58 protein-coding genes, 1 other RNA gene and 3 pseudogenes (2 of these 62 only partly in view) are annotated in these 57,671 nt (G+C 41.0%); 18 read left to right on the forward strand and 44 right to left on the reverse strand.

Features of this window, described 5'->3' with window-relative positions; genetic code table 11:
• The 6 genes from N8A86_RS16800 to trhA form a co-directional block, all read left to right on the forward strand.
• Positions 1–580, forward strand: partial view of an amidohydrolase family protein gene (locus tag N8A86_RS16800; protein WP_273566430.1) — the 3' portion only. It extends 758 nt beyond the left edge of the window; only the last 580 of its 1,338 coding nucleotides appear in the window; its start codon lies off the left edge, out of view; its stop codon occupies positions 578–580.
• A 55-nt stretch (positions 581–635) separates the two neighbouring features.
• Positions 636–1,976: an amidohydrolase family protein gene (locus tag N8A86_RS16805; RefSeq protein ID WP_273566431.1), complete on the forward strand. Its 1,341-nt coding sequence runs from the start codon at positions 636–638 to the stop codon at positions 1,974–1,976.
• A gap of 99 nt (positions 1,977–2,075) precedes the next feature.
• Positions 2,076–3,965 carry a 3-keto-disaccharide hydrolase gene (locus tag N8A86_RS16810; protein WP_273566432.1) on the forward strand — a complete coding sequence of 630 codons (1,890 nt, stop codon included), beginning with the start codon at positions 2,076–2,078 and terminating at the stop codon, positions 3,963–3,965.
• A 12-nt stretch (positions 3,966–3,977) separates the two neighbouring features.
• On the forward strand, positions 3,978–5,144 hold the full coding sequence (locus N8A86_RS16815; protein ID WP_273566433.1) for a PQQ-dependent sugar dehydrogenase family protein: 1,167 nt from the start codon (positions 3,978–3,980) through the stop codon (positions 5,142–5,144).
• Positions 5,141–5,944, forward strand: a complete 804-nt coding sequence (locus N8A86_RS16820; protein WP_273566434.1) for a plastocyanin/azurin family copper-binding protein — start codon at positions 5,141–5,143, stop codon at positions 5,942–5,944. The genes N8A86_RS16815 and N8A86_RS16820 overlap by 4 nt, the downstream gene beginning before the upstream one ends.
• Before the next feature lie 22 nt (positions 5,945–5,966).
• Positions 5,967–6,599, forward strand: coding sequence for a PAQR family membrane homeostasis protein TrhA (gene trhA, locus N8A86_RS16825; RefSeq protein ID WP_273566435.1), 633 nt, complete (start codon positions 5,967–5,969; stop codon positions 6,597–6,599).
• A 63-nt stretch (positions 6,600–6,662) separates the two neighbouring features.
• Here the strand turns inward: trhA and N8A86_RS16830 are convergent, their stop codons facing one another.
• Positions 6,663–7,043 carry a DUF4268 domain-containing protein gene (locus N8A86_RS16830; RefSeq protein WP_337251642.1) on the reverse strand — a complete coding sequence of 127 codons (381 nt, stop codon included), beginning with the start codon at positions 7,041–7,043 and terminating at the stop codon, positions 6,663–6,665.
• Positions 7,044–7,715 carry a ZIP family metal transporter gene (locus tag N8A86_RS16835; protein ID WP_273566436.1) on the reverse strand — a complete coding sequence of 224 codons (672 nt, stop codon included), beginning with the start codon at positions 7,713–7,715 and terminating at the stop codon, positions 7,044–7,046. It lies immediately after the preceding gene.
• Between the two features lie 86 nt (positions 7,716–7,801).
• Here N8A86_RS16835 and N8A86_RS16840 point away from each other — a divergent pair.
• Positions 7,802–8,984 (forward strand): annotated as a pseudogene (locus N8A86_RS16840) (THUMP domain-containing class I SAM-dependent RNA methyltransferase).
• 38 nt (positions 8,985–9,022) lie between these two features.
• On the opposite strand, the gene N8A86_RS16845 reads toward N8A86_RS16840, so the two are convergent.
• The 3 genes from N8A86_RS16845 to rlmD are packed head-to-tail and all read right to left on the reverse strand — an operon-like array spanning position 9,023 to position 11,679.
• A complete protein-coding gene (locus tag N8A86_RS16845; protein ID WP_273566437.1) occupies positions 9,023–9,790 on the reverse strand; it encodes a DUF6048 family protein in 768 nt (255 codons plus the stop codon).
• Positions 9,771–10,265, reverse strand: coding sequence for a DUF6452 family protein (locus tag N8A86_RS16850; protein WP_273566438.1), 495 nt, complete (start codon positions 10,263–10,265; stop codon positions 9,771–9,773). The genes N8A86_RS16845 and N8A86_RS16850 overlap by 20 nt, the downstream gene beginning before the upstream one ends.
• A 4-nt stretch (positions 10,266–10,269) precedes the next feature.
• Positions 10,270–11,679, reverse strand: a complete 1,410-nt coding sequence (gene rlmD / locus N8A86_RS16855) for a 23S rRNA (uracil(1939)-C(5))-methyltransferase RlmD (RefSeq protein ID WP_273566439.1) — start codon at positions 11,677–11,679, stop codon at positions 10,270–10,272.
• A gap of 121 nt (positions 11,680–11,800) precedes the next feature.
• Here rlmD and N8A86_RS16860 point away from each other — a divergent pair, with 121 nt between their 5' ends.
• The 3 genes from N8A86_RS16860 to rocD all read left to right on the forward strand — a co-directional run bounded on the left by N8A86_RS16860 (position 11,801) and on the right by rocD (position 14,248).
• Positions 11,801–12,313, forward strand: a complete 513-nt coding sequence (locus N8A86_RS16860; RefSeq protein ID WP_273566440.1) for an RNA polymerase sigma factor — start codon at positions 11,801–11,803, stop codon at positions 12,311–12,313.
• 100 nt (positions 12,314–12,413) lie between these two features.
• Complete coding sequence (locus tag N8A86_RS16865; protein WP_273566441.1) at positions 12,414–12,800, forward strand: DUF6768 family protein; 387 nt, start codon at positions 12,414–12,416, stop codon at positions 12,798–12,800.
• Positions 12,801–12,967: 167 nt separating this feature from the next.
• A complete protein-coding gene (gene rocD / locus N8A86_RS16870) occupies positions 12,968–14,248 on the forward strand; it encodes an ornithine--oxo-acid transaminase (RefSeq protein WP_273566442.1) in 1,281 nt (426 codons plus the stop codon).
• A 59-nt stretch (positions 14,249–14,307) separates the two neighbouring features.
• Here rocD and N8A86_RS16875 read toward each other — a convergent pair whose 3' ends face one another.
• Genes N8A86_RS16875 through N8A86_RS16885 form a run of 3 tightly spaced genes read right to left on the reverse strand, consistent with a single transcriptional unit; the run spans position 14,308 to position 15,291 of the window.
• On the reverse strand, positions 14,308–14,616 hold the full coding sequence (locus N8A86_RS16875) for a CCC motif membrane protein (RefSeq protein WP_273566443.1): 309 nt from the start codon (positions 14,614–14,616) through the stop codon (positions 14,308–14,310).
• A gap of 1 nt (position 14,617) precedes the next feature.
• Complete coding sequence (locus N8A86_RS16880; protein ID WP_273566444.1) at positions 14,618–14,947, reverse strand: CCC motif membrane protein; 330 nt, start codon at positions 14,945–14,947, stop codon at positions 14,618–14,620.
• A gap of 14 nt (positions 14,948–14,961) precedes the next feature.
• The gene (locus tag N8A86_RS16885; protein ID WP_337251643.1) at positions 14,962–15,291 is read right to left on the reverse strand and encodes a DUF2752 domain-containing protein; all 330 of its coding nucleotides are present in this window, start codon (positions 15,289–15,291) and stop codon (positions 14,962–14,964) included.
• Between the two features lie 16 nt (positions 15,292–15,307).
• On the opposite strand from N8A86_RS16885, the gene N8A86_RS16890 reads away from it, so the two are divergent.
• Complete coding sequence (locus tag N8A86_RS16890; protein WP_273566445.1) at positions 15,308–15,874, forward strand: Smr/MutS family protein; 567 nt, start codon at positions 15,308–15,310, stop codon at positions 15,872–15,874.
• Between the two features lie 19 nt (positions 15,875–15,893).
• On the opposite strand, the gene N8A86_RS16895 is transcribed toward N8A86_RS16890, so the two are convergent.
• A complete protein-coding gene (locus N8A86_RS16895; RefSeq protein WP_273566446.1) occupies positions 15,894–16,397 on the reverse strand; it encodes a hypothetical protein in 504 nt (167 codons plus the stop codon).
• A 197-nt stretch (positions 16,398–16,594) separates the two neighbouring features.
• Between N8A86_RS16895 and N8A86_RS16900 the strand changes: the two genes are divergently transcribed.
• Positions 16,595–17,743, forward strand: coding sequence for a cysteine desulfurase family protein (locus tag N8A86_RS16900; RefSeq protein ID WP_273566447.1), 1,149 nt, complete (start codon positions 16,595–16,597; stop codon positions 17,741–17,743).
• Here N8A86_RS16900 and N8A86_RS21710 read toward each other — a convergent pair.
• Genes N8A86_RS21710 through N8A86_RS16915 form a run of 4 tightly spaced genes read right to left on the reverse strand, consistent with a single transcriptional unit; the run spans position 17,740 to position 22,617 of the window.
• Positions 17,740–18,105: a DUF4136 domain-containing protein gene (locus N8A86_RS21710; RefSeq protein ID WP_337251644.1), complete on the reverse strand. Its 366-nt coding sequence runs from the start codon at positions 18,103–18,105 to the stop codon at positions 17,740–17,742. The two genes, N8A86_RS16900 and N8A86_RS21710, sit on opposite strands and share 4 nt — an antisense overlap.
• A 32-nt stretch (positions 18,106–18,137) precedes the next feature.
• On the reverse strand, positions 18,138–18,407 hold the full coding sequence (locus N8A86_RS21715) for a hypothetical protein (protein WP_337251645.1): 270 nt from the start codon (positions 18,405–18,407) through the stop codon (positions 18,138–18,140).
• 48 nt (positions 18,408–18,455) lie between these two features.
• Positions 18,456–20,924 carry a TonB-dependent receptor gene (locus N8A86_RS16910; RefSeq protein WP_273566448.1) on the reverse strand — a complete coding sequence of 823 codons (2,469 nt, stop codon included), beginning with the start codon at positions 20,922–20,924 and terminating at the stop codon, positions 18,456–18,458.
• 1 nt (position 20,925) lies between these two features.
• Positions 20,926–22,617, reverse strand: a complete 1,692-nt coding sequence (locus tag N8A86_RS16915) for a M23 family metallopeptidase (RefSeq protein ID WP_273566449.1) — start codon at positions 22,615–22,617, stop codon at positions 20,926–20,928.
• A gap of 192 nt (positions 22,618–22,809) precedes the next feature.
• On the opposite strand from N8A86_RS16915, the gene N8A86_RS16920 reads away from it, so the two are divergent.
• The 4 genes and pseudogenes from N8A86_RS16920 to rny all read left to right on the forward strand — a co-directional run bounded on the left by N8A86_RS16920 (position 22,810) and on the right by rny (position 25,302).
• Positions 22,810–23,100 (forward strand): hypothetical protein, encoded by a 291-nt coding sequence (locus tag N8A86_RS16920; protein WP_273566450.1) that lies wholly within the window; start codon positions 22,810–22,812, stop codon positions 23,098–23,100.
• Between the two features lie 14 nt (positions 23,101–23,114).
• Positions 23,115–23,411, forward strand: coding sequence for a cell division protein ZapA (locus N8A86_RS16925; RefSeq protein WP_273566451.1), 297 nt, complete (start codon positions 23,115–23,117; stop codon positions 23,409–23,411).
• Positions 23,412–23,463: 52 nt separating this feature from the next.
• Positions 23,464–23,573: non-coding RNA, 6S RNA (gene ssrS, locus N8A86_RS16930), on the forward strand.
• A 161-nt stretch (positions 23,574–23,734) separates the two neighbouring features.
• Positions 23,735–25,302, forward strand: a pseudogene (rny, locus tag N8A86_RS16935) (ribonuclease Y).
• 44 nt (positions 25,303–25,346) lie between these two features.
• Here the strand turns inward: rny and N8A86_RS16940 are convergent.
• The 3 genes from N8A86_RS16940 to N8A86_RS16950 all read right to left on the reverse strand — a co-directional run bounded on the left by N8A86_RS16940 (position 25,347) and on the right by N8A86_RS16950 (position 26,592).
• Positions 25,347–25,688: a c-type cytochrome gene (locus tag N8A86_RS16940; RefSeq protein WP_273566452.1), complete on the reverse strand. Its 342-nt coding sequence runs from the start codon at positions 25,686–25,688 to the stop codon at positions 25,347–25,349.
• Between the two features lie 360 nt (positions 25,689–26,048).
• Positions 26,049–26,348, reverse strand: coding sequence for a type II toxin-antitoxin system RelE/ParE family toxin (locus tag N8A86_RS16945; protein ID WP_273566453.1), 300 nt, complete (start codon positions 26,346–26,348; stop codon positions 26,049–26,051).
• On the reverse strand, positions 26,341–26,592 hold the full coding sequence (locus tag N8A86_RS16950; RefSeq protein WP_273566454.1) for a type II toxin-antitoxin system ParD family antitoxin: 252 nt from the start codon (positions 26,590–26,592) through the stop codon (positions 26,341–26,343). Before N8A86_RS16950 ends, N8A86_RS16945 begins: the two co-directional genes overlap by 8 nt.
• Positions 26,593–27,218: 626 nt before the next feature.
• Between N8A86_RS16950 and ltrA the strand changes: the two genes are divergently transcribed.
• Positions 27,219–28,499, forward strand: coding sequence for a group II intron reverse transcriptase/maturase (gene ltrA / locus N8A86_RS16955; RefSeq protein WP_273566455.1), 1,281 nt, complete (start codon positions 27,219–27,221; stop codon positions 28,497–28,499).
• A 90-nt stretch (positions 28,500–28,589) separates the two neighbouring features.
• Here the strand turns inward: ltrA and N8A86_RS16960 are convergent, their stop codons facing one another.
• Both N8A86_RS16960 and N8A86_RS16965 read right to left on the reverse strand, forming a co-directional pair.
• On the reverse strand, positions 28,590–28,874 hold the full coding sequence (locus tag N8A86_RS16960) for an addiction module antidote protein (protein ID WP_273566456.1): 285 nt from the start codon (positions 28,872–28,874) through the stop codon (positions 28,590–28,592).
• A 5-nt stretch (positions 28,875–28,879) separates the two neighbouring features.
• Positions 28,880–29,179 (reverse strand): type II toxin-antitoxin system RelE/ParE family toxin, encoded by a 300-nt coding sequence (locus N8A86_RS16965; protein WP_273566457.1) that lies wholly within the window; start codon positions 29,177–29,179, stop codon positions 28,880–28,882.
• A gap of 281 nt (positions 29,180–29,460) precedes the next feature.
• Between N8A86_RS16965 and N8A86_RS16970 the strand changes: the two genes are divergently transcribed.
• Positions 29,461–31,029 (forward strand): IS1182 family transposase, encoded by a 1,569-nt coding sequence (locus N8A86_RS16970; protein WP_273566458.1) that lies wholly within the window; start codon positions 29,461–29,463, stop codon positions 31,027–31,029.
• A gap of 93 nt (positions 31,030–31,122) precedes the next feature.
• Here N8A86_RS16970 and N8A86_RS16975 read toward each other — a convergent pair whose 3' ends face one another.
• The 26 genes and pseudogenes from N8A86_RS16975 to N8A86_RS17100 all read right to left on the reverse strand — a co-directional run.
• Entirely contained in the window at positions 31,123–32,826 is a 1,704-nt protein-coding gene (locus tag N8A86_RS16975; RefSeq protein ID WP_273566459.1) for an alpha/beta fold hydrolase, read from the reverse strand.
• A 226-nt stretch (positions 32,827–33,052) separates the two neighbouring features.
• Complete coding sequence (locus tag N8A86_RS16980; protein WP_337251813.1) at positions 33,053–34,039, reverse strand: M24 family metallopeptidase; 987 nt, start codon at positions 34,037–34,039, stop codon at positions 33,053–33,055.
• Positions 34,000–34,239, reverse strand: coding sequence for an aminopeptidase P family N-terminal domain-containing protein (locus tag N8A86_RS16985; RefSeq protein ID WP_273566460.1), 240 nt, complete (start codon positions 34,237–34,239; stop codon positions 34,000–34,002). The genes N8A86_RS16980 and N8A86_RS16985 overlap by 40 nt, the downstream gene beginning before the upstream one ends.
• A gap of 370 nt (positions 34,240–34,609) precedes the next feature.
• Positions 34,610–36,136 carry a WD40 repeat domain-containing protein gene (locus N8A86_RS16990; protein ID WP_273566461.1) on the reverse strand — a complete coding sequence of 509 codons (1,527 nt, stop codon included), beginning with the start codon at positions 36,134–36,136 and terminating at the stop codon, positions 34,610–34,612.
• An 83-nt stretch (positions 36,137–36,219) separates the two neighbouring features.
• Positions 36,220–36,447, reverse strand: coding sequence for a tyrosine-type recombinase/integrase (locus N8A86_RS16995; protein ID WP_337251814.1), 228 nt, complete (start codon positions 36,445–36,447; stop codon positions 36,220–36,222).
• Between the two features lie 167 nt (positions 36,448–36,614).
• Positions 36,615–37,178 carry a tyrosine-type recombinase/integrase gene (locus tag N8A86_RS17000; RefSeq protein ID WP_273566462.1) on the reverse strand — a complete coding sequence of 188 codons (564 nt, stop codon included), beginning with the start codon at positions 37,176–37,178 and terminating at the stop codon, positions 36,615–36,617.
• Positions 37,175–37,369 carry a hypothetical protein gene (locus N8A86_RS17005; RefSeq protein WP_273566463.1) on the reverse strand — a complete coding sequence of 65 codons (195 nt, stop codon included), beginning with the start codon at positions 37,367–37,369 and terminating at the stop codon, positions 37,175–37,177. Before N8A86_RS17005 ends, N8A86_RS17000 begins: the two co-directional genes overlap by 4 nt.
• A gap of 17 nt (positions 37,370–37,386) precedes the next feature.
• Positions 37,387–39,414, reverse strand: coding sequence for a DUF349 domain-containing protein (locus tag N8A86_RS17010; protein WP_273566464.1), 2,028 nt, complete (start codon positions 39,412–39,414; stop codon positions 37,387–37,389).
• A gap of 106 nt (positions 39,415–39,520) precedes the next feature.
• Complete coding sequence (locus N8A86_RS17015) at positions 39,521–40,264, reverse strand: shikimate dehydrogenase family protein (RefSeq protein WP_273566465.1); 744 nt, start codon at positions 40,262–40,264, stop codon at positions 39,521–39,523.
• A 75-nt stretch (positions 40,265–40,339) separates the two neighbouring features.
• Positions 40,340–41,371 carry a DUF368 domain-containing protein gene (locus N8A86_RS17020; protein WP_273566466.1) on the reverse strand — a complete coding sequence of 344 codons (1,032 nt, stop codon included), beginning with the start codon at positions 41,369–41,371 and terminating at the stop codon, positions 40,340–40,342.
• A gap of 12 nt (positions 41,372–41,383) precedes the next feature.
• Positions 41,384–42,301: a DUF368 domain-containing protein gene (locus tag N8A86_RS17025; protein WP_273566467.1), complete on the reverse strand. Its 918-nt coding sequence runs from the start codon at positions 42,299–42,301 to the stop codon at positions 41,384–41,386.
• 194 nt (positions 42,302–42,495) lie between these two features.
• Complete coding sequence (locus N8A86_RS17030; protein WP_273566468.1) at positions 42,496–43,896, reverse strand: tetratricopeptide repeat protein; 1,401 nt, start codon at positions 43,894–43,896, stop codon at positions 42,496–42,498.
• 97 nt (positions 43,897–43,993) lie between these two features.
• Positions 43,994–45,175, reverse strand: a complete 1,182-nt coding sequence (locus N8A86_RS17035; RefSeq protein ID WP_273566469.1) for an aspartate aminotransferase family protein — start codon at positions 45,173–45,175, stop codon at positions 43,994–43,996.
• A 47-nt stretch (positions 45,176–45,222) separates the two neighbouring features.
• On the reverse strand, positions 45,223–46,989 hold the full coding sequence (locus N8A86_RS17040; protein WP_430682164.1) for an OstA-like protein: 1,767 nt from the start codon (positions 46,987–46,989) through the stop codon (positions 45,223–45,225).
• Between the two features lie 203 nt (positions 46,990–47,192).
• A complete protein-coding gene (locus N8A86_RS17045) occupies positions 47,193–47,618 on the reverse strand; it encodes a hypothetical protein (RefSeq protein WP_273566470.1) in 426 nt (141 codons plus the stop codon).
• Between the two features lie 8 nt (positions 47,619–47,626).
• Positions 47,627–48,634 (reverse strand): Gfo/Idh/MocA family protein, encoded by a 1,008-nt coding sequence (locus N8A86_RS17050; protein WP_273566471.1) that lies wholly within the window; start codon positions 48,632–48,634, stop codon positions 47,627–47,629.
• 16 nt (positions 48,635–48,650) lie between these two features.
• A complete protein-coding gene (locus tag N8A86_RS17055) occupies positions 48,651–48,713 on the reverse strand; it encodes a hypothetical protein (RefSeq protein ID WP_430682207.1) in 63 nt (20 codons plus the stop codon).
• Positions 48,714–48,829: 116 nt separating this feature from the next.
• Positions 48,830–49,300: pseudogene (locus tag N8A86_RS17060) on the reverse strand (3-keto-disaccharide hydrolase); the annotation flags it as partial.
• A gap of 166 nt (positions 49,301–49,466) precedes the next feature.
• Positions 49,467–50,867, reverse strand: coding sequence for a Gfo/Idh/MocA family protein (locus N8A86_RS17065; RefSeq protein ID WP_273566472.1), 1,401 nt, complete (start codon positions 50,865–50,867; stop codon positions 49,467–49,469).
• 17 nt (positions 50,868–50,884) lie between these two features.
• Complete coding sequence (locus N8A86_RS17070; RefSeq protein WP_273566473.1) at positions 50,885–52,225, reverse strand: beta galactosidase jelly roll domain-containing protein; 1,341 nt, start codon at positions 52,223–52,225, stop codon at positions 50,885–50,887.
• A 44-nt stretch (positions 52,226–52,269) separates the two neighbouring features.
• On the reverse strand, positions 52,270–52,872 hold the full coding sequence (locus tag N8A86_RS17075) for a hypothetical protein (RefSeq protein ID WP_273566474.1): 603 nt from the start codon (positions 52,870–52,872) through the stop codon (positions 52,270–52,272).
• A gap of 78 nt (positions 52,873–52,950) precedes the next feature.
• Entirely contained in the window at positions 52,951–53,475 is a 525-nt protein-coding gene (locus N8A86_RS17080; RefSeq protein WP_273566475.1) for a 3-keto-disaccharide hydrolase, read from the reverse strand.
• Entirely contained in the window at positions 53,457–53,747 is a 291-nt protein-coding gene (locus N8A86_RS17085) for a hypothetical protein (protein ID WP_273566476.1), read from the reverse strand. Before N8A86_RS17085 ends, N8A86_RS17080 begins: the two co-directional genes overlap by 19 nt.
• 68 nt (positions 53,748–53,815) lie before the next feature.
• Positions 53,816–55,087 carry an adenylosuccinate synthase gene (locus N8A86_RS17090; RefSeq protein WP_273566477.1) on the reverse strand — a complete coding sequence of 424 codons (1,272 nt, stop codon included), beginning with the start codon at positions 55,085–55,087 and terminating at the stop codon, positions 53,816–53,818.
• A gap of 13 nt (positions 55,088–55,100) precedes the next feature.
• Positions 55,101–55,577 carry a Fur family transcriptional regulator gene (locus N8A86_RS17095; RefSeq protein WP_273566478.1) on the reverse strand — a complete coding sequence of 159 codons (477 nt, stop codon included), beginning with the start codon at positions 55,575–55,577 and terminating at the stop codon, positions 55,101–55,103.
• A gap of 159 nt (positions 55,578–55,736) precedes the next feature.
• On the reverse strand, positions 55,737–57,671 hold the 3' portion of the coding sequence (locus N8A86_RS17100; protein ID WP_273566479.1) for a RelA/SpoT family protein. Its footprint extends 270 nt past the window's final position; 1,935 of the gene's 2,205 nt are visible here — the last part of the coding sequence; the start codon falls outside the window, past its right edge; the stop codon is at positions 55,737–55,739.

Consider the following 57,671-nt stretch of genomic DNA (forward strand, 5'->3'; position numbering starts at 1 on the left):
TGCTCCTAGATATCCTGATGATATCATGTCGCTGATCAAAGAACGAACTGCGGATATGAGCCAAGGACCTTTATTTTGGTGCCCAACCGTTGAAGGACTTTACAATTACGAGTACATGCGTGACAATCCTGAAAAGTTGGATAATGATTCTTGGCATCGGGGATTGCCCGATTCTGTGATTGTAGATATAAAAAACAGTATCAAGCATCCCGACAGACTTCCTTATTTTCAGTTAACACCATCTCGAAAACCAACTTTAGAAACTAAAATAAAACAACTTTTAGATGCTGGAGTGGTTTTGATGATCGGTACCGATAGCGGTATCCCAATGAAATTCCACAGTCAATCCACTTGGAACGAATTAGATGTTTGGGTCAACGAATTCGGAATCGATCCTATGTATGCTATTCGAGGAGCCACCTATTGGCCGGCATTATGGATGGGCGTAGCCGACGAAGTAGGTACAGTAACTCCCGGCAAGTATGCTGATATCATTGCAGTTGAAGGTGATGTTCTAAGATACATAAGTCTTCTGCAAGATGTTGATATGGTTATCAAACATGGTAAAAGATATAAATAACATAAACGTGCTTATCAATCTCGATCTCATTAACTCTAAATAAAAATATCCTATTATGGCCAGACATATTTTAGTCTCCGTCTTAACTCTTTTATCCATGTTAATAATCAATGCTCAAGAGACTAGCGTTAAGGCATTGGTCGGAGGGACTTTAATCGATGGCTTTGGCTCGGACCCGATTAAAAATAGTATGGTCATAATTGAAGGGGAAAAAATTGTCGCCGTTGGAAATACCGATAACACCTCCATTCCTGATAACGCTGAAATAATTTCGACTGAAGGAATGACTGTCTTACCTGGATTGTGGGATATGCACGTTCACACCAAACTTACTGGACATTCAGATTATAGCTATTGGGACAAAGTATACCAACCGCTGTGGAAGGATGTAATTATGCCAGCGTCGGTTCATCAGCTTTTAATGGCCGGTGTTACTAGTGCTCGTGATTTAGGTGCGCCCCTTGAAGCGAGTATCGCCGTTCGGGATGCAGTGAATAATGGCGAAATTCCAGGAGCGACACTTTACGTCTCAGGGCCTTTTATTCAACACGAATCCTATCCCGGTACCGAGATGTCTAGATGGGGTGTTGATAGTCCTGAAGACGGAAGGAAAAAAGTCAAGAAACTGGCAACTGCCGGGGTCGATGTCATTAAACTTATAGATCACGATCAAATGACCATGGATGAATTGCGAGCCGTTGTTGATGAAGCGCATAAAAACAATTTAAAAGTAGTTGCGCACAGTCACCGTCCTGAAGAAATCCGCAGGGGCCTAGAAGTTGGGGTCGATTGCTTTGAACATACCGGACTCTCATCAGCTCCTGAGTATCCTGCAGATGTCATGGAAATGATAAAAGAACGCACAGCCGATATGAGCCAAGGTCCGCTTTTTTGGTGCCCAACGGTCGAAGTACTTTACAATTTCGAATACAATCGAGATAATATGGAGTTTGCCGATGATGATTCATGGCATTTGGGATTGCCGGATACTGTGATTACCGATATTCGAAATAGTATCAAAAACCCTGATCGATTGCCTTATTTTCAATTGATGCCCTCTAGAAGACCGACCCTTCAAACCAAAATCAACCAATTATTGGATGCTGGGGTTGTATTGATGATCGGGACGGATAGTGGCATTCCCATGAAATTCCATAGTCAATCAACTTGGCATGAATTGGATGTATGGGTCAATGAGTTTGGCATAGACCCGATGTATGCGATTCGAGCGGCTACATATTGGCCGGCACTTTGGATGGGTGTTGCAGACGAAGTGGGAACCATCACACCTGGAAAATATGCAGATATTATAGCGGTCGATGGTGATGTATTGCGCTATATTGAGCTCTTACAAGATGTCGATATTGTCATAAAACACGGGAAACGATATAAATAATAATAAGGTAAAAGTTCATAGGTGGTATGAATCTGCTTATCTGATTCTGATTACCGTAAACTACTAGTTATTTTTCCATCCGGTATAATTACTTGAAGAATGAAAAAACGAATTATCTATTGCACTTTTTCTGTGCTTATATTCTTTGCATCCTGTTCTGAAAAGAAAGCAGAAGCACCAGATTTAATTGAGAATAAAATTGAGACGGCCTTACCTTTTGTTGCAGTTGAATTGTCCGATATGACAGACTTTAAGACCGTTACTGATAATTGGTTTGTGGCAGAAAGTGTTTACGCCAATAGGTCTAAAGAAAAAATGCTCAGTTCAACCGAGGGTTCAGGCGTATTGGTCAATAGCCCGAACGACTTGGCAAAAGAGAATCTGTTTACGACATTCGAACATGGAGATATCGAGTTGGAGTTGGACGTCATGATACCAAAAGGGTCTAATTCAGGTATTTATTTTCAAAGTCGATACGAGGTTCAGCTATTTGATAGCTGGGGAGTAAAAGAACAGCAGCACGGCGATATGGGCGGCATATATCAACGTTGGGATGATTCCAAAGAAGCAGGTACCGAGGGTTATGAGGGTCATGCGCCGAAAATGAATGCGGCAAAAGCTCCAGGACTTTGGCAACATTTGAAGGTCATATTTCACGCTCCAAGATTTGATACTACAGGAACTAAAACTCAAAACGCCTGGTTTGAAGAAGTTTGGCTAAACGGGGTTTTAGTGCATGAGAATGTCGAAGTGACGGGTCCAACTAGGGCTGCTGCCTTCGGAGATGAGAAATCTTTAGCGCCACTAATGATTCAAGGAGATCATGGTCCGGTAGCCTTTAAAAACATTCAATATAAACTGTATTCCGATAAGGTCTTGGCTTTCAAAAACCTCGTATTAAAAGAATATGAGAATAATGACAAACTGTTCCCGAATTTGGATAGTTTGAAGATGCTAAGCGAAACATCCGTTGAAGCTATCGACTTAACGATTTTGGCCAATAACAATTCGCAAAAAATCTTTAAATACTCTGGTACAATGGATATTCCTGATTCTGGGGATTACCTTTTTGATATTAAAGTAAACGGTGGAGCGGCTTTGTTGATCGATACCGATACCTTAATCAGTATGAACGGCGATTATAATTTAGATTCCCTAGGGCTTGGAAAAATATCCTTGGAAAAAGGTGATGTGCCCTTTGCATTGATTTATAACAAACATACCCCGTGGCGCAGGAATTTCGATATCTATGCCGAAGGTCCCGGAATTCAAAAATATTCACTTCAAAAAGCAGTTGAGAAGGAGAAGAGCCAAGAAATGACACATGATTTTACCATAAAAGTCGAAGATGAACCGATTACACAGCGGAGTTTTTGGATGCATGAGGGTAAAAAAAGAACCCATTGTATTTCGGTTGGAATGCCTCAAGGTATACACTATAACTATGACCTGGAAGCAGGTTCTTTATTGCAAGTTTGGGGTGGAGATTTTATGGATGCCTCAAAAATGTGGCTTTCCAGGGGCGAAAAACAACTTGGAGAACCTATAGGATTTATTGTTTCGCTGCATGGCGACCCAGAGTTCGCTTCGTTGGAAAATGAAGATGCTAGTTGGCCTGATAATTCGCTTGAAACCCCTCAATTCAAACAGCAAGGGTATGAATTCGATTCCCAAGGTTTTCCAACAATCTTGTACCAGATCAACGGAAGTGCTGTGACCACTAGAATAGTTTCGTCCGATTCAGAGCGGGCCTTGAAGCGTATGATTACAGTCGAGGGTGCTAACTCTCTTTGGTACAAGATTGCCGATGGCGAGCATATTGAGAAGCTGCCCGATGGTATTTTCATAGTTCATAATGAAAGCTACTATATCGATTTTGATGCAAATTCAACTTTAAAACCGATGATTCGCGGCGCAAATGGCAAAGACGAGTTGCTGGTACAGGTTCCGGCGGGCAAACAAAATATCAACTATACTATTATCTGGTAAATTCTAAAGACGATGCAGAACTTTTATAAAATCATAACGGTGCTATTTATTTTTGGAATGTGCCAATTGGCACTAGGCCAGTCTCCGTCTGAAATGGCAAAAAAGGAATCTTTGTATTATAAAATTGTCGACGTTCCCATACCCGATGATGTGAAGTTGGAGGTTGGTGGTCTGGCATTGACCGATGAAGACAAATTGGGCGTTTCGACTAGAAGGGGCGAAGTGTGGCTTATTGATAAGCCGTATAGTAAAAACCCCATCTACAACAGATATGCGCATGGCTTGCACGAATCTTTGGGCTTGGCATTCAAAGATGGGGATTTCTACCTTTCCCAAAGGGGAGAGTTGACGCGACTTCAAGATAAGAACAGAGATGGCAAGGCCGATGTTTACAAAACTATTTATTCCTGGCCCTTATCGGGTAATTATCACGACTATTCGTACGGCCCTAAGTTTAAGGATGATGGAAATATGCTCGTGACCCTGAATTTAAGTTGGATCGGGCATGGTGCAAGTTTATCAAAATGGAGAGGATGGTTGCTCGAAATCACACCTGAGGGCGAAATGACACCAATTGCTACGGGATTACGTTCACCATCCGGTTTTGAACTCAATGCCGAAGGTGATGTTTTTTATACTGAAAATCAAGGAGATTGGGTCGGTTCGGGCAGGATGACCCATTTAGAAAAGGGCGATTTTGCAGGAAATCCCGAGGGTCTGGTTTGGTCAGGAGAACCGAATTCCCCATTGCAGTTAAAAATGGTGGATATTGAGAAAGAATCCGGTTTAAGCTTATACGAGTATTCAAAGAAAGTACCTGAATTGAAGGCACCTGCGATTTGGTTTCCACATACGATTTTAGGAATATCTACATCCGATATTCTTTACGATACCACAGGCGGTAAATTCGGGCCTTTTGAAGGGCAGCTATTTGTCGGCGATCAGGGACATAGTAAAGTGATGCGCATTTTTATGGAGAAGGTAAACGGCGTATACCAAGGTGCCAGTTTCAATTTTGTTGAAGGTTTTTCTTCGGGGATCATTCGGATGTTATGGGGCAGTGACCAGAGTATGTTCGTGGGCATGACCAGTAGGGGATGGTCTTCAACAGGAAAAAAAGAATACGGTTTGCAGCGATTGGTCTGGTCGGGCAAAACTCCTTTGAAATCAAAACGATGAAAGCGGCAGCCGACGGTTTTGAACTGGAATTTACAAAGCCTGTGAATAAAACTATTGCGGAAAACACGGATACTTATGCGATGACAAGTTTCAACTATAAATATCATTTCAATTATGGCAGCCCAATCGTCGACCAATTAAAGGGCGTTGTTCAAAAAGCCGTTGTCGCCGCTGATGGAATGTCCGTTCGTTTGACTATCGACGGTATGCGACTAGGTTTTATCCACCAATTAAAGGCGGAAAACCTAAAGTCAAAAACTGAGGAGAAATTATTACATGATACCGGTTACTATACGTTGAACGAAGTCCCCGGCGGTGTATTGAAATCAAATCCGACCGAAAGTATGGCAAATGCCAAAAAAGGTATCGTACAACCGAAACGCATCAATGAAATGCCCCTTAACTGGTTGAACGGGGTAGATAAAAAACTGGTCGTTGGTACCAAACCAGGATTGAAGTATGACGTTACCGAATTGGTGGTAGATGCGAATAGTAAAATTGAATTGACCTTCAACAACAACGACGATATGCTACACAATCTGGTCATTACCCAAAGGGGCGTGGCATCTGTAGATAAGGTTGGCGATATGGGAGCGGCACTAGGCCTAGATGGAGCGGACCAGAACTATGTGCCCGATAGCGATTTGGTATTATATCATACAGGGATAGTAGAACCTGGCACTGCCGAAAAAATCTACTTTCAAACCCCAAGCGAGCCTGGGGAATACTGGATCGTTTGTACCTTTCCAGGACATGCCAAGATCATGCGGGCGAAATTAATCGTGAAGGAAAGCTCCTGATCGTATTATCTTTGTTCGCTGAATGAGCCAAGCATCGAAGTATCATAGCGAAGAACGATTAAATGCCCTTTCACATGGTTTGGGTGCGCTTTTAGCGGTAGTGGGTATGATGCTGTTGCTCTCCAAAAACAATCATAAATCGGAATTCGCTACATTCGGTGTCGTTGTTTATGGCCTTGCTCTGATAACAATGTTGCTAGTTTCTGCGGGGTATCATGCGACGTCGAAGGCCATCTTGAAGAAACGGTTTCGCATTCTAGACCATATCAATATTTATTTTTTGATTGCCGGCACCTATACGCCGGTCGCCCTTATTACTTTGATAGATGGAAACGGATGGACCATTTTTTTTGTTGTATGGATCATTGCCGCCCTGGGCACGGTTTTTAAATTGTTCTATACCGGTAAGTACGAATTTATTTCACTGTTACTTTATGTAGCTATGGGATGGTTGATCGTATTGGATTTTGGGAACCTCATGGAACATACCTCTTATTTGGGAATTCAACTTTTGTTTTTAGGAGGAGCATTTTACACCCTAGGAATCTTTTTCTATGCTTGGGAGCGAATTCCGTACAATCATTTCATTTGGCATATTTTCGTCTTAGGAGGAGCGATGAGCCATTGGTTTTTTATTTATTTAGATGTGGTTTGAGGGGCTATTATCGAATTTAAGAATCCAAAATATCCCTGAAAACCAAATAAAAGTCTTCCATTTTCAACATAGTCTCATTGAGAAAATGCATGGTGGCTTGCCAGTGTTTTTATTATGGATGGATACACCGTTCACTTCCACATAAATTCTAGAGATTTCTTTCCCGTTATCCAAAAGAAAAGAGTCCTCGAAAATTGTATCCGGCAAGTATTCTTCCTTTAAAATGGATTTTAAGGAAACCAATTTCTCCCAAAGTTCGATTCTCCTTCCCAAATCAGCATGTTCTAAATCTAATGAAACCATTGCTTTTTTGAGGTCGAAATGAAACTTGAGAGTAAGTCCCTTGATCTTGGTGTCGTATAATATCCATTTTCTCGGATATGATTTTCCGAAGGAAATCCAAAAATCTTGACGAAGTTTTTTCGATTCTTCTTTGCTGAACATTTACAATAAATAAGCAATCGCAATCCCCAGAACTATAACCGCCAGCTTTCGTAGATTGAATTTGTGTCCTTCCGAACTCTCAAAAAGTATGACCGTAGAAATATGAAGAAATACCCCGATGACCAAAGCCGTTATGGCCCCATAATATTGCGCGGCAAATTCAAAATTGGCCGCAAGATAACTTCCTGCAGGCGTCATTACCGAAAACAACAAAATAAAGAATAGGGCATTTGTCAACTTTATTTTCGAATTCAATAAAAAGATACCCAATATGATGGCAATGGGGATTTTATGAACCAAAATACCATATAGAATGGCATCATTTTTTTCGATGGGAAAACCCTCTAAAAGCGAATGAAGCGATAGACTGATGAACAATACCCATGGGAATTCGCTTTTTTCAGTATTCAAATGAATATGGCCATGCTCAGCACCTTTGGAGAAAAATTCTAAAAAAATTTGCAACAAAATACCTAGCATCACAAAAACGCCGATGGTTTTCGAATCCGAGTTTTCATAAGCTTCAGGAAAAAGTTCGAATAGCGTAAGTGCCAAAAGAAAAGCCCCGCTAAAGGCCAACAACAATTTAAAATTTTCTTTGTTCTTCGGTCTTGCCACGTACACGAATACGAAACTTAGAAGAACTGCCAAAATGGGCAAGAGATAAATCATTGGTTTTTACGGGTTTTTCGGCCGGATTTGAAAATAATATGAATGGGCTAAAATACTGTATTTTTGTCATCCATTGAATTAAGCGTATGAACAATAATTTCAAGATGGTCGCCAAGACCCTATTCGGTTTTGAAGAAATCTTGGCCAAAGAGCTTCGTAATCTGGGTGCAGGAAATGTCGAAGAAGGCGTGCGAAGTGTATCTTTCGAAGGAGACACGGGTTTTATGTATAAGGCAAACCTGTGTTTGCGAACTGCCATTAAAGTTATCAAGCCCATACATTCGTTTTCGGTGCGAAACGAGAATGAACTTTACAAAAAGATATACGCTTTTGATTGGTCCGAATACCTTTCAGTGGATACTACCTTTGCCATTGATACCACAGTTAATTCGGAACATTTCACCCATTCACTCTATGTTTCGCAAAAGGCAAAAGATGCCATTGTAGATAAGTTTCGCGATACTGATGGCAAGCGACCTAATGTTGATGTCAAACACCCTGATATTCGCTTGAACATTCATATTCAAAAGGAGTATTGCAATATTTCTCTGGATAGTTCCGGTAGGTCATTACATCAAAGAGGGTATCGTACCGCGACGAATATTGCACCGATCAACGAAGTGTTGGCCGCGGGACTCCTGCTATTAAGCGGATGGGACGGCCAATGCGATTTTTGGACCCCATGTGCGGTAGTGGAACGATGTTGACCGAAGCCGCCATGATCGCCTGTAATATTCCCGTAAACATCAATAGAAAAGAATTTGCTTTTGAGAAATGGGAAGATTTCGATCAAACACTTTTTGAGAAAATAGTCGATGCCAGTTTGAACAAAACAAGGGAATTCCATTATAAAATTATCGGTTATGATAAGGCGCCATCCGCCGTTCGAAAAGCTATTGACAATATTGAGAATGCTAACCTTTCCGATTATATAACCGTCGAGCGCAAGAATTTTTTGATACCCAAAAGTTTACCGAAAACCAATTGCACATGGTTTTTAATCCGCCTTATGGAGAACGTTTGGACCGCTCAGACTTGGATTCAGATTTCAATGTTGAAGAATTCTATGCTTCCATAGGGGATACCTTGAAACAAAATTACCCGGGAACGGATGCCTGGTTTATCACATCGAACCTTGAAGCATTGAAATATGTGGGTCTACGCCCTTCCCGAAAAATCAAGGTCTTCAATAGCCACTTGGAATCGCGCTTGGTGAAATATGTGATGTACGAAGGCAGTAAAAAGGCCAAGTATCAGAATAAAGAGTAACTCAATACGAGTTTATTGATATAGACTACGACTTTTACTTATTCTTCTATGGTATCATCAGTTTCTTCAACTTTTTCTTCCAGCTTTTTGGCCTTCTTATATAACGGAATAAAATAGGTCAGCGAATAATTATAGCCGACACCGAATCTGCTTCCCTCTGTAACTTTGTTAAATCCGGGAATGAACAGATCATGAAAATCGGGATCTTTGGTGGGATCACTGAACAAAAAACCGAGTCTGACACTTCCTCCCAAAAAAATATTGGCGAACAATTCTACCTTGGTACCAAAGACAAACTCAAGCCAAGAGGCGGTTCTTCCGCCGAACTCTTGGGCCACATCGGAACCAGGCGTAAACTCAGTAGGACTCCAATAGCGATTTGAATTGAATATCTGATAATTGTTCAAAGTTTGGCTGTACGTGCTAAAGGCATAGCGCCCACCGATGAAAATCGAATTCTGTTCGCCGTACCAATTGGCATAGGTATTATAATCCACTCCTAGTTTAATATAGCTGCCCGATGCGGTAAAATTGTACAGGTCTTCTTGTTTCGTCTTTTTCTCGTTACCCAGTTCACCCGCCAAGAAAAGCTTTTGAGTGAGCCGATAATCTCCGACGAATTCCAATCCCGTATAATTATCCTGGGCGAAGGAGACAATGGGGCGACTTAGATCCACGCCCACCCTTAGGCCATACTTCTGTTTGTAGACCACAGTATCTATTGGTTTAGTCGTTATAGGTTTGCTTTGACTACGAACCGTAACCAATACCAATAAAAAGAATAGGCTAATGCAATATTTTGACATTGGTACTTACGGTATTATTTACAAAAAGTGTATCGATACGTATTTCTTGAATCCACAAATCATTTTCTTGGCCTACGCTTCCTGCTAAATCCGTATAACTTACGGTAAAACCACAGGCACGGGAAACAAAATCCTCCTTTGTTCCGTATGAAAAAGTAACCGTATCGGATTGGATTGAATCGTTGGCGGTCAAACGCTGTGAAAAGATAAACGTGGTACTATTGGTATCGGTGCGTAACGGAAGGCTTACGGAACTGGCACTTGTATTCTGAATGGTGGCCAAAACCGAATCAGGTGCGATAAATCCGTTTACGGTTAATGACGGCACATCCTTCAGTAGGGTAGTGTCGTTCACATCAAAAAATTCAACTACCATTCGCGGAGTGTCACCATCGATACAGATATCGTCTTTTTCGCAAGCTGAAAATGAGAGGATGGCTAGGAGAATAAAAAATACGATTTTAAGTATTTTCATATGTTTATAACTTCTCCAAAAGTACAACATTTTCAACGTGATGGGTCTGCGGAAACATGTCCACAGGTTGTACTTTAACAATAGAATAACGTTCTTTCATCATTTCAAGGTCGCGCGCTTGGGTTGCACTATTACAGCTAACATAGACCAGGCGTTCAGGCGCAATATTCAAAATTTGTTGTACAACGTCCTTATGCATGCCATCTCGTGGCGGGTCGGTAATAATGACATCCGGGATACCATGTGCATTGATAAAATCTGTATTGAAAACGGTTTTCATATCGCCGGCAAAAAACTCGGTATTTTCAAGTCCGTTGTGTTTTGCGTTTTCTTGGGCCGCTTTGATGGCATCGGGCACGGATTCGATACCGATAACTTTTTTGGCATTTTTTGCTACGAATTGTGCGATGGTTCCGGTGCCGGTGTAGAGGTCGTAGACAAGTTCGTTTCCGGTAAGCCCGGCAAAATCACGTGTTACTTTGTACAGCTCATACGCTTGTTCGGAATTGGTCTGATAAAATGACTTTGCATTGATTTTAAACTGTAATCCCTCCATTTTCTCGAAAATGTGGTCGCGACCCGAATGGCAAATGATTTCTTGATCATAAATAGTATCGTTCTGTTTTTGGTTGATGACGTATAATAAGGAGGTAATCTCAGGGAAGGTTACCGAAAGGTGGTCCAAAAGCAAATTCCGTTTTTCAAGATCATCCTCGAAGAACTGTATCAAAACCATGAGCTCTCCCGTTGAGGCGGTTCGAATCATCAATGTACGCAAAAACCCATGTTGGTTTCTTGGGTTGAAAAACGCAAGTCCGTTCGTGATGGCAAAATCTTTCACTTCTAAACGAATGAAGTTCGAGGGGTCTTCCTGTAAATGACATTTTTTAATATCGAGGATTTTATCCCACATTCCCGGAATATGAAACCCCAAAGCATTTTTATCCTCGATTTCGATATCGGAACGAATTTCATCCAAAGTCAACCATCGACTGTCCGAAAAGGAAAACTCCATCTTGTTCCGATAGAAATATTGTTTTTTCGAACCAAGGATAGGCGAAAATTCGGGGAGCTCCAGATGCCCGATTCGCCGTAAATTGTTCTCGACTTCCTTTTGCTTGTAAAACAACTGGTGCTCGTAGCCCATATCTTGCCATTTGCATCCCCCGCAAACTCCGAAATGCTGGCATTCCGGTTCGACACGTTTCTCTGATCTTTTGTGAAAATTAGTGGCAACTCCTTCGAAATAAGACTTTCTTTTCTTTGTAGTTTGCACATCGACCACATCTCCAGGAACGGTATTGGTTAAAAATATAACCCTGCCGTCAGGGGCCTTACCTATTGTCTTTCCCTTGGCTCCCGCATCGACCACTTCGACATTTTCAAAAATCTGTCGGGTATTTTTTTTCCGCATGGGGCAAAAGTAAGAATCGCGTAGCACTTATTACAGCTATCTTTAATACCGATAGAATAAAAAATTCCGAAAAAAATGAACCTTTTGAACTTTCCCCTGTCCTTATATTAGAAACATGGCGATGACCACCCAAAAGGTATTCGATGCGTTCTTGGTACTACAGCACCAATCGGGAGATAAAAAGGCCCTATCACTATTGGTTGAAAGGCACCATCTCAAATTATGTAGGCATGTCTGTTGGTTTCTACATGATATGGACGCTTCGAAGGATGTTGTTCAAGATTGTTGGGGTACCATCATCAAAAAACTTGACGGACTTAATGACCCCAATGCTTTCGGGAGTTGGGCCATGAGCATAGTGACTCGAAAATCTTTGAATGAACTTAATAAAAGGACAAGGGAGCGAGAAAAATTGAAAGCGATAGTTACGGTTGAGATAGATGAAGATGCAGTTAACGAGAAGAATGCTGATATAGAAAAGATGAAGCATGCAATCAATGGTTTGACCAAAGACCAACAAATTGTGTTGCGATTGTTTTACACACAAGAATATTCCTTAAAAGAAATAGGTTACATATTGAATATTTCTGTAGGAACCGTAAAATCAAGGCTGTTCCACGCTAGGAAAAGTTGAAGACGGTATTGAGGGATAGAAATTATATTTAAGTTAAACAGATTCCCGCCCCTGCCTGCCGGCGGGCAGGTTCGCGGGAATGACACTAAATGATACAATTATGAAAACAGAAAAGGAAAAAATAGATGAATTGATCAAGGAAACCTTGAACAAAGAAGAGGTCAAATTTTATGACGAGCTAGAAGAGCAGAATCTTTTGGGAAAGTTGGGCGAAGTGTATCGCGGTAAAATGGGCTGGTTTGCAATTATTATGAATATTGCACATTTGGTCGTACTCGGACTTTTCATAATTTGTACAATCCGGTTTTTGAATACGGAAGAGACCAATATGTTAATCAAATGGGCCTCTGCAGGGTTTCTCTGCATGATAGCCATGGGAATGCTAAAACTTTATGTGTGGATGCAAATGGACAAAAATGATACACTACGTGAACTAAAGCGTTTAGAGCTTCAAGTGGTGGCATTGTCCCATAAATTGGAGAATTGATTGAATCTTAGAATGTAGACAAGACTGATTAAAAAAATTAGTAATTTAGCGGCTCTACAAGGATGATTTCTCTCCCACGCTGAATTTTCGTCCCGATAGCTATCGGGATTCGAAAGGATAAAGGTACAGAAGGAATTACTGAAGTTTATTTTAAAGTAATTTTTATCATGTCAGTTTTAGAAAGAATCACGTCTGAAGATGCCATTGCATTGGAGGAAAAACACGGAGCGCACAATTACCATCCACTTCCTGTAGTTTTAAGTCGGGGAGAAGGGGTTTTCGTCTGGGACGTTGAAGGGAAAAAGTATTATGACTTTTTATCGGCCTACTCGGCGGTAAATCAGGGGCATTGCCACCCCAAGATTATTGGTGCAATGGTGGAACAGGCCCAGACCCTGACCTTGACCTCTCGGGCATTTTACAATGATATGCTGGGCAGGTATGAGAAATACGCTACCGAAACATTTCATTTTGATAAGTTATTGCCCATGAACACGGGCGCGGAAGCTGTTGAAACTGCTTTGAAAATATGCCGAAAATGGGCCTATGAGAAAAAGGGAATTGATGAAAACAAGGCCGAAATCATAGTATGCGAAAATAATTTTCATGGACGCACCACCACAATAATCTCATTTTCGAACGACCCTGTCGCTAGGAAAAACTTTGGTCCGTATACCGATGGTTTTATAAAAATCGAGTACGACAACCTGAACGCTTTACGAGAAGTATTGGAAAGCAATAAGAATGTCGCCGGATTTTTGGTAGAACCCATTCAGGGCGAAGCGGGTGTTTATGTTCCCTCCGAAGGTTATTTAAAAGAAGCAAAAGCATTGTGTGAAGAACATAACGTGCTTTTTATCGCCGATGAGGTGCAGACAGGTATCGCTCGCACAGGTCGTTTATTGGCAACATGTGGAAATTGTTCATGTACTGACAAGCACTGTAGCGGGACACCTGAAGTGAAACCTGATATCTTGATTTTGGGCAAAGCACTTTCCGGTGGAGCGTTTCCGGTTTCGGCCGTTCTGGCGAACAATAATATCATGGAAGTAATCCAGCCCGGAAATCATGGTAGCACTTTTGGGGGTAATCCGATTGCCGCAGCCGTTGGTATGGCTGCTTTGAAAGTGGTTAAAAATGAAGAACTTGCGCAAAATGCCGATGAACTTGGGGAAATTTTCAGGAAGGAACTGGAGAAGTTCATCCCAACTTGCAACACCGTCAACGGCGTTCGTGGTAAAGGACTTTTAAACGCCATTTTGATCAACGATACCGAAGATAGTTCTACGGCCTGGGATATCTGTATGGCCCTAAAAGAAAACGGACTCTTGGCAAAACCAACGCACGGCAATATTATTCGGTTCGCCCCTCCTTTGGTTATGACCGAAGAACAGTTGAGGGACTGTATATCGATCATAACGAAAACGCTACGGCAGTTTGAGAAATAAAAAATCCCCGTACCGATAGCTAACGGTACGGGGATTTTTGCTTGACATCGATTTTATGCCTAATCGAAGTTTTCAAAGTCACCTGAAGTGATCAAGGCGATGATGACCCCGAAATAGATGATACCGAGAATAACTTGGATTACGGCTATTGCAATTCCGATATAGGAAAGCACCCGACCGGTCTTGACATTTTCATAACCCGAAAATTCTCCGGGCTGCTGCAGATATAAATTTTCTGCACTTTTGGCATTGCTCAAACCGATAATACTGAAGATGGCACCAAAAGGGCCGCAACAGAAAAGACTCAATACGACGGACAAAATGCCCATGGTCAATGCCGAACTGGCTCCTGGAAGTTGTTGGTTCATATTATTGGTTTTGCCATTGTTCGCTCATCTCCATGACTTGCTCTATATAAGCGTCCCAGCCACCCACAGATTGTATTTGGTAGATAACCATCATCAAATAAATTACGCCAATCGCCAATGCTACCCATGCTATTATTTTTGCCGTTTTTAGCTGACTAAAGTTGGAATAGACTTCCGGGTTGGCCGCATATTTTTTTTCATCTTTCTTAAGAAGGAATAATGAAATCCCTGCCAAAATAATTGTTGGGATTCCAAAGACGCAACAGCACAGAAACCCAAGAATCGAAAGGACAATGGCAATGGTAATATTCGGTAATTTTTGTTGTTCCATAATAATAGGTTTAGTTAGATAAATTTCAAGATATAGTTGATCAATATAGTGCCTACGGTCAATATCATTAAAGTTATTATGGCCTGATTGGCATATTTGAACGAAAAGAATTTATTTGCGGCCAGAACACCGAACAATAAAATTATCGGATAAATGGCGGGGTACATTTTAAACGCTTCTACAAATTCACCCTGAATCAAGAATGCCGCAGAGCGCTGCAATCCGCAACCGGGGCAATCGAAACCAAAAATACTTTTGGTAAAACAGGGCAACATATAATCTTCAATGCCCAGTAAAAATAATGTCAATATGAATTTCATTTCAACTACGGTTCGGTTGTCCAAAATACCATTATTTTTGATGAATCAAAACATATTCATGGCAGTTTTTGAGATAGGCGATTTGGTAGAAGGTATTGATGATACCGTCAGAGGTATTGTAAGAGAGGTCGACAATGAAAAAATCACCGTAGAGAGCGATGAGGGGTTTCTATTGGAGTTTGCCCCGCAAGAGTTGATAATGGTTCCGGAATCTAGTGAAATTAGGGTTAGTCGTCGACAAGTTACCGAAGCGAAAAATGAAAAAGAGCTTCCGAAAAAAAGAAAGCAGCCTATCAGTAAGCCAAAAGAACGCAATGCACCTAAATTGGAAGTAGACCTTCATATCGGACAGCTGGTGCAATCCTCAAAAGGCATGACCAATCATGAAATGCTCAATGTACAACTGGAGACCGCAAAGCGACAACTTGAATTCGCCATCAGAAAACGCATTCAAAAAGTAGTATTCATACACGGGGTGGGGGAAGGTGTGCTTCGCGAAGAGCTTTATTATCTTTTTCGCAGATATGAAAACATTACCTACTATGATGCAGATTACCAAAAATATGGTTTAGGGGCTACCGAAATCTATATCTACCAAAACCCATAATTAAGAATTACGGTTTTGATCACTCCTCGACTTTGGTAGTAATTGTACCAAAGTTTTCGATGCGCAGATCGGTGATTCGATTGTTGTCCGAAGTCTCCAAAGATATTCCGCTAAGCTCGATTTTATGCGAATAGGTAACAGTATCAATGGCCGTTGTCGTTATTAGCACTTCGCCGCCATTCGCTTCGATTTCATCGATTACCGTCGGTTCCGTTGGCGGAATCGCATCACAGAAATAACTTGTTGAAACCTTGTCCGAAAAAAATCGGTAAGTCAATTTAGACTGGGTGGGCACAAGGCTTACAACTGAAGTTGTATCATTCTTGATAGCTGATGCGGGCAATGTCAAAATCAGCGCCTCATCATCATTGATCTTGAATACGACATTGGTTTGATTCGCCTTGAGGTCACCGCAATTTTCCACTGTGGTGATGCTATCAAAATCCAACGTTTCTATTTGTAGGTCACCATCGTTGCAGGCGGCCAAGACGAATAGAAAACAACAAAGCACATAGTTTCTCATCTCTAAAAATTACATGGGTCATTGGGCCTTACCTGTAATTGGGTCGACCCAAATCGACCATCTTTCAACAAATGCCCATGATGGGCCTTCATAGGTCAAAAGTAAGCGATCTTAAGCACAAGTTTATCGGCTTTTAGGGAGAAATTAACGTAAAATCCGCTATTTTTGAGCCGTCACAAAAGGAATTCAAAACGCATATGGACAAGGTTTATTTAGACAATGCCGCCACTACACAGGTGCGCGAAAGTGTCATCGTCAAAATGCAGGATGCACTTGCCAATTTTTACGGAAATCCGTCGTCTACACATAGTTATGGACGCTCCGCCAAGACAGCTATAGAAAGTGCCCGAAAGACCATTGCCAAGCATATGAATGCCCATCCATCCGAGATTATATTTACTTCGGGTGGGACCGAGGCCGATAATATGATTCTCAGATGCGCCGTCCGTGATTTGGGCGTTACCACTATAATTATAACAAAAATCGAGCATCATGCGGTGCTACATACTGCGGAAAATCTTGAGAAAGAGTCGGGCGTCGCATTGCATTACGTCGATTTGGATGACTTTGGAAATCCCAAATTAGATCATCTCGAAGTATTGCTAAAACAAGACGATACCAAGAAATTGGTCAGCTTGATGCATGTCAATAACGAAATAGGAAACAAAATCGATATCGATGCCTTTTGTAATCTCTGTAAAGAACACGATGCCCTATTTCATTCCGATACGGTACAATCCATCGGGCATTACGAATGGGATGTTCAAAAAACCCCGGCCGATTTTCTGACCGCCGCAGCGCATAAATTTCATGGACCGAAAGGAATCGGTTTTGCCTTTATCAAACGAAATTCAGGTATGGGCTGTATGATATCGGGAGGGGCGCAAGAGCGAGGACATCGAGCGGGCACCGAAGCTTTCCACAATATTGTGGGACTTGAAGAGGCATTTATAGCTGCCTACGATCATTTGGACGAAGAGCGAGATTATGTTTCCGGTCTGAAAAAGTATTTTGTTGAGAACCTTACGGCACAAATCCCTGAAGTCAAGTTCAACGGGCATTCAGGAGATATGGAAAAAAGCACCTATACATTGACCAACGTATGTCTTCCGGTAAGCAAAGAGAAAGCGCTGATGCTTCTTTTTCATCTTGATATGAAGGGAATAGCTTGTTCTAAAGGCAGTGCGTGTCAATCTGGGAGCGATGCAGGATCACATGTGCTTTCCCAAATTCTTTCTGAAGAAGACCTGCAAAAACCTTCGCTACGGTTTTCGTTTTCAAAATATAACACAAAAGAAGAACTCGACTACACCATTGCAATGCTCAAGGAATTTGTAGAAAGTTAGCCATTTCCTTTTTTCTTTCGATCGCGCTTTTTTTCCCTATCGTACGGAAACTTCCTCGTGGCCAATTTCATCATTCTATCAATGAGGTCTTCGGTATTCCGCCCTGATTTCTTATTAATTTTCTTTTCGTATTTCCATAATAACTTTCCAGTCGTCGCATCGCTTATCTTGATACCGATTCGGCCGTAATTGGCATCTCCGGAAAAATAATCGATAAAACTGAAATCCGTGGAAATCCCTTTTGACAGCAGTATATTCAGATCTAAATTTCCGCTGATAATACCATCGACGCCAAGAATTTCACTCAATTGCTTAATGGTAAAGACATCGATATTTTCATAGGTAATGTCATTTTGGGCCAAAATGGCATTGGTATTCTTGACATTTTGAAAATCTACAGAGAACTTTTTTTCTTTTTCCGTTTTGAAAAGTATATTTCCAAAGCATTTTGAACGGCCCTTCCTTCTTTCTCTTCCAAAGTTTTTAGTTCTTCTTTCGAAATCTCGTCCTTTAAATCCAGATTGGTCAAGAACGGTAGAATGGCCAATACCTCATGCTCCGCACTGAACTCATCGAACTTAGCGCTCTCATAGATATTTTTTTGGGCGCTCAAAGTGGCCCCTAACAGTATAGTAAAAACTATGGCTAAAAATAATTGCTTCATATTACGTATCATCCAGCATGTACAAAAAGGCTTGATTTCGCCCCAATCTCAAAATCGCATTTTCAACCGAAGGTTCAATACCCGCGAGGTCATAAAATTAGGAATGGCGAACTGTTGTTTACTGTCCACATCCCTGACCCAAGTATTGGTTATTGAGTTTTGATTGTTGAACAGATTGAAAACCTCGGCGCCAACGCTTAATTCCTTAAAGCTGCTCAACCAATGTTTTTCGGGAAATTTCGTCTCTCCACCTACAAAAATATGGGAAATTCCCAAATCGGCACGTTTATAGTCCCTTAATCTATTTTGAAAATCGTAAGGATCGGCATAACTAGGGGATCCTCCAGGTACACCGGTGCTAAACAGTAAGTTAAGGTACATCTTTAAATTGGGCATATCGGGCACATAATCTTGAAATAGAATACCAAGTTTTACACGCTGATCTGTCGGTCTTGAAATATAGCCCCTATCGTTGATGTCCTCTTCAGTTTTTAAATAACCGATACTGACCCAAGACTCGGTACCGGGCACAAAAGCACCGTTAAGTCTAAGTTCGGTTCCATACGTATAGGCCTTTGCATTATTATTGGCCGCATATCGAATGCGTACGTCTTCAAGAGTATAGGGGTTCACGTTATCCAACTTTTTGTAGTAGGCTTCGCTGATAAGGGTAAAAGGCCTTTCCCATAAAAGAAAACTGAATTCGTTTCCTAATACAAGATGAACAGATTTTTGGGCCAATACGTCTGGTTGAATTGTTCCGGTACTGTCTCGTAATTCCCGGTAGAAGGGAGGTTGATGATATACGCCTCCGGAAAGGCGAAAAAGCATATCGCTCTTCCAGTCCGGTTTTATGGCGAGTTGCGCCCTGGGACTGAACACAGCTTGAGAGACCTTGGCGACCTCGGTACCGCTAGTGGTCCAAAGTTGGGAACGTAGCCCTACATTATAATAAAAAATCAAACTGCTCAGATCGACTCGCTCACTATATTGGACAAAACCGGAAAACCGATTGGTTTTAATCGAATTTCTTGAAGATACTCCTGTAAAAGGCACAATAGGCGCATTGAAAGGATCTTCGGGTTGATTATTTATGAATTCTGGCAGGGGAGGTCGAATGGAATAACCCGCAGAATCAATAAATTCTGATTCCCGAAGTTCGTCCCGAATATCTTCGTGGGTATATTTGAGGCCCCATTCCAAGGCATTTTCATTCTTGGTATAAATACCCCTGTGAGATAGATTGAATATCAAGGCATCGAAATTGTTTCTGGCCCTTTTAAATTGCGAACCAAGACCCCGTGAATTGGTAACTTCACCGAGGGTCTCACTGCCGAGGTTGGTATCGACATCACCAAGTTCATATCTTGAAATCACGTCGGATCGTTCTTCTTCAACAGTATGATAGAGCGAGGAAATTATTTTAAGGCTCAAGTCGTCATTCACAAAATAGGTTCCCTTTAAGGCTCCCAATGCGGTGTCGAAGCGGTTCTTTTCGTTTCCCTCATAATTGACGATCAAAGCCCTTGGTTCTATTAAAGTTCCAAAATTGGTCTTTCTGTCAATAGGTTCATTTCGATAATCGTTTACGGATAAGGTTCCTAAAAAATTCAAATGAAATTTTTTAGAAAATCTAAATGTGAGGTAGCTCTGTAAATCCAAGAAAGTGGGGTTGAAATTACTTTGCGTCTGTTGGCTATTGACCAGTAGCGCATTGTTTCGATATCGCAATCCTGAGATACTACTGAAATTTTTGCTTTTTGAAACGGTTTCGACCGAGGTGCTCGCGCCCAAAAAACTAAGATCCATCTGTACACCGAAATTCGTCGGATTTTTATAGGTGATATCCAGAACAGACGAAAGTTTGTCCCCATATTTTGCTTGAAACCCACCGACGGAAAACTTTACGTTCTGCACTAGATCACTGTTTGCGAAGCTTAAGCCTTCTTGCTGCGCGGACCGAACCAAGAACGGACGGTACACTTCAATTTCATTCACATAGACCAAGTTTTCATCATAGTTGCCGCCACGAACCGAATATTGTGTACTCAATTCATTGTTGGAAGCTACCCCGGGAAGTAGTTTGAGAATATTTTCAACTCCGGCATTCGCCCCGGGAATTTTGCGTATGATATTAGGGGGTACTACAAGAATTCCCTCGACACTTTTTTCCCCAGTTGGTGTAACCGTTACCCCATCGATTTGAATAGCGTCGGTTTTCATCACCGGGTTGAATTCATAGGTCTCGTTGGTAGTGAGCAAAAGATTTTCAAGAATGACATCTTTATGGCCAAGATGTGAAAAAGTTATAGTCGTTTCTTGGTCAGGGACGATTTCAAGTACATAAAAGCCATTAGTATCGGTAGAGGCCCCCTTGGCCCCTGAGGTAATATTCACATTGCGTAGCGGGGCGTTTTCCTCGTTCAGCACCACCCCCGTTATCGTAGCCGTTTGCGCACTTATTATGTTGAAGGCGCAAAGGTTGATAATTAGGAAAATGATTTTAAAACATTTCAAACTATTTTCTATAAAAAGAAGTGATATGCGTGGTAGAATTGCCCACATTGTCGGTAACAACGACCTTCAGTTCACATTGTTTCTCATTCAAGATCTTGTCATCGAAGTTATAGGTCAATGTATTGGTCTTTGGTTCGTATTCCATCAAAATCCATTCACCGTTCAAAGTCGCTGAATACGTGTCTATGCCGCTCAGGTCATCGGTAATTCTAAGACTAAGATATTTATAATTGTTCAACCACTGCTTTTCCTTGAAGTTTTTAGGCCTTATTCTTGGGGCTACGGTGTCTTTGGCCAAGGTATAGGTGCCTAAATTTCGAGTTCGGGCGGTAAAGGTCTTGCCTCTTTTAAAAGTGGAGGTATAATCTGGATTCAGTTTTTTATCCAATCGGGCTATAAAAAGTTGTTTTAGTTCTTGCTCCGAGTATTTTGAAACGTCAAACGTAATAGTAAAATTTCGGTGGGCGGGCACTCTACTATTGTGTATGGTTACTGTATCTTTTCCTTCTTCGAGGTCGATGTAAAAATTATCGTAAAATGTATTGGACGGAAAATATACCTTTGCCCCACCGAGGTCATAATTATTAGGTTTTTTGGCAATGACATAGGTGTCGGTTTTTTCCTCTTGATCGGTGATTTTTAGTTCTTGTCGTTTCCCTTCTATCGGAATGACTACTTTGGTCTCGTTTCCTTCTAAATCTTTAAGTATTATTTCAACATTGTACGATAGCCCTTCCCTCACGATAATCTTCCCGTCGTTTTCATGGGTATTGTAAATACTGAGCTTATTGCCCGGTGCCTTGAAGAGCTGTTGCACCTTGTTGCGATATCTACCATAGTGGGCATAGTCGATCAAGGTGTTGATATACCGCGTCTCAGAGAATGAGAACGTCTCGAAGTCATAATCCGTGTATACCTTGCCATTAACCAATTGTTGCACGGAATACACTCCATTCTTATTGGCTGCAAGATCTTGACGGTCGTACCCGATAAAGCCAAAGCCTATGGTACCGATTGCATTTACCTTATCGGCTCGATAGGTACCGTCTTTTTGCCTTGAGAAATTCAGTTCCATTTTGCCGTTCGATTGATTGACCTGTGCATCTTCGGAAAGTGGATAAACATACAATTCATCAAGAATAGGATTTGTCGCATCGCGCACCTCAAGGCCATATAGTAACGGATTAGTTGGTTTTTCCGAAACGCTACTTCGAATTTCAAAATGTAGGTGCGGTCCCGAAGAGCCTCCGGTATTGCCACTATAAGCGATTACTTTGCCCTTTTCGACCTTGACTTCGCCATAGTCGGGAAATACTTCTATTTCGTAGGACTGCTTTTTATATTGGATCTTTTTTATGTATTCCTCGATTTCTGGGGAAAATTTTTGAAGATGGCCGTAGACGGATGTGTAGCCGTTCGGGTGGGCCACATAGAGCACTTTTCCATAACCCCAGAGTGATACTTTTATTCGGGTAACACTGCCATCGCCAATAGCATACACTGGAAGCCCCTGTCGTTGTTGGGTCTTGATATCGATACCTGAATGAAAATGGTTCGAACGAAGTTCGCCAAAGGTTCCGGCAAGCACCAACGGTATATCCAGCGGTGATTGAAAGACATCCTTCGGATATTTTTCCTGAGCGAAAATCGCGCTGGAAAATATAAATAGCGTTGTTAAAATTGTTATTCTCATATCCCTTTTAAATCGGTACGAAAGTAATTAATCACTTATGATCGGTGCAAACTCCATACCTTAAAATTGATCATTACATGTAATTCAACGAATTTCTTGGTATTAAAGTATTGCTTCAAGAATAATTGGAAAAAGTATTGCTAAGTCGTCTCATGTATGTTAACTTTGTGTAACGTGCATTGAATTTTTTGTATGAGCGAGTTGGTCAAAATTGTTGATTCCCTTGAAAATAAGATAAGTAAGTTGCTGCATAAGATGGAAGTACTGAACCAGACTAATGCGAAATTGGAAAACGAACTACTTTCTTTGAAACGAGATCAAAACAGCACCCAGACCTCCATTTCAGAATGGGAGGAGAAATATAATTCGCTAAAACTTGCAAATTCGATGCTTGGCAGTAATACCAATAAAACAGAAGCTAAGCTTAAAATAAATACATTGATCAGAGAGCTGGACCATTGCATTGCCCAGCTTGCAGAATAACGCGCAACTATAGTATGTCGGAAAAGCTCAAAATAAAGCTTTCAATCGCCGATAGGGTATATCCCTTGACCATAGACCCCGCTCAAGAAGAGGGGCTGCGAAAAGCTGCTAAGAACATAGAGCAATTGGCGAAAAAGTTCGAACAGAGCTACGCTGTGCGAGACAAACAAGATGTTCTTGCCATGTGTGCCCTTCAGTTTGCCTCTAAAATAGAGCAAAAAGGCATTGATCAATCGGAAGGCACCCTGGAAGCTACAGAGCGGTTAAAGGCTTTGGATGCGCTGGTGAATTCTAAGCTTGCAATAAAATAAGTTCTTTTAAATAGCATAAGTTACTGCCCACATTGGTAATACCTTTTGACGAACTCAACATTAATTTGTTTAAAAAGGGTGAGTTTAGGTTGTAAAAGCATGCCTTACTAGTATAAGGATCCTTGATCAGTCTTGTAGCCCTAAACCTGTTTTATGGAGTTTGTACAAAACTTCTCCAATGTGGGTTTTTTTGTTTGTATGGGATTTATATCTTATGCGAAAACTTCCTGTTATTGATAGCTGCCGATGATGGTCGAGCATATCTCGTCCGCTAAATGAACTATTCGGAAACCGTTCCGAACTAACCCGTTTAATTTGAAATTATGGATAGTACAACGATGATAATAGCCGCAGTGGTGGGTCTTGCCATAGGCTTTGCGATCGCGAAGTTCCTTGAAAAAGGCAAAGCCTCGAAAACGCTGGCCAATGCCAAGAAAGAGTCCGAGAATATTTTAAAAAATGCAAAAATTGAAGGAGAGAGCATCAAAAAGGATAAAATATTCCAGGCCAAAGAGAAATTTTTAGAACTGAAGGCCGAGCATGAGAAAGTGATTATCTCTAAAGACAAGAAAATCAATGAGGCTGAAAAGCGTACACGTGATAAAGAATCGCAAACAAGCAATGAACTTGCCAAGAGTAAAAAACTCAACGATCAGCTTGAAAGTAGAATGAAAGACGTTGAACATCGTGCAGAGTTTTACGAGAAAAAACAGGCTGAACTCGAAAAATTACATAAAAGCCAGATCCAACAATTAGAGGTTATCTCTGGGCTCTCTGCCGATGAAGCAAAGAGCCAACTCTTAGAGTCCTTGAAAGAGACGGCCAAGAGCGATGCTATGGCCTATATTCAAACCACGGTCGAAGAGGCAAAGCTTACGGCGCAACAAGAGGCCCGTAAAATCGTAATCAATACCATTCAACGTATCGGTACCGAAGAGGCAGTAGAGAATTGTGTATCTGTATTCAATCTGGAATCAGATGATGTAAAGGAAGGATTATCGGTCGCGAAGGACGAAATATCAGGGCTTTGGAGGCCGCAACGGGGGTTGAAATCGTGGTAGACGACACACCGGAGGCCATCATACTTTCTTGTTTTGATTCGGTACGTCGTGAAGTGGCGAGGCTTTCATTGCACAAGTTGGTCACTGATGGAAGGATTCATCCCGCCCGAATCGAAGAAATCGTAAAGAAGACCGAAAAACAAATCGAGAACGAAATCGTTGAAATCGGTAAGCGTACCGTTATCGATCTGGGTATCCATGGGCTACATCCTGAACTGGTAAAGGCCGTAGGTCGTATGAAATACCGTTCTTCCTATGGTCAGAACCTTTTACAGCACTCTAGGGAGGTTGCCAAACTCTGTGGTGTCATGGCCGCCGAGTTAGGCCTCAATACCAAATTGGCAAAACGTGCCGGACTGTTGCATGATATCGGAAAGGTACCCAATACCGAAGCGGAAGTAGAAACCCCACATGCTATTTTGGGCATGCAATGGGCCGAAAAATACGGTGAAAAACCAGACGTGTGCAATGCTATCGGGGCCCACCATGATGAGATTGAAATGAAGACTTTGATTTCGCCTATCGTGCAGGTCTGTGATGCCATTAGCGGTGCGCGGCCCGGGGCAAGAAGACAAGTGTTGGATTCGTACATTCAGCGATTAAAAGATTTGGAAGACGTCGCCTTTGGCTTTACCGGAGTGCAGAAAGCCTATGCCATTCAAGCGGGTAGGGAACTTCGCGTCATCGTGGAGAGTGAAAAAGTGAGCGACGATAAAGCCGCTGAGCTATCGTTTGAGATTTCGCAGAAGATACAAACCGATATGACCTATCCTGGTCAGGTGAAAGTTACCGTTATTCGGGAGACCCGGGCGGTCAATGTAGCTAAGTAGCATTAAAATATAATGAGTAAAAAAGAGCCGTTCTCGGCTCTTTTTTATTCTGTTTGTTCAGGTAAAACTGTTTCGAGCCAACGTGCAAGGGCATCTGTTTCTTCTTCCGTCAGTTTGATCTTTCTTCCCTTCGGCATCTTTTTCTTTATAAAAACCTGTTTATGGATGTCGGCCGCAAGCGAGTCCATATTTTCCAAAGTGAAAACATCCGTTTTCTTTTTTGTGGCATGGCAGGTATTGCATTTTGTTTTTAATACTTCAAATGCTATTGCTTTTGGCGAAGTTTGATGGCCTTCAACTATATTTTCAAGTGAACCGGGTTGATTCTTTCCAGTTTGAAAGTTTGTGTATAGGAATAGCACTAAAGCAAGGAAAGCGTATTTCAAAATGGACAGCTTTTGAATCTATTTTCTAACAAGATAATTCATTGTTATGAAGCGGAAGCGTATGGAAATGAAAAAATTCCGCTTCGCGGAAAGCTCTTATATGCTGGGTCTGCCTTAAACAGCTTTTTCAACGGTTGAGCTATGAACAGTACGGGGGCAAACTAGCGTTTGCTTTCCGCCACGCACATAGCGAAATCTTTTGGTTTTGCCTGACTGCTGGCGAGGCAGGTTTTTTCTTTTTTTGCCCAAAGCAAAATCCCATCCCGATAGCTATCGGGATTGCGGACTTCATAAAAATAGGCAAACCCTGTGAATAAGCCCTAAGCCCGTATTGTTTATAAGTTTTGTTGGGTGTAGTTTTTATTCCAGTATTCTATTTTCCAAGTCCATTCGCTCGTGCAAAATTCTGGTCACTTCGATTTCATTTTCCGTTATTTGCCGATAGAATATGATATGTCTGTTAGTCCTTAATCCAAACAGGTTTTCGGTAATCCCGTTATAGTTTTTTCCCAAACTTGGATTTTCTGCGATTCTCTTACAATTTGCTATTAACATATCATAATAAGTGTCCGCTTGCTTTTCCGACCATTCTTCAAAAGTATAATTCCATATATTAGCTAAATCTTCAACTGCCTTTTTGGTCAAATTGTATTTAGCCATTCGAACGCTTATTGGCTTTTAGAGATTCCAAGTGCTTTTTTGGGTCGAAATCATGGGCAATTCCGCTGTCAATCCCTTCTTGAATTGCGCTTCGAAGTGCCTTGACCTTATTTTCTTCTTCTTCCAAAAGCCTGAGTCCGGCACGAACGACTTCGCTGACGTTCTTAAACCTTCCTTCCGAAATTCGATTATGGATAAATTGGTCGAAATAATTTCCGAGTGATATTGAAGTGTTTTTGCTCATTCAAGTATATTTTATTCAAATATACCAAAAATTGGTACAATAATCAAATTTCCGAAATTACACCCAACGTCTCGGCTAAGCGTAGTGCGTAGGCAAGGAAACTTTTCGTTTCCGTCTGTCGACGTAGCTAAAGCTTATTGTGTGTGCCCAGTATGGGCGTCTTTTAGCTACAGAAAGGTAGCTAATTCATTTAGAGGGTGCAAGTCCCTCATGGGCAGGGGTAACGCCTTGAACCATTAGTAAGCTGCAAGGGTGGTAATCGTGAGATTACATCTGAAGAAAGCAGGACTACAAATTCTGGTACTGACGAACAGGAACCTTATATGAGGCTATTAGGTTGGATAAGCAAGCACATCATTGTAAAGTCCAAAACACGTAAAGTGATAACCGAAATAGTAGATAAGGCAGGGATCAGAAGAAAGAAGACGCTCTTACCTGGGGAGGTCTCTACAACTACGAGTTGGTTAAGTAGAGAAGTCAGCCGATGTCATAGTAATTGTTACCCTGATAGTAACAATGAAGGACTGAACAGTAATGGTCTTTAATAGACAGAGGAGTTTTTGGATTAAGGACAGCCTCCTTTCAAAAAGCAGCCTTTGATTAAGCGAGACAACAGAATACAGTAAATGATTGAACAAGTAATTAACAAGAAAAATCTAAACGAAGCGTATTTGCGCGTGTATGGTAACAAGGGAGCGGCCGGTGTAGATGGCTTGCAGGTAACTGACCTAAAGTCTACAATAAAAGCACACGGAAATACTTACAACCAACAAATAGAAAGAGAGGGATATCAGGTGTCTCCAATTTTAGGTGTAGAAATACCTAAAAGCAATGGTAAGACCCGATTATTAGGGGTTCCTACTGTAGTAGACAGAGTATATCAACAAGCATTGCATCAAGTATTGCAACCTATCTTTGAAGCAGACTTTCAACAGCATAGTTATGGATCTGGACCCAATCGTAATGCGCATCAAGCAGTAACACAGAGCTTGGAGAACATCAATTCTGGCTATCAAGATGTGGTGAATATTGACCTCAAGTCATTTTTTGACGAAGTAGAACACCGCCTGATACTAGTTTTGATTTACAAGAAAGTAAAGTGTAAAGCAACGATGAAGCTATTACGGTCATTTTTACGAGCGCCGATACAAATCAATGGTAAATTAATCAAACGTAGAAAAGGCGTACCGCAAGGCTCGCCTTTGAGCCCTCTACTATCCAACATTCTACTCAATGAGTTAGATAAAGAATTGGAGAAACGAGGACACAAATATGTTCGTTATGCCGATGATTTTAGTATTTACGTTCGCCTTAAAAAGTCGGCAAAGCGAGTAGGTAATAGTATCTATAAGTATTTGCGAGATAAATTACACTTACCCATTAACCAAGAAAAGAGTGGCATTTGCCGCCCTCAAACTTTTAATTTGTTAGGATACGGTTTTGTACCCACATACAAAAAGGGAGAAAAGGGGAAATATCAACTGGTTGCGAAGAAGTCCAAATGGGCAGAGTTAAAGCAAAAGCTAAAATACCTGACCAGAAAGACGATTCCAATGAGTTTTGATGAGCGAATGAAACGACTTAATTGGTTGATAAGAGGCTGGGTAAATTATTTCAAATCAGGCAGTATTCAGGGTAAACTGAAAAAGCTTGATGAATGGCTTAGGAATCGGTTACGCTACTGTATTTGGCATCACTGGAAGAAACCAGACCGCAAGCGTAAAAACTTAATACGGTTAGGGATTTCAAAAGGACAGGCATACGCTTGGAGTCGAACAAGAATGGGAGGATGGGCAGTAGCCCAAAGCCCTATACTGGGAACTACAATAACCGTAAAACGATTAAAAATGAGGGGTTATATAAGTTTAGTCGAATACCACAAAACTGCATCATTACTGAACCGCTAAGTACGAGACCCGTACGCTTAGTGGTGTGAGAGGCGTAGTGGCGGCTTTTAGGTCGTCACCCGTCTACTCGATTGTGGTGTCGTTATTTTTTCAGGCAGACATTGGATTCACTTGTATTTGCCCTCCAATCGCTTTTAAAACTTTCATTATCGTTCCAAATTGAGGTTTCGCTCCGTCTGATAAAGCTTTATACAAACTCGGTCTGCTTAATCCTGTTTCCTCCGCTATTTTGGTCATTCCAATCGCTTTTGCAATATGTCCAATCGCATTAATGACATCTGCGTTATCTCCTTCTTCGAGAACTGTATTGAGATACTCGGCAATCATTTCCTTGCTGTCCAAATAATCGGCTATGTCAAATTTTGAAGTTCCCATATTTTCTATTTCTTTAATTTTTTCCAGATTTCTTTTGCTTTTTTAATGTCCCTTAGTTGAGATGATTTATCTCCACCAATCAGCAGAACAATTATTTTCCCGTCTTTTTCTTTGAAGTAAACCCTATAACCTTTTGCGAAATTCACTCGCAATTCCCTTATTACGTCGCCAACAGATTTACAATCGCCAAAATGTCCGTCGTTTTCAATTTTTTGAATTCTGAATAGGATTTTCGCCTTGGCTTTGAAGTCCTTCAGTTTTCTCAACCATTTATCAAATTCAATTGTTTTCTCGATAAAGAACATAAAAGTGTATCTACTTGGATACAAATTTACATTTAATTTTTGAATTTGATACTGAATTTAGAAATTTTTGGGAAGGTTTCTATAATGCACCACGTGTTACGTGTATGGCTCGTGCCGTTTCATCAGCAGAGTGAGTAACACTAAAATTTATTAAAATGAAAGGTAATGAATTTTTGTGTTTAGCGAAGTCATGAGCTATACGCGGTGTGCCTGTTGCACAAGTTAGCGAAAAAAGTTGTTGATGATCATTGTGCTTTGGAGGTTGGATCGTAACTTTAAGTATGCAAGGCAAGAAAGATTATCAAGAAAAGCTGTTCGCCCAATTCCAGCTTAGCGAACGGATCCCGAAGAACAATTTTTATCGGGGTTTAAGAGGTGCCATCGATCTGGATTTCCTCTATCCCCTTACCAAGGATTACTATGGGCAGAGCGGCCAGAAGAGCATTGACCCTGTTGTATTTTTCAAGTTGTGTTTGGTTGGTTATCTGGAGAACCTGATCAGCGACCGCAAGCTGATCGACCATTGTTCGCTGCGTTTGGATATTCTATATTTCATTGGTTATGATATTGACGAGGAGCTGCCATGGCACAGTACTATAAGCAGGACACGGAATCTTTTTCCTGAAGCCCTGTTCGAAGAAGTCTTCACAGGAGTTTTGAGTCTGTGTGTTGAAAAGGGTATGGTCAGCGGTCATACGCAAGCTATCGATAGTGCACCTGTCAAAGCGAATGCCAGTATGGATACCTTGGAACTAAAAGTGCCGGAAGAAGATCTGGAAGAACATCTTCGAAGGGTCCGGGCGATCAGTTCAATGGATAAAGAAACACCCCATCGTAAGAGTAAAGGCGACAGGTCGGATAAAGGTCAACGCGGTATAACTGCAAGCAAGAAGGAACTTGATGCGATAAAGGGCCGTAACAAGAAATGGGCGAAGGATCAGGACCAAAGACCAGGGGCGGGCAACAAGGGTAGTAAGTACACCAGTAACAAGACGCATTATAGTCCGACCGACCCTGACGCCCGTATCAGCGTAAAGCCGGGCAAGGCCCGGAAGCTGAACTATCTCTCACAATTGAGCGTGGACACCGCACACCATGTAATCACCGATATCAGGGCTTACCACGCTGATGGCAAAGACAATCGGCAGCTTCCCGATATCGTAAGGAGATTAAAGAAGCGATTGTGGAAGCAAGGTCTGGTTTGGAAAAACTGTGTAGCCGATACCGGGTATAGCAGCGGAGAGAACTATGCCTTTCTCGAAGCGAAGGGGCTAAAGAGTTTCATTCCGCCCCACGGCACCTATAAGGGCGGCCCAGATGGTTTTGTATACGTTGAAGAACAGGATTTTTATCTATGTCCTCAAGGCAAGGTCGTTCCTTTCAAGAAAGTATTTTTGGACAGCCGCACCAAGACAAAAAAGAAGTCTTACCGTGCATCGAGCAAGATCCGCAAGGGCTGTCCGCTACGGTCTACATGTTTGGGAAAGGTGAACGAGAAACAGTTCTCGGTCACCTATTATCGAGAAGAATACGAGCGTAACATCGAACGGGTCAATAGCAAAGAGGGCAGGTACATGAAGAGCAAACGTCAGAGCACGGTAGAACCGGTATTCGGTACCTTGACCCAGATCATGGGCATGCGCAGGATAAATACCATTGGAATCAAGCAGGCCAACAAGGTGATGCACCTCTCGGCAATTGCCAATAACCTGAAGAAATACCTGAAATTCATCGAAAAACGCTCAAAAAGTGGGGCGGGACAGCTTGCTTTCGGAGACTTGTTGAAAAGTGTTGTCCAAGACCTGTTTTCAGCTTTGCAAAGGCATCGAAAATTGACGTTTCAATACTAATTTGACAATAAAAAAGGCTCTTAAAGAGGCTTATATCGATTCCTTTTCTCACAGATTAGAGGCTTGTGCCACGGTTACCATTGTTGTGCATAGTTATTTTAAAAAAAGGTTGATGTCAAATGAAAAAATAACCAATCCAACAAAAATTGAGGACATCATTATTCCAACATTCCATAGATTTATATTCGATTTTTTTATCGTTTGGTAGACTATTATTAATGCAAATATGAGAATAGTTGTAGAAATCCAAGGCAACCACCAAGCTCCACCAACAAGTCCAAAAAGCAATGTTAATCCTCCTAATTGTATAGTTTCAAATGAATAATAAGACAACCCGATTAAGAACAATAAGATTAAGGTAGCTTGCAATAAATTTAAGGGATTAACATCCTTTTTTCGAAAAAAGGATATCACCTCTTTAAAGCACACTATCAAGCTAAATAATAAAGGAAATGCTAATAAAAATATCCATAACACATTTTTTTGAAGTCCCACTTTTTGAATCAGTTTGTTTATTTTATTGTTTTTGTATAATGCGGTTGGAAAATTAATGGGCGTTGCATTTAATTCCATTAGGCAAGCATCGTTTGGTTTTTGGTTCGGTTGTTCTATAAAGGCTTTAAAAATTTCTTTACCACAAGTAGTTCCATAAACTCCGTGACCTATTTTTTCAAATTCAAAATAATAACTGTTGCTATATCTACTATGCATAATTTTACTATGTTCTACAGAAGTTATAGGGTCATAGGTTCCAGCCATAACTAAGGCGGGAATATCACTCGTTACAGGTATCGTATCTCTGGCATTAAATGAAACCATTGTGTCAGAAACATAAAAGTCTAAATAGAAATCAGATATCATAAATTCTGGATACTGTTCTGTTGTTTGCTTGTATTCTTTCTTAGCAATGTCTTGTCGTGCCTTCCAATCATAAACATAATTTACAATGGATGTTCCATTATGTTTTTTAACTAAAGTTTCAAAAATACCATATAAAGCATCCATAAATGTTAGGTCGTTTGCAATAAATGCTTCTAAAAGGAGCGGTAAATCTTTATAGTAATCACTTTTGTAAAGAAATTGCTGAAGTATTCCATTAATTTCTTGCGAATTGAAAACGAATTCTTCTGCCCCTTTATACACCAAAGGTTTTGTTTGGGTCTTCAATAAAAAGGAATATAAGCGTTCCTTCAGATTTGGGTGAGCTTTATTACATTCAGGGTCATTTGCACAATCATCTAAAATGTTATCTAATACTTGTTTGTAAAGTTGAGTTGTTTTTCCGTTTTGAAATGCCGCCATCGGCACATTGGAATCACTATATATTGAACGAATTTTTACCGAAGAATTTTCAGCTGCTCGTATAAAGCCTTGAACTCCCATAGTGCCATTAGAAATACCAAATAAATTGACCTCACCATAGCCAAGTTGTTCTATCAATTTCACCGCATCAATGGTTTTTACCTCTGTACTGTAGCGTTTGTAATCAATTCCTTTTTGTTTCAATTCATCAAGGCAGTCATAGCATTGCTTGTTTACAATTTCTGTAAACGACTTGTAATCGTGATTCTCTTTAAGTACATCCCAATGTTTTGCACCTAAGTCAGGACACAAATTAGGCAGCGAATAACCTGAACCTCTGTAGTCGAACATTATGATGTCTCTGTTCTTTACAGGCATCGATTTTAAATTACTTAATGTTCTATTTAAATTTGGGTTTCCCCATCCACCACCAAATATTATTATTGGGTCTGGTTCAGGATTGGCTATAGTACTTCTACTAATAGTATATGCCACTTTTTTTTTTTTCTATTCGGATGATTGTAATCTTCTGGCACATGAAGATATCCAAATTCTACATTTGGATAGTCAGCGTATTCGCTACAATCCTTTAAAAAGCAGTCCGTTTTTTCAATTGAAATGTCTTCTTGACAAAATCCAGAGAATCTGATTAGTAGAAAAAGATATAAAGCGATGTATTTGTTCATATTGTTAACTTAATTTTACAATAGTCTTGATTGGATTATAATTTGTAAATTTTCTTGATAATATTTCCTTTTAACTTTTGTAATGGTTTTGAATTTGTAAACGTTAAACTTTTAATATCATCAGGACAGTCCGTTAATATCTGATAACCGTTTTTTGTTATTAATACGGTGTCAGAATGTCTAAAACCTCCAACGCCTTCGATATAAATTCCGGGTTCAATGCTAACAACCATATTTTCTTTTAGAACAGTCTTGTCTCCTTCGGCTAAGTATGGGCCTTCGTGGTTTCCTAAACCTATTCCGTGACCTGTTCTATGCATTAAATTATCTTTTAATCCTTGGTCAATTAAGAATTGTTTGGCAGCTAAATCTACATCTTCAGCTATTGCGCCAGGTTTTAAAACAGCATAACTTCTCCTTCTCGCTTCTATCATTAGTTCAAAAGCTTCCTCTTGTTCCCTTGTTGGTTTACTGGTAAAAAATGTTCTTTCCAGTTCAGCAGAATATCCATTTACTCTTAAAAATGCTAAACTAATATGTGAGCCTTCAACTAGTAAATCTGATACTTTTGGTATTCCGTGAGGTTGATAAGAAATTCGACTAGGCCAAGCCGCAACTAAAATATTTGTTGCTAGATAGTCAAAAGGTGTTTCTTTAATTACTTTTTGTTGAATAGAACGTCCAATTGAAAAAACCTCCAATTCCGACATTCCGAAGTAGGCATTCTTATTTAACTGCTCGATACTAATATCACAATATTTCGAGGCTTGTTTTATTAATTCAATTTCCGCATCACTTTTAATCCACCTTTGTTCTTCTAATATTGAATTTTCTACAACATTAAGATTAACCGAAGTTAAAAAAGCCGAAATTTCATAAGGCGTTTTACCACCAATTCCAATTAGTTTACTGTCCTTTACTTGCTCTAAAAGTATGTCTTGCCAACGTTCTGGTTGTGGCGCAGGATACTCCCAATAACTTTTTATTTCATTGACATTGTCAACTTTTTTAGGTGAGCCAATTCCATTTTAGGAACAATAAAACTCACATTATTTTCTTTAATTATTAATAAAAATAATCTTTCAAGACTTTTATATGTCAATCCAGTTAAGTAGTAAATATCTTCTTCTTCTGAAATGATTAAAGAGTCAATTACACTTGTTTTAATCTTTTCCTGTATTAACTGTATTCTCTGTTTGTATTCTGATGTACTTATTTTCAAATCGTAATCTTCTTGTTTTTTCTAATTCTGACTAACGGTTAAATTTAGTATAATTTTCCTACACAAAATTTGACTCGTTAGCTTAAGAAATTAATAGAGTTTCTTTATGTAGAGAATTATGCACAACGGTTGGGCTATGAACAGTACGGGGGCAAACTAGCGTTTGCTTTCCGCCATGCACAGAGCGAAATCTTATTGCTTGCCCGAACGTTCCCTTTCGGAACGGGCGGGTTTTCTGTTTTTAATTTAATGCCAAATCCCAAAGATTTTGCGGTCTTCATAAAAATACGCAAACCCTGCGACTATGCGCTAAGCTCGTATTGTTTATAGGTTTTGTTGTATGGCGTTTCTTTTTTACGTGGTGTTACTTTTAATTTGAGAGAGTGAATTCTCCGATGTCATAAACAATTACTTCAGATGTATTTTCAACAATTAAGCGTGTACCATCAGAAGATAAATTCATTTCACTAATTGAATCAGGCGTATTTACTATTTCAATATCTAGCTTATCAATAGAACTATCAGTAACTCTATAAATTAATATTGCACCATTTGAGCTTGTAGCGAGCACTGAACCATTGGAAGATAATGTTATTCTTATACCTAAATTAAAAATATTACCATTGCTTCTAACTGTTTCACCCAATTGTAACCAATTATCATTGATGTTTTCAAAAACTTTTACATAACCCATAGTTCTTCCTGCTGTTGTAGTACTTATTGCTAATCTATTTCCATTAGCAGAAAGACTTAACGTGGCACCTAAAACATCATTTTCAGCTTCGCCATTGATTTTATTGCCCATCTGAATCCAATCATTGTTTTGAAACTTGTAAATTGTTATTTGACCAGTGCCATTTTGATAGCTACTCGCACCAACTGCCATTGTAAGTCCATCTTGAGATAAAGATACTCCAGAGCCAACAGCTGTGTTTATATCTCCAATAATATCAGACCCCATTTGTTCCCATACTCCTCCATTGTTTTTAAAAACTCTTACAAGACCGAAGTCATCATCAAAATTGCCACTTCCATAAAAATTAGGGGCGCCTATAGCGATAATAGACCCATCTGCTGATAAATCTGTTCCATTACCTCTGCTGCTTTTACCAAAATCATCAATCTCATTCCCGGTTTTGAGATCTTCGCCCACCTGAATCCATTGGTTATTTACATTTTCATATACCCTTACAATACCTATTCCCATAAGGCTGGGGTCAGGACTGTTAAAATTTCTGTTTGATGAACCAACAGCTAAAAAATTACCATCATTAGACATAATTAAAGAACTATTGGTGCCCCAAGCGCCCATATCAGGGTTATTGATATCATTACTTGTATTTGTTGTCCATGTAGAATCTTGAAAAAAATATGTCTTTACATTTACCGCACCATTTACGTTTTCTAGAATGGCTATGGTATTTCCGTCAAAAGATGTTGTAATATGCCTAGCGTCAATAGTAATTTTATCACCAACTTGATTTATAACAGGATTTACTATGGGTAATATACTTACAGTAATATCTTCTGAATCTTGCATTTGATCAGAATCAATGACGGTTATAGTTAGAATATGAACCCCTTCCATTAGATTATTTATTGTTAAACTAAAAGAGTTATTACTAGTACTAATATCTGTTGTTAAATTTTCTTGAATATCACTTGATATTATCAATTCTAATTCAGAATCAACATCTTCCATATCATTTATTATTCCTTGGAAAATTATTTCATCACCGAAATTGAATGTAGCATCATTTTCAGGTGAAGTAATATTTATTGTCGGGGGTTGAAGTTCAAATTCCTCTTGAGGATCATTTTCATTACCACATGCAAAGATCAATATTGTTACAAAAAGGATTGTAATTTTATTTTTCATAATATTTTTTAATGACATACAACTAGGTTATATACGCAGGTTTTATGTTCTTAGTCATCCAATTTGGGTGGCTATGCGCAGGTTCTTGTCATTTTTATAACTCATATTTTTAACTCCGTATTCGATATAATATTACAAATCATCAAATGGATTTTTGATTTTTTTAGACTATATTCTGTAACATGGGTATAAATCATAGTGGTCTTAGGATCATTATGACCCAATAATTCTTGAATATACCTCAAATCGGTTCCGTTCTCCAATAAATGGGTCGCGAAACTATGCCTGACTCTGTGGAGGGTTATCCCCTTTTTTAATTCCAGATTTATAGAGAGATTCTTTGAGTACTAGTCTGGCGCTTGTGTTGGAATTCATTTCTTTTCCTAGGCCCTCGAATAAATAGCTTTTAGGTCGGTAGGCCTTAAAATATTCACGAAGTAGAACTAAAAATTTTTCCGAGAGTATAGTGTATCGGTCTTTTTTACCTTTTGCACTTCTAATAAAAAATTAATTTTCTTTTACTATCGACGTCGTTGATCTTTAAGGAAAGTGCCTCACCAATCCGTAATCCCGAAGAATAAATAAGTGTCAATAAAGCTTTGTGCTTAAGGTTAGTAGTTGCATCCAATAAACCCTTAACTTCATCTTGGGTTAAGACTAGGGGTAGTTTTCTTGGCTTTCTTGGGCGTTCTATAGTTATTTGTTCAATCGGAATGCCTTTAAATTCAAAATACTTCTTTATGCCATTAATGCATTGGTTCTGATAACTTATTGACCTATTTGCCCTAATGATAAAATCATAGTTAAAACGCTCGATCGATTTGGCCGAGAACAAATCTAACTTCATACCTGAGATATATCGAAGATAGAATACTGTTACCTCGGCGTATGTATTGACCGTGTTTTCACTTAACCTTCTTTGCTGCATCCATTTTCTGAAGGCCGAAATACGTTGGGCATCGCTTTCCGATAAGGCGGGCAGTTCTATTTTTCTGGCCGTCGGAGGTGCTATTTTTTTAGAAGGCACCTGTAGTTTACTATAATCTACATAAAGCTTCATTTTTCGCAAATGGCGATATACCCGTTGTTTGTTCTCCGTTGAAAAAGGAATATAAAAAGCTTATGAGTATTGCTCCAAAGTACCTGGGGCATTTGTTTGACATGTTCCCTGATTTCATCGTCATAGGCAAAAGCGATACCTAATTGTTCTTGGTCACGATGTAGAAATTTGGTAAGGGTCACTTTTTTCATAAGCGCAAACCGTGGGGTCACTCTTCCTCTGATGAACCTGCCTCAATTTCTTCGTCGGCCTTGTTCAGGTTATTCTCCAAAATATTGAGTTTTTTTAATTTCTCTTTCCAAGTGGTAAGCGATGCCTTATGGGTTTCGACCCGTTTTATTACATCTTGTACCAAGGGGTTGTCTTCAGAGGCGTTCGAGAAAAATTGAAGGTTGTTCTCTAGCTGTCGTATCTCGTTCTTGCTTTCTTCTATTTTCCTGCGAATAAACGTACGTTCTTTATAAATGGCCTGCTCATCGTCTTTCTTGGCCAATTGTTGAATCTTGTTGCCATATTTCAGAAGTTCTGCCTCTTGTCGGCCTACGTTCAATTTACGAAAAAGAGCATCGATGGTCTTGTTGAATTTCTGATCGATATTCTTTTTGTTGAACGGTACACGACCATAGGTCTTCCATTCGTCGATAAAGCCTTTGACTTTGGCCAAATCTTTCTTACGGTCACCGCTAAGCTCAAATGTCTTGATAGTTTCAAGGCATTTGTTCTTTTTTTCAAGGTTTTCGGCTTCTTCTTTATGCGCCACGTTCTTCAAGGCATGTAAGCGATCAAAATAATGGTTGCAGGCGGCCTTGAATTCTTTCCGGATCGAATCGGAAAATTTTCGGGGTACGTGGCCTATTTTCTTCCACTCGGCCTGAATGCGTTTCATTTCTTGGGTGGCCGTGTTCCATTCTTCACTGTCTTTTAATGAAATGGCAAGATTCAAAAGTTCGCGTTTTTGGTCAAGATTCTTCTGTTGCTCGCTCTTTAGATTTTTGTAAAAGGAATTTTTTGACCGGTTAAAACTACGTACCGCCTCTTTGAAACTGGCCCACGTTTGTTCGTTTACCCTTTGGGGTACTTTACCTGCTTTAAAAAAAGCATTGCGCAGTTCTTCTATCTGTTTTATCTGTTGCTGCAAGGCCTTATGGTTTGTGGCAATATGTGCGGCAACCTTGGTGATATCATCGATAATTTCTTGCTTTTTCACCAAGTTTTGCTCGTAACTCTTTTCTAACTCGTTATAGTAGGCTTGACGACGCTGGTGCATTGCTTTGGTCGCATTGCTAAACCGCTCCCAGATAGCTTCACGATGTTCTTGGCCTACGGGCCCGATATCTTCTTTCCAGATTTTATGAAGCGTCTGTAGTTCTCGAAACGCCTTGTTCATGTCTGGTTCATTGGCCAATGCCTCGGCCTGTTCCGCAATTTTGGTCTTTTCTTCGAGATTATGCTTGAAATCAAGGTCGCGCAGTTCTCGGTTGATGTGCAAAAAATCATAGAAGATCTCGATATGGTGATGGTACGTTTTCCAAACGTCGTTATAGTGTGTTCGGGGTACCGGCCCGGCATTTCGCCAACGTTCTTGAATATCCTTGAAATTTCTGTAGGTCGTGTTGATATCTTCCTCGACGTTGACGAGACCTTTTAGTTCTTCAATGATCTGTAGTCGATCGGCGAGATTCTGTTTGTGGCTTTTTTCAAGGTTCTTGTAATATTGATTGCGCTTTTCACGATACTCTTTGTAAACTTCGTTGAACTGCCTTTTGGTTACCGAATTGTACCTGAAATCTACTTCGTTTCCTCCGTTGCCGATAAAGTCTTCTTTCTTGTGTTCCAAAAATTCTTGAAACTTAAGGTCGAACTCATGTTTAATGCCATCGACATGTTTTCTGATGGCCTGAACCTTTTCGTTTCGGATGAGACGTTGCAGCTCTCCGACGAGATTTTCCATCGACATGGAATGATAATCCAAAATGGGAATATGATGGCGGTGATGGTTGTCGGCGTCTTCGGCGTCTTCCGCATTTTCTTCGTCGATTTCTTCAAGAACCTTGTCGGATTCGTCCTTCGTGTTCTCTTCCACTTTGGTATCGGATTCAGGCAGCGCATCGGACGATTTTTCTTTTTCCGTAGGCATTTCGGTACTTTTCTCCGGTTCGGTTTTCGAATCGGTAGTTACCAAAAGTTGTTGTTCTTCAGCCGTTTCGGGCTGATCTTGTTCGTTCTCTTCCAGCATTAGGTCAAATTGTTTCTCGGCCCGCCAAGGCTATTGTAAGATAGTGACATCGGTGCGAACGCCAAAATTATAGTGGTTCTTTTTGTTTTTGTAATGACTGGGAATACTAGACTTTGTTCCAGATTCTCCAAGCCTTTTCGGCCTGTAGTTCCAACATACGTAGGCCGTTGCATATCGTCGCGCCCTGCTTTTCGCCCTCCTTCAGAAAAGCGCTTTTTATGGGATTATAGATAAGGTCGAACAAAAGATGTTTTTCACTCAAATACCCATATGGAATGTTCGGTCTGTCATCAATATTAGGATGTGTACCCAACGGAGTGCAGTTCACCAAAACCGTAAAATCTTCTAGCATTTTTTCATCCAAATCACCGTACGATATTTGCCCATTATGGGCATTTCTGGAAACGAACGTGTAGCCCATACCGATTTCATCGAAAACGAAGGCTACCGCTTTTGAAGCGCCGCCCGTGCCGAGGATCAGGGCGCGTGTATGATGCTTTTTCAAAAATGGCGTGATGGATTTTTTAAATCCGTAAATGTCGGTGTTATACCCTTTTAGCCCTTTTTTAGTAAATTTTATGGTATTTACCGCGCCGATTTTCTTAGCTTTTGTACCCAGGATGTCCAAATAAGGGATAATCGCTTCCTTATAGGGAATGGTGACATTCAACCCTTTTAGATTATTTTCATTATTGATAAGTTCTGGAAACTCCTCGATATCCTTGAGGTCGAAGTTTTCATAAGAATGGCCTTCAAGGCACAACTTTTCAAACTTTTTGGTGAAGTAACCTTGCGAGAAAGAATAAGAAATATTCCTTCCAATGAGTCCGAACCTCTTTTTTTCTCCCATTTCTTGCTATACTACCTCTATTTTCTTTTCTTCCAACTTCCAACTTCCAACTTCGTGCTTCCAACTTTGTGCTTCCTACCTCATGCTTCCAACTCCCTTATCCCTGTTTTTTCCATACCAATCCAAAGCCAACAAAATAAGAATTCCTATAGCAACAAAAAAAAATGCCCACCAGGTTTCCGAATTTGTAAAATCAGGAAGATAGCGTTCGTAGTTCACAATGATTTCCTTGCCATTGCTGTCCAAAAAAACCTGCCCTTCGCCGTTGGTTTTAAAGATGGTTCGCTTCCAAGGCCATACGACCCCTAAAGAGCCGGTAATAAAACCTATGATTACGGCAGTTGTAATGTGCTTGTAATGCTTCAATACATAGGTCAATAGATGCGATAGGCTTACGAGACCCGCAGCGGAGCCCAATGTGAATACGGCCAAAATTTTTAGCGTATGCATGCGCTCATCGTTTTCCATAAAACTGAAATCGCCCCTGAAAATTTCGCCAAAGGTCTCGTAAAGCGCATTGACCGAATCGACCAACAGCAACACGTAATTTCCTAATAAAATGAGTATAAACGAACCGGAAAGTCCGGGTAGGGTCATTCCTGAAACGCTGATCATACCACAAAGAAAAATGAACAAGAGATTGTCGTTTTCTTTCGCAGGACTCAAAAAACTGATGGATATGCCTACGATAAGGCCAATGATACCCGCCGTGATGGTCTTTTTGTTCCAATGTTCGAAATCTTTTGAAATGTAGTAGATCGAACCCAATATCATACCGAAAAAAGCGGACCATACATAAAGTTCTTTTCGTTCAAGAAAATAGTCCAACACTTGGGATACGCTGAAATAACTGATCAGCATGCCCGAAATGAGCAAAATCAAAAAAGTACCGTTTATATATCGGTAGAAACTTTTGAAGCGTCCGCCGAAAAGCAATTTGAGGGCTTTACCGTTTATTTTTTGCAGGGAATAGATAAACTCTTCATAAAACCCACCGACAAAGGCAACGATACCGCCAGAAACGCCGGGCACCTTGTTCGCCGCGCCCATACAAAGGCCCTTGACGACCAAAAAGAACTTGTCAATAAATGATCGTGGGTGGTGCATTCAGAGCAGGACTTATTTTTTTGAGGCTACTTTTTCAAGTATAAAAATAAGGGAAAAACCTAGGATTGCGGCGATTACGGCATATATTAATTGATGCTCGCCATCGAAATGGAGGGGCAGCACATTTTCATCTTTTAAAACGACTAATTTCTTACCGATGGTCTTGGTTTCCAAAATTCTTTTCCAAGGCCAAATTTTGTTCAACGAACCCAAAATAAATCCGGTTAAAACGGCCAAGGTTATATTTTTATGGTGTTCGAACATCCATTTCAAAACTTTGGCGAAACTCAATACGCCGAAGATCATGCCCAAGGCCATGGTTATCAAAATCGTAAGGTTTTTTTCATCCAAGGCATCTATCACCGTTTTGTATGCCCCTAACAGCACGAGAATATAAGAGCCCGATATTCCGGGTAGGATCATGGCACAAATGGCCAAAGCCCCTGCAAAAAAAATAAAAGGCAGGCTGTCGGTATTTTGCGATGGCGGTAAGGTAGTAATGTAAAAGGCTACGACAGCACCTAATATTAGTAATATAAAAGTTGCGGCATTCCACTTTTTTATCGCCTTGGCCACAATGATGACACTGGCCAATACCAAACCAAAGAAGAAAGACCAAAGGGGTATAGGTTCATTTTCCAATAACCATTTAATCAACTTCGTAAAGGAAAGTATACTGATTGCCATACCTAGTAGCAGGGTAATGAGAAAATTACCGTTCAGTGCCGTCCAAAAGCTTTTAAAACCTTCTTGCCGCCATAACTTGAACGTTTGCAGATTGACATTGTTGATGGTGCCTATAAATTCCTCATAGATACCGGCCACGAAGGCAATCGTACCACCGGAAACCCCTGGTACCAATTCTGCGATGCCCATCGCCATACCTTTTAAAAGGATAAAAAAGTGTTGAAGAAAACTACGTTTTTTCATTTCCGTTCGTTAAAACTGTTTTCTGATCAGGATATAATCCTAAAGAAATAAATATTTAAGAAAATTGGGATAATTTATAAAGGAAACAAAAATACCCTTTTTATTCCCACCAGTGGGTTCAATACTCCAAACCATGCTTCGAAATGATAAAGGTCAATTCCTTTTAATGCCTCGTGGGCTTGCCCCTAGGTAGTTTACTTAGAAGCTTTTCTGACTTTGGAAATAACGGCCATTGCCCATTCGGTTTCAGCAAATTGTCCAAATTCCTCCTCAAAGAGATATAGTTTGTCGATATCTTCTTTGAGTGCATGGGTAAAGGCGATACGGGCGTTTACCTTGTCATCGGCCAAAAGATGAAAACCTGCCGTTTTATAAAGTAACCGGGCACTGTCAGGATAAAATTCGATGCCGCGCTCGAGAATATCAAGGGCACACGGTATATCGTTGTTCAAACGTGCGACCTCGGCCCATTTTAGCCAAGTATCTAATTCATAATTGCCTAGATCTACGGCTTGTTTGTAGGCATAATCGGATTGGTCATAATTTTTTAAGGCTGCGTAAATCGATGCACATTTTTTCCAGTAACTCGGATTTTCACCATCAATGTTCAAGGCTTTGTTGATATAGTAAAGCGCCTTTTTATAATTTCTTTTTTGAGCATAAAAATTGGTAATGGCCAGCCAACCCTTATCCAGCAGAGGGTCCTCATGAACTGTCTGATAGTAGTAGTATTTGGCCATGTCATTATTGTCTAACTTTTCATAGCATTTGCCGATGCGCAAATAGGCATGTGACGTAGGATCTTCAATTTTGATGGTAGTCTCGTAATTTTCGATGGCGTCGAGATATTTTCCCAATTTCTCCAATACCTTGCCTTTTTCGAAATAAGCCCCGATAAATGAATCATCGGAAATTATGGCAAAATCATAGGCCGTAAGTGCCTCATTGTACATCTTCTTAGAGAAATACTGTTTGCCCAATTGATGCCATGCCACTTCGCAATAGGGGTTTCTTTCCAAATAATCGTTCAAATAGACTATGGCGCCATCATAGTCTTCTAAAAATTCGAAGCAATAGATAACATTGTAGAGCGAAGAATAGTCTTGCTCATCATAGTTGACGCACTTTATAAAATTGTCTTTGGCGCTCTTGAAATCATCCATAAAAAGATATTCCATGCCCAATAGGGAATGAATATCAAAACTATCATTGGCCAGGTCGAGCGCTTTTTGCAACAGGTTGACCGCCGCCTCGTGATTATCTTTTTTAGAATATATATTGGCCCGTTGAATATAGATTTCTTCGTTAGAACTGTCCAATAGTTGAAGTTCATCCAATAATTGTTCAGCCAGATCAAGGTTGTTCTCAAAGACCAGGACTTCTACATCCAATAATTTTAGTTCGATGGAGTGCGGATGTTGTTGTAGCCCGATTTTAATGGCTTTTTTGGCCAAAGCAATTTTTCCGTTGTTGAGATAGTGGTGTATGATGTCTTCAAAATCCTCCGCGTCGAAGAAATAAACGTCGTCGGTTTTGAGCATGGATTCAAACTTGGCTATGGGCTGGCTGGGTCTTTCGTTAGATTCTAACGCCATAGGAAGGTTTTGGTTAAACTACGGATTTAAAAGTACTCCTTTGAGGATACTTAAAATTCCAGATTTGGGCTTTATTATTAACAAATTAGTTAACAAATTATTGCTTGAATTCCGTTAAAACTGATACTATAGTGGCACACCCTTTTTCGATTTCGGCAATGGATATGGTCAGTGGCGGCGATATGCGCACTGCTCTTGGTTCAAAAAGCAACCAGAATAAGATGAGTCCTTTTTTGGCACAGGTAAGTATCAAGTGATCCGTAATTTCTTTATTCTCAAGAATAAGGGCCAGCATTAGGCCCTTACCTCGAATTTCTTTTATGGCCGCATGCTTTAATAGTCTGCGGAATAATTTCTCTTTTTCAAGTGCATCTTTCATCAAAGCACTTTGGGTAATTTCTTTCAAAGTGGCAAAAGCAGCGGCCGCTATCACCGGATTCCCCCCAAAAGTAGTGATATGACCCAATTTGGGATGATCTTGTAAAGTCTTCATCATCTCTTGGGAAGCCGTAAAGGCTCCGACGGGGAGTCCCGAAGCCATTCCTTTACCCATCACCAAGATGTCAGGTACACAATCAAAGTGCTCAAAAGCGAATAATTTTCCGGTACGGCCGAAACCTGGTTGAATTTCGTCAAGGATCAATAAAGCTCTGACTTCGGTACAACGTTGTCGAACTTTTTTGAGGTATCCGTTTTTGGGTTCGATAAAACCTGCACCGCCTTGAATGGTTTCCAATACTACAGCCGCAGTTTTTTCGGTTATGTTTTGAAGGTCTTCCTCTTCGTTGAATCGAATGAATGAAATGTCGGTAAGCAGTGGTCGAAACGCGCTTTTTCGGGCCTCATAGCCCATGATACTCAAACTCCCCATTGTGTTTCCGTGGTAGGCTTTATGTGCCGCAATGATTTCGGTTCTTCCGGTAAATCGACGTGCGAGTTTCATGGCACCTTCGATAGCCTCCGTTCCTGAATTTACCAGATATGTGGATTCCAGAGGGGCGGGTAGGAGCGAAGCCAGAAGTTTGGTGTATTCCACCGCGGGTTTTTGAACGAATTCTCCGTACACCATCACGTGCATATACGATTCGGTCTGCTCTTGTACGGCGGCCACAACTTTAGGATGACAGTGTCCCAAACTACAGGCGGACACGCCCGCTACAAAATCTAAATGGGCCTTGCCATCGGTGTCATAGATATAGCTTCCTTGGGCATGTGAAATTTCCATGGCCAAGGGATGCGGTGTAGTCTGTGCCTGATATTTGAGGAAATCTTTTTTCATCTTTGTCTTGCCAGCCCCGCCAGGTTTAAAAACCGGACAGGTCTATGTTAATCCCCTGAATTTGAAGTAACTTTTTTCGATTTTGGCTTTTCGACGGGTTTTCTCGCTTTTGAATTTGCATCTTCTTCCTCTTTGGGAGGTTTGGGAATTTTGTTTATTGGGTCACTGGCATTTATGCCACGCTCTTCTTCCTCGGCATCGATATCTATAGGGTTGTCTATGCCTCGAATGATTACGAGTTCGATGTTGTTATCATCTTCATCAAAAATTTCATCCTTGGTCATGATGCGTTCATCGCCGCGCCAGATAAAGCCTTGAAGCTTACGGTCGCTTTCAAGAAATTCAGTTTCGGGATAAATATCACCATCAGGCTCCTTGATGAAGGTGAGATCTTCTACATCGTCGTTGGCGAACGTAATCCGAATGGCGCTACATTTGGTTTTGTTGATACCAATAAGTTCCTGATCGTCGTTGTACATATAATAGATAACCTCTGTATTCTGTACTAAATCGATGATTTTCAATTCGTTTTCGATAAATTTTCCGAAGAGATTGATGCCTTTTGCCTGATTGTAACCCGTTTTACTGATGCTATCGAGAGATACCACGAAGGCATTTTCGAGCACTTTCAATGAATCAAGTTTTTCAGTCTTAGTGTCGCTTAATATATGGATGCTATCGCCGGTCATTTGGTTTACACCGTTCCATAGTACCGGGTTTTTGATCAACTGCGTTAGACCTGTACTTTGCTGAAAATGAATGGAGTCGCATTTGCCGCTCATATCGGTCTTGTACAATTTAGCGTTTCTAAAGGCTCGCAAGATTCGGTTATCCGGTTTGCCTGTAAGCATTAAAGTATCGCCGTGCATATACAATGAATCTTGTTCCACAAGACTTATCGAAACCGCTCGTTTGGTCGCGAAGACCGAATCTTTGGCCTTATGGACTTCGGCATAATGGGCCCTGATGACCCCTTGATTGATGGTATCCGTCACCGTGATATTGTTCGTTGCCGAGGCAAATTCGGTGGTTTTGTCGAAGTATACACTGTCTCCTTCAATGATACGGTTGTTGTAATCGATGCGGGTGTTCTTGATGCCATAACCGCTTTCTATCTTGGTATCGTAAAAACCACGCTCACAATACATTTTATAGGTTTCCCCCGTAATGGTTGAGGGTCCGTACATGTACGCATTTTTAGAGGTGGTGTAATAATCAAGTTGTTCGGAATCAAGAATATATTGGGGATTGTCGATATGAACGCTGTCTAAAAACTGTAGTTTTTTCAATTCCATAAAATACCGACCTATTTCACTGGTCAAGGTATTCGCCGAATCGACTACGGTACCAAAATCTTGGTAGTAGGCCTGTTGATTTTCCCGGTCCCAGCGTAAGGTATCCGTCTGAAGGGTCATGCTCGTATTGGTTAACATGACATTGTCATAGGCTTTGGCAAGTTTTAGGTTTCCATCGTAATTGGCCTTACCACTGGTCATCGTCACCGAATCACCCTGTTGAACGCGAACGTTGCCAACGGCTCGTAACCGGTTCTCTTTTTGATAGTGAATGGCATAGTCACACCACAGGTCCGCACCCTCATGCTCAAATTGCACTTGTTTCTCATCTTTGCTGAAAATAAAAGCCCCGGGAAAATTTGCCTCATCTTTCGTGAAATTAGCGCCATAGACAATGTTTATCTGTTTTGTCTCCGCTGTATCAATCGTTTGAGACTCTTCATTCTGTGCAAAACAACCTAATGAAATAAGAAGAAATAAGAAGAAATACGTGAACCGCACCTGTTTTATTTTGCCCAAAAATAGGATATTTTGCCCAAGGGAATAAAAAGATTGGCATAGATTTAGGAAGTGCGACATACGGAAGTTTTAAACACTTTTTAAAGCGTACCGGTTTCTAAGTAAATGAATCGCCACGATTTGTTCAGGGGAATAAAGCAAAGGCCCTAAAGAAGTATTCTTCTTTAGGGCCTTTACAACTTCAACAGTATTGGTTATTCTTTCTAAAACTCCCGATAAGGTGATTCTAAATATTGATTCGCTTCGTCTTCCGAGAATTTGGCGGCAGTACTGTCCCAATGCAAGGTTTGATTTGGGAAACGGCCCGCTATCACGCCTAACAAAATGGTTTCGGTCAATCTCGAGGCATACGAAAATGGAGCGCTGCATTCATCATGGCCCAAACAGGCATCAACGAACTGGTGGTAATGTTTTACTCCTTCCGTGGCATAGTCACGAATCGGTTCACCCATATTATGGGTTTTTCCTACCAAGGCAATTTCCGAAGCGATGTCTACATACTTTCCATCGACAATTTTGCGAGGTAATTCCATGAAATGCGGTAGCAGCAACCGACCTTGATCACCAATGAACATGGCGCCTTGATCTGGTAGCGTGCTCCCATCTGTCGCCTTAGTTTCAAGTGACATTTTTTCCGCTACGGTCGCTTCCTTCTTTTTTGAAGACTTTTCTTTTTGGACTTTTTGTTTTCTGCACCGGGCAGTTGCAAATCTTCATGCATTTCTGGAGCGCCCAGACCATCGTACCATACCCATTTTAAAGTTTCGGCCGTGTGCTTGGTTCCCGGAAACTCATAGGTTACCACATTATTTTCTGGAAATCCGAATCCGGTTGGTTTTCGGCATTCGTTTTTTATCGTTCTCGGAACATCAAGTTCCAAAGCGTTATAAGGCGTATCAAAAATGTGTACCCCCATATCGCCCAAAGTACCACAACCATAGTCCATTAGCTTTCGCCAATTACCAGGATGGTATACTCCTTCTTTATAGGGCCGTTCCGCAGAGGTTCCCAGCCATAGGTTCCAATCCAAGGTTGCAGGTACGGGGTCGCTTCCTTCTGGTGCGGCACCATCATATCCCCAATTCTTTGGCGACCAAGCTCTTACGGTATGGACTTTGCCGATGATACCCGACTGGATCAAAAGTGTTGCCAATTTATAGTCATAAAAGGAATGTACCTGAATTCCCATTTGGGTCACCAGGTTTTTTTCTTTCGCCAGTTTGTTCATCGCCCTAGCTTCTGAAACATGATGGGTCAATGGTTTCTGACAATAAACAGGTTTGTTCATTTGCATAGCCATCATCGAAGCCGGGGCATGTGTATGATCGGGAGTTGAGACGATCACTGCGTCGATTTCCCCGCCCATTTCCTGTAACATCACACGGTAATCTGTAAATATCCTCGCCTTGGGGTGCAACTTTTTGGCAGCCGCCAAATTATTGCCGTCGACATCGCATAATGCGGTTACATCCACTAATTTGTGGGACGAAATGGCCTCCAAATCAGCGCCACCCATGTTTCCTACCCCGATATGCGCTGTTCGTAAACGGTTATGGGGCCTACTTTTACCCATAACGATAGATGGAGCCAACGCTACGCCTACAGCACCTAAACTACTTTTCTTTAAAAAATCCCTTTTATTCATTTTCGAGTGCTTTAGTTTAAAGTTTCTTGATCTTTATATTTCTGAACCAGATTGGGCTGGCATGATCTTGCAGGCCGATATAGCCGGTTCTGAACTTGCCATAGTCTTCGGCATTTTTCCATTTGTCGGAATTCTTTTTTCATACCAGGCATCATCCCAGGGCACAAAAGAAAGTAACAATCTTCCATTGAGCCAGTGCTCGACTTTTTCAGGAGTAAATACGATTTTGGAGGAGTTCCATTCTCCAATCGGATTCAAAATCTTATTGTCCGCATTTGCAGGATGCATGGCATAATCCGAACCTGTTTGTTGTAATGGTTTTAATTCTTCCGGTTTATCCGTATAGCCCAGACTCGTATTATAAGCGGTCAGATCGTGCATTTTTGCGTAACCTAAATCATCTATCAATTGATACTCGGGCGACACTTCTGGAGGACTGTCATATCCTTCCTTCAAATGATAAAAAATTCCGCTATTTCCGCCTTCGGGAAGTTTCCATTCCAGATACAGTTCGAAGTTGTCGAATTCCTCGGCGGCGTAAATGATATCTTTTCCTCCTTCGTAGTCTTGTTCAAGCCCCAATTCGGTTTTAAAGGTTAGGGTATTATCTTCGATAACCCATCCCGGAGGCATAGTTTTTCCGTTATAACCGCGCCACCCATCCATACTGGTACCATCGAAAAGATGGACCCAATCATCGGTCTTTGTTTCCGTTGTGGTTTCCGCTACTTCTTCGGACTTCTCTTCTTTTTTTCCGTCTTGCACGAATAGATAAAAAGGATTACCGTTACAATTGAAATATACTTCTTCATTCGTCTTGAAATTTTGATAGTTAACTTATGATATCGAGTGGTTTTGTATTTTTCCAGTTGCCCCTAGTGAAATCGGGGAAAGCTTGAGGCATACCACCGTTCGCCACTGAATGCTCGCTCAACGGACTTACGGCACTCCAATAACAGCCCTCATACACGTTTTGATCTAACGGAAGCCCTTGTTGCAGGCATTCCACGATACGATACATCATGAGTCCGTCCATACCGCCATGACCGCTTCCCTTGGCCGCTTCGTTCAATCTTTTGTAAAGTGGGTGGTCATATTTCTCATAGATCGACGCCAACTGTTCACCTTCGGCCCATTGGTGATGATTTTCGGTAACCCCTTCGATACCGCCTTCCAAAGCTACACGGGTCGGGAAACCGGCTAGTATTCCCTTGGTGCCTTGAATCATGTTATGTCGAGTATAAGGTCTTGGACTGGTCTCATCCCATTGCACCATAATCGTTCGGCCCAAATTTGTTTTGATGATAGAGGTGCTCAAGTCGCCTCCCTTGAAATCGAGTTGGTTCCATTTATGATCTGCCGGATAGGTTTTTTCGGCATATAGCTTTCTACCACGTGCTGGAGTGGAGTAGGATACCAAACTTCCAAAATTATCCTCGGTACGAGCCAAATTCATGTATTGGGCGACCGGCCCAAGACCATGAGTGGGGTAGAGATTACCATTTCTATTGGCGTAGTGATAGGTCCGCCAAGATCCCGTACCGCGTTCTTGCTCCTCCATTTGACCTCGAAGTTCATGAATATAGGCTGCCTCGGCATGTAAAGCTTCTCCGATTACTCCTAATCGACACATATTCAAGTACATCAGCTCTTCGCGCGCGTAGTTCACATTTTCCATCATCATACAATGTTTTCCTGTCGCTTCTGAGGTATCGACGATATCCCACATTTCTTCAATGGTCAGCCCGATAGGGACTTCTACAAAGGCATGCGCACCATTTTTCATGGCCTCGATGACCATGGGTGCATGATTTTTCCAGTTTGTCACTACGAATACTACATCGGGTTTAACTTCCGTGAGCATCGTTTTCCATTTGTCCTCTTCGCCGAAGTAGAGTTTAATATCTTGATGCCTTTTGTCGGCTGCCCCGATTTTTTTTGCTTCTTCGCCCCATTTTTTTGCTAAATCCTCATAGAGGTCACAAACAGCCACAACTTCGGTGCCGGGCAAATCGGCAAAGAATTTTAAATGTCCCGGCCCTCGTGCTCCAACACCTATAAAAGCGGCCCTGACGGTCTCTAATTTCGGAGCGGCGAAATCGCCCATATATTGGTGCATGAACGGCCTTTCGGAATAGCGGCCCGAACTGTTGGCAACCATCGGAGCCATAGATAGGGCGGCACCGGCCAATGTGGTTTTTCTAATAAAATTTCTTCTGTCTAATTTGCTCATTGCTTTGTATTTGATTTTTATTCGGTTGTAAAGGATGATGCCGGAAGTTTATCTGAATTAAACAAACTTCCCTCAAGATAATCTTTCCATCCGTAGCGCACATAATGTGGTTTTTTAATCGAAGGGGAAGAAACTTCAATTTTTCCGTCTACGATTATCGCTGTGGCGGGTAGGAAGTTTTTATCGGCGGCGGCTATTTCAAATCCCTCCAAATCGGAATCATCAGTTGTCAGTCCTTCTCCCAAGTTTTCAAATTCGACCACGATTTTATTTTCCTTGGTGGAATGCGATTTGTACAAAGGCCCGGAAGCCACAATATTCTTACCGTAGTCATTTGCGAGCGCCAATCTGGCAAGTCGGTCACCCACTTCTTGTTTGTTGCCGGGGTGTATGCTTTCTTTCATCCCGATATCTATGGTTATAGCCATTCCTGTTTTGGTAGTCTTTAGACTTTTTCGTTGTGCATCGCGAAGGGCAGGAGATAGTCCTCCACCATATTCAAAGGGAGCGATCTGTACAAAATAGAATGAAAAATCGCTATTCCATCGTTCGCGCCAATCGTCTATCATTCCGGGGAAAAGTTTTAGGTACTGCTCGTGCCTTCCAACATTGCTTTCGCCCTGATACCAAATCGCACCTTGTATGGTATACGGAATCAAGGGATGTATCATACCATTAAAAAGTACCGTCGGCGTATTGGCATCTAAGTTAAAAGATTCAATGCCATCGGGAGGATTGTCCAAGGCATCAGTATTTTTATGGAAGAGTAGAAAATTGAATCCCTGAATACCGGCAATTTGTTTGTACTGCCAGTTCTCATTAATCGGTATGGACTCGCCAGAACTATTGGCTGTGAGCGTCACATTTCCTGAAAATCCACCTCCTCCACCGGTATCGATTACACGTATGGCAATAGTATTTTGGCCTTCGACCAATGACGACTTTGGTATTGTATAAGCTCGTGGTGTGTTCCAACCAAAAGTACTTCCTAGTTTTTTTCCGTTCACAAAAAGAAAATCCATGTCATCGATACCCTCGGAAACGACAAAGGTATAATCGGATGAAATTTCATCGAGGTCGAAAGTCTTACGGAACCAGAATATTCCATCATTACTAGTGGTAGAAAGTTTTTCAACAACGTTCGGCATTTCTGTATTTCCCCACCTCGATGTATCGAAATCCGGTTGGGCGTACCCGTCATCATCAAGTTGCATGGTCTCCCATTCTTCTGGAGATCGGGGAATCGCTTCCGTAGGAAACTTCGAATACCAATCCTTATAGACGGCAATATTCTCCTCTTTAATCGTTTCCAGTTCTTTGTTGAATTCATCCAGGGCGACCAATTTTTTTCTGCTCATCCATGATTCAATGGGCGTGCCTCCCCAAGTACTGGATATGATACCTACCGGAACGCCCAGTTCTTTATGTATTTTTCGGGCAAAAAAATAAGCTGCGGCACTGAACTGACTTGCGGTTTCGGGTGTGGTAACGTTCCATTGTCCGGAGGCTTTTTTTTTGGGGATGGAGCAATCGCCCGGGTAACATCGAAATAGCGAATATTAGGATGATTGGCTGAGGCTACCTCTTGTTTATAGTTATTCACAGGTTCATTGGGAAGAAATCCCTCGAGCGGCATTTCCATATTGGATTGTCCGGAAGCCAACCAGACCTCGCCTACGAGAACATCTTTGAGCACCTTACTTTCATTTGCCGTGCCGATAGTTACTTCAAATGGTCCCCCAGCTTCGGGCGTCTGGAGCCTTACATTCCAATTTCCTTCAGTATCGGATGTGGTGGTAGTCTCTTTGCCCCAACTTCCCGAAACAGTAATATTTTCATTAGGATTTCCAGTTCCCCAAAAAGCCACTTTCTCCTGTTGTTGCAAGACCATATGGTCAGAAAATAATGGGTTTAGGGATAAGCCTTTCCTTTCAGATTCTTGGCAGGACAAGAAAAGTATCGCAAAAAATGGTATTACGAGACTTAGCGCTACGAGTTTTTTCATTGGAAGGCCATTAGCTGTACAATTTAATAAAATAAAAGAAAAGCTTTCCAAGTTTTTATGGAAACTCACGGAAGAAGTCTAGTTTGTTGTGTTTAGGGCCGGCGTTTTGAGTCGCATCAATTCAATATTGCGGAATTCTATGGGGTGGCTCTCGGCTTGTAAAGCAATGTACCCTTCATTCAACATTCGTGGAACCCCTTGATCTAAAAGACTTTTTGAAAAGGGGTCCGTATCATCCAATTGTGGGCGTTCATATTCTAGTACGATTTTCCCGTTTATGCGATGAATGACTTTCTCGTTTTCCCTGACCTCGATTTCAACGGTGACCCATTGATCATTGTGGTAGGTTTCAGATCTTGAATTGGTACAATGCTCTGTAATGAGTTTCCCGCGCATTTCAATATGGGTGCCTGCGGTACATACGTTTCCTGTGGGTCGACCCTCAACACCATTACCGCCCAATAGTTGTGCTTCAACGGCTACAAGTAATTTTTGTTCTTTAGAAATGGTATTTGGGGATTGGGAATGAAACTTAATGCCACTGTTCTTATAGGCCCAGTCGGGCGCTCCGGCAACTTGTTCGCCTACAAAACGATATTCCATCCTAAATTTGTAGTAGGACAATTTTTCATTAAAAAAATATGCCCGAAAGTATCGTTGAACTGGTCATATTCGTCATAGGAAACGATCAATTTTGCATCTACTACTTGAAAGGTATTTTTGTAGTTTTCATTTAGTTCGGCCCCCGTAATTTTTACTTGCCAACCGCTGAGGTCTTTTCCATTAAAAATTTGCTCCCACTTTCCAAATTGTTGTTTTTTTGAAGCGCAGGCCGTCAACACAATAATACTTATGAAGAATGCGATTCTTTTCATAGTGCAACAAAGTGTTCTGTGACCTTAAAACAGCAGCCCTAATGTGCCTCGCAGCAAGATAGATTACTTTACCTATGAATGGTCTGGGTTCTATCGGGTCCCACCGAGACTATTTTGATCGGGACTTCGAGTTCTTTTTCCAAAAAACTGATATAGGCATTTAAAGTTTCAGGTAGCTGGTCAGGAGAGGTCATCTTGGTAAGATCTTGTTTCCATCCTTCCATTTCAGTATAGATTGGCGTAACGTTCTCAGCCTCTATGTTATAAGGTAAATGCGTAATTTTTTCTCCCTTGTAGTTATAGGCTGTACAGACCTTTAATTTTTTGAATCCGCTAAGTACATCGCCCTTCATCATCATCAGCTCGGTGACCCCATTGATTTGAACTGCATATTTTAAAGCAACAAGATCTAGCCAGCCACATCGTCTGGGCCGACCTGTGGTAGCACCGAATTCATTGCCAACACGGCCCATAGTTTCACCGTCTTTATCAAAAAGTTCTGTTGGGAACGGACCGCTACCAACCCTAGTGGTATAGGCCTTGAAGATTCCTTTTACATCCCCAATTTGATTTGGCGCCACTCCCAAACCGGTGCAGGCTCCTGCTGCAGTGGTATTACTTGAGGTAACATAGGGGTAGGTGCCGAAATCGATATCTAACAAAGAGCCTTGTGCGCCTTCCGCCAATATTTTTTTTCCATCTTTTTGAGCCTGATATAAATATTCTTCGCTATCGATAAAGGTCAACTTTTTCAAAGCTTCTACGGCATTGCAAAAATCGGTTTCGAGTTCCTTTAAATTATATTGGATATCAACATTGTAAAAGGCAATCATCGCCTCATGTTTATCGGCCAAAGCACGGTATTTTTCTTTCCAGTTGTCAAGCTCAAGATCACCGACACGCATTCCGTTTCTTCCTGTTTTGTCCATGTAGGTAGGACCAATTCCTTTTAATGTAGAACCTATTTTTGCTTTTCCCTTTGATGCTTCGGAGGCGGCATCCAACAAGCGATGAGTGGGTAGAATAAGGTGGGCCTTTCTAGAAATCAACAATTTCGATTTGAAATCGATGTTGAACTTGTTAAGGTTGTCCAATTCTTTTTTAAAGATAACAGGATCGATGACGACTCCGTTACCCACGATATTCATGGCATTTTTGTGAAATATTCCTGATGGTATGGTGTGCAGTACATGTTTTATTCCATCGAATTCCAACGTGTGGCCGGCATTTGGACCGCCTTGGAAACGAGCTATGATATCATAGTCTTTTGTTAATACATCAACGATTTTTCCTTTTCCCTCGTCACCCCATTGTAGGCCCAACAATAAATCTACTGCCATCTATATTTTCCGGTTAGCTGTTTGTGTTTTCTTTTGTGCCCGCCTTCTCCGCCGGCTGGTTTTTTGTGCCGTAAAAATACAGCGAATGCGTGTTTATTTTGATATCGAAAACCTCTTCGATTGTCTTTTTTATGGATTGGATCCTTGGATCGCAGAACTCCATTACTTCTCCCGTATCGGTAAGGATAACATGGTCATGCTGACGATCAAAATATGACTTTTCGTACTGGGCCTGATTTTTCCCGAATTGATGCTTACGCACCAATTTGCAATCCAATAAAAGTTCGATGGTATTGTACAAAGTTGCACGACTCACCCTATAATTTTTATTCTTCATGTTGATGTAGAGCGACTCTATATCAAAATGTTCATCACTATCATAAATCTCTTGAAGAATAGCATAACGCTCGGGCGTTTTTCTGTGACCATTCTCCTCTAGAAAAGTGGTAAAAACGTTTTTGACTATTTCTTGATTTTTATTGGAAGCCATGCCCTACATTTTCTTCGACAATTCACAAAGGTACAGTTAAATTCTTAGTACTAGAACACCGTTTTATCAACAGAAAGTGAACATGCGCTAAAATGGGCCAACAACTATATACTTTATTCACTGCTATTTATAAATGGATTTTCTGTAATTGGGAATAACCTAAACTCTTGTGACCTTATCGATACCGTTGATCTGTTTTAGATTGGAGATTAACTTTTTGAGGATGCTATTGTTTTTGACCACAACGGTTATTCTGCCCGTGAAGGTTCCTCCATCAGTACTGAAGTTCAGATTACGCATGTTTACATGCATGTTGTCGGAGATTACTTCTGTAATCTCACTAACCAGGCCTAAATTGTCAATTCCTGTCAACTGAATTTCCGATTTAAATTCTTCTTGGGTGGAGTCAATCCACTTGGCACTTATAATACGGTACGCATAGTTGGATTGCAGCGAGATTGCATTCGGACAGTTTTTCTTGTGTACCTTGATGCCATCGTTTACACTGATAAAGCCGAATACTTCATCACCGGGGATAGGGTTACAGCATTGCGAAAGTTTGTAATCCAGTTTTTCTTCTTCCTTCCCAAATACAAGCATATCGTATTTTGAGGTAATCTCGTCCTTATCGATATCTTCCGGTACTGGAGTTCTTCGAATCTTATTTTTAAAGAAACTTATGAACGCATTATTGTACGAGGAAGCGAAATCTTTGATCTTTTGATTGTCGATGGCCCCTATGCCAACACGATAAAAAAGGTCTAAGCTGGTCTTCAGTTTAAAGAAGATTACCATTTTATTGACCACATCTTCGTTAAGGGTAACTTTTTGGGATTTTAATTTTCGTCGCAAAATTTCCTTGCCCTCTTCCGCGGTAGATTTTTTCTCTTCGCGCAACGACGATTTAATTTTTGCCCGAGCCCTTGCGGTATTCGCGTAGTCCAACCAATTCTGATTGGGTTTGGCCTGCTCCGACGTGATGATCTCTACTTGGTCACCACTGTTCAAGGTGGTATTTAACGGCACCAATTTTCCATTTACTTTGGCACCACGGGTGCGCATACCTACTTCGGTATGGATGTTAAAGGCAAAGTCGAGCGGCGTGGCCCCTTTTGGCAACGACTTCAATTCTCCTTTGGGTGTAAAAACAAAGATTTCTTTTGAATAGAGGTTGAGTTTGAATTCTTCTACAAAGTCGACCGCATTGGCGGTGGCGTTCTCCAAGGCTTCCTGCAACCGGTTCAACCACACATCGATACCTTGTTCTTTTTGATCACCATGTTTGTATTTGAAGTGTGCGGCGTATCCTTTCTCCGCTATCTCGTGCATACGTTCGCTTCGAATCTGTACCTCGACCCATCGACCTTTCGGACCCATCACAGTAATATGTAAGGCCTCATAGCCAGTAGATTTTGGAGAAGAAATCCAATCTCGTAAACGAACCGGGTTTGGCGTGAAATGATCCGTTACAATGGAATATATTTTCCAGGCCAAGAACTTTTCATTCTGCGCATCGGAACGATAGATAATGCGAATTGCAAATTTGTCATAAATCTCTTCGAAAGACACGTTCTGTGTGTTCATTTTACGACGCATGGAGTAGATGGATTTCATTCTACCCTTTATGGTGTATTCAAGCTTTTCTTGATCTAGTGATTGCTTAATGATACCTGTGAAGGCATCAATATAAGCTTGCTGTTCTTCTTTAGAACCCTCAATTTTTCGTTTTATATCTTTATAAACATTGGGCTCTGTGTATTTTAGGCTTAAATCTTCAAGTTCTGTCTTGATATTGTACAATCCGATTCTATGGGCCAGGGGAGCATAGATGTATAAGGTCTCGGATGCAATTTGTACCTGCTTGTGCTCGGGCATAGAATCCAGTGTCAGCATGTTGTGGTAACGGTCCGCAATTTTAATAATGATTACACGGACATCATCGTGCAGAGTAAGCAACATTTTTCTGAAATTCTCGGCTTGTTGCGAGATGTTCATGTCCTTTTTCAGGTGTGCTATTTTGGTGAGTCCGTCAACGATTCGCGCTATGGTTTCGCCGAACATTCGCTCGATATCGTCGAGGGTGTATTCGGTATC

Origin of the sequence: Maribacter halichondriae, from assembly GCF_027474825.1 — a bacterium.
Lineage (GTDB): Bacteria > Bacteroidota > Bacteroidia > Flavobacteriales > Flavobacteriaceae > Meishania > Meishania halichondriae.

Coding starts and splice junctions, on each gene's coding strand:
- N8A86_RS17005 (WP_273566463.1), bottom strand. CDS start 37,369: ATGAAAAAAGTGACCCTTACCAAATTTCTACATCGTGACCAAGAACAA.
- N8A86_RS16865 (WP_273566441.1), top strand. CDS start 12,414: ATGAAAACAGAAAAGGAAAAAATAGATGAATTGATCAAGGAAACCTTG.
- trhA (WP_273566435.1), top strand. CDS start 5,967: ATGAGCCAAGCATCGAAGTATCATAGCGAAGAACGATTAAATGCCCTT.
- N8A86_RS16810 (WP_273566432.1), top strand. CDS start 2,076: ATGAAAAAACGAATTATCTATTGCACTTTTTCTGTGCTTATATTCTTT.
- N8A86_RS17030 (WP_273566468.1), bottom strand. CDS start 43,896: ATGGCGTTAGAATCTAACGAAAGACCCAGCCAGCCCATAGCCAAGTTT.
- N8A86_RS17050 (WP_273566471.1), bottom strand. CDS start 48,634: ATGAATAAAAGGGATTTTTTAAAGAAAAGTAGTTTAGGTGCTGTAGGC.
- N8A86_RS16860 (WP_273566440.1), top strand. CDS start 11,801: ATGACCACCCAAAAGGTATTCGATGCGTTCTTGGTACTACAGCACCAA.
- N8A86_RS17095 (WP_273566478.1), bottom strand. CDS start 55,577: ATGGCTTCCAATAAAAATCAAGAAATAGTCAAAAACGTTTTTACCACT.
- N8A86_RS16830 (WP_337251642.1), bottom strand. CDS start 7,043: ATGTTCAGCAAAGAAGAATCGAAAAAACTTCGTCAAGATTTTTGGATT.
- N8A86_RS17035 (WP_273566469.1), bottom strand. CDS start 45,175: ATGAAAAAAGATTTCCTCAAATATCAGGCACAGACTACACCGCATCCC.
- N8A86_RS16850 (WP_273566438.1), bottom strand. CDS start 10,265: ATGAAAATACTTAAAATCGTATTTTTTATTCTCCTAGCCATCCTCTCA.
- N8A86_RS16880 (WP_273566444.1), bottom strand. CDS start 14,947: ATGGAACAACAAAAATTACCGAATATTACCATTGCCATTGTCCTTTCG.
- N8A86_RS16915 (WP_273566449.1), bottom strand. CDS start 22,617: ATGAGAATAACAATTTTAACAACGCTATTTATATTTTCCAGCGCGATT.
- N8A86_RS16815 (WP_273566433.1), top strand. CDS start 3,978: ATGCAGAACTTTTATAAAATCATAACGGTGCTATTTATTTTTGGAATG.
- N8A86_RS16820 (WP_273566434.1), top strand. CDS start 5,141: ATGAAAGCGGCAGCCGACGGTTTTGAACTGGAATTTACAAAGCCTGTG.
- ltrA (WP_273566455.1), top strand. CDS start 27,219: ATGATTGAACAAGTAATTAACAAGAAAAATCTAAACGAAGCGTATTTG.
- N8A86_RS21715 (WP_337251645.1), bottom strand. CDS start 18,407: ATGAAGCAATTATTTTTAGCCATAGTTTTTACTATACTGTTAGGGGCC.
- N8A86_RS16970 (WP_273566458.1), top strand. CDS start 29,461: ATGCAAGGCAAGAAAGATTATCAAGAAAAGCTGTTCGCCCAATTCCAG.
- N8A86_RS16845 (WP_273566437.1), bottom strand. CDS start 9,790: ATGTCAAAATATTGCATTAGCCTATTCTTTTTATTGGTATTGGTTACG.
- N8A86_RS17070 (WP_273566473.1), bottom strand. CDS start 52,225: ATGAGCAGAAAAAAATTGGTCGCCCTGGATGAATTCAACAAAGAACTG.
- N8A86_RS17090 (WP_273566477.1), bottom strand. CDS start 55,087: ATGGCAGTAGATTTATTGTTGGGCCTACAATGGGGTGACGAGGGAAAA.
- rocD (WP_273566442.1), top strand. CDS start 12,968: ATGTCAGTTTTAGAAAGAATCACGTCTGAAGATGCCATTGCATTGGAG.
- N8A86_RS17045 (WP_273566470.1), bottom strand. CDS start 47,618: ATGTCACTTGAAACTAAGGCGACAGATGGGAGCACGCTACCAGATCAA.
- N8A86_RS16960 (WP_273566456.1), bottom strand. CDS start 28,874: ATGGGAACTTCAAAATTTGACATAGCCGATTATTTGGACAGCAAGGAA.
- N8A86_RS16925 (WP_273566451.1), top strand. CDS start 23,115: ATGTCGGAAAAGCTCAAAATAAAGCTTTCAATCGCCGATAGGGTATAT.
- N8A86_RS17085 (WP_273566476.1), bottom strand. CDS start 53,747: ATGAAAAGAATCGCATTCTTCATAAGTATTATTGTGTTGACGGCCTGC.
- N8A86_RS16875 (WP_273566443.1), bottom strand. CDS start 14,616: ATGAACCAACAACTTCCAGGAGCCAGTTCGGCATTGACCATGGGCATT.
- N8A86_RS16950 (WP_273566454.1), bottom strand. CDS start 26,592: ATGAGCAAAAACACTTCAATATCACTCGGAAATTATTTCGACCAATTT.
- N8A86_RS16990 (WP_273566461.1), bottom strand. CDS start 36,136: ATGTCATTAAAAAATATTATGAAAAATAAAATTACAATCCTTTTTGTA.
- N8A86_RS16900 (WP_273566447.1), top strand. CDS start 16,595: ATGGACAAGGTTTATTTAGACAATGCCGCCACTACACAGGTGCGCGAA.
- N8A86_RS17065 (WP_273566472.1), bottom strand. CDS start 50,867: ATGAGCAAATTAGACAGAAGAAATTTTATTAGAAAAACCACATTGGCC.
- N8A86_RS17015 (WP_273566465.1), bottom strand. CDS start 40,264: ATGGGAGAAAAAAAGAGGTTCGGACTCATTGGAAGGAATATTTCTTAT.
- N8A86_RS17025 (WP_273566467.1), bottom strand. CDS start 42,301: ATGAAAAAACGTAGTTTTCTTCAACACTTTTTTATCCTTTTAAAAGGT.
- N8A86_RS16965 (WP_273566457.1), bottom strand. CDS start 29,179: ATGTTCTTTATCGAGAAAACAATTGAATTTGATAAATGGTTGAGAAAA.
- N8A86_RS16920 (WP_273566450.1), top strand. CDS start 22,810: ATGAGCGAGTTGGTCAAAATTGTTGATTCCCTTGAAAATAAGATAAGT.
- N8A86_RS16805 (WP_273566431.1), top strand. CDS start 636: ATGGCCAGACATATTTTAGTCTCCGTCTTAACTCTTTTATCCATGTTA.
- N8A86_RS17080 (WP_273566475.1), bottom strand. CDS start 53,475: ATGGAATATCGTTTTGTAGGCGAACAAGTTGCCGGAGCGCCCGACTGG.
- N8A86_RS16895 (WP_273566446.1), bottom strand. CDS start 16,397: ATGAGAAACTATGTGCTTTGTTGTTTTCTATTCGTCTTGGCCGCCTGC.
- N8A86_RS16835 (WP_273566436.1), bottom strand. CDS start 7,715: ATGATTTATCTCTTGCCCATTTTGGCAGTTCTTCTAAGTTTCGTATTC.
- rlmD (WP_273566439.1), bottom strand. CDS start 11,679: ATGCGGAAAAAAAATACCCGACAGATTTTTGAAAATGTCGAAGTGGTC.
- N8A86_RS17020 (WP_273566466.1), bottom strand. CDS start 41,371: ATGCACCACCCACGATCATTTATTGACAAGTTCTTTTTGGTCGTCAAG.
- N8A86_RS17000 (WP_273566462.1), bottom strand. CDS start 37,178: ATGAAGCTTTATGTAGATTATAGTAAACTACAGGTGCCTTCTAAAAAA.
- N8A86_RS16945 (WP_273566453.1), bottom strand. CDS start 26,348: ATGGCTAAATACAATTTGACCAAAAAGGCAGTTGAAGATTTAGCTAAT.
- N8A86_RS16890 (WP_273566445.1), top strand. CDS start 15,308: ATGAATCAAAACATATTCATGGCAGTTTTTGAGATAGGCGATTTGGTA.
- N8A86_RS17075 (WP_273566474.1), bottom strand. CDS start 52,872: ATGAAAAAACTCGTAGCGCTAAGTCTCGTAATACCATTTTTTGCGATA.
- N8A86_RS17010 (WP_273566464.1), bottom strand. CDS start 39,414: ATGCTGGAAGAGAACGAACAAGATCAGCCCGAAACGGCTGAAGAACAA.